Source organism: Uliginosibacterium sp. sgz301328 (genome assembly GCF_041807905.1).
Classification (GTDB): domain Bacteria; phylum Pseudomonadota; class Gammaproteobacteria; order Burkholderiales; family Rhodocyclaceae; genus JBGVSA01.
The window spans coordinates 1-57,671 of sequence record NZ_JBGVSA010000010.1 but is presented as its reverse complement, the minus strand read 5'-3'; the positions used below and the strand labels follow the sequence as shown (position 1 = coordinate 57,671).

Genomic DNA, 57,671 nt, shown 5'->3' with positions numbered 1-57,671 from the left:
GCGCAACGCCGCGCATTCGCCGTCGTCGCGGCCGATGTGAACACCATCGGCGCCTACGGCCAGCGCCAGTGCCACGTCGTCGTTGATGAGGCAGGTCACGCCGCGCAGGCGGCACAGGCCGGCGATGGCGCGGGCCTGTTCGGCGGCCAGATCGTGTGTGGCCGTCTTGTTACGGTACTGCACGCACACCGCCCCACCGTCGATGATGGCGGCGGTGACGCCGACGAGCCGCGGGGTGTCTTCCCAGTCGGGCGTGACGGCATACAGGCCGCGCTTGAGCAAACGAAGGGTCACGACAGGGTCTTGAAGAAACGGTTGGGGATCAGTTGCCCCATGCCAATGCGGTTGGCATGGGCCAGGGTGTTCCACGTGAACGCCTGGGCCGCATGCACGGCATCGGGCACCGATTCGCCACGTGCGAGCAATGCGGCGATGGCGCAGGCCAGGGTGCTGCCGGCGCCGTGATAGTTGCCGTGCAGACGCTCCCATGCGTCGCTGCGAATGACGCCGGCGTTGCCGTACAGCGTGTTGATGACTTGCGGCGTGTGTTCGTGCACGCCGGTGATCAGTACGTGATCCGCGCCCAGCTCGATCAGGTGTCGGGCACAATCGGGCAGCGAGAGCTCGTCATCGTCGTCCTCCTGCGCAAAGCGGCGTGCCTCGGCGCCCGTCGGCGTCAGCACGGTGGTCAGCGGGAGGAGCAGCTCGGTCATGGCGGCGAGCATTTCTTCGTCGGCAAAGGCATCCGCCCGCGTCGAGGAGAAGACCGGGTCGAACACGACCGGCAGGTCGGGGTAGTCGGCGATGACTTCGGCCACCGCGGCGACGTTCTCTACACTCCCTAGCACACCGATCTTGAACGCCTGGACGGGGATGTCTTCGAGCAGCACGCGCGCCTGGTCGGCGACCCAGTCGCTGTCGACGGCATCCATGTCTTCGATGCCGGCGGTGTCCTGCAACGTAATGCCCGTCACGACCGATAACGGGTGTACGCCAAACGCGGCAAGAGTGAGTAGATCGGACTGCAGGCCGGCGCCGCCGGTCGGGTCGGAAGCTGCGAATGTCAGCACGATCGGCGGGGCCGAAAAGACGGTCTGGGGCATAGGACTTTCAGGCGGGGAATGCGCGAACCTGCCCCTTCGGGCGAGCCGGAAAAAATGCGCTAAGATCGATTGAAGTTTAACTGAAATCGCCCGATAACATGGCTGAGACCCCCGCAACGCCTTATAAAACCTACATGTGCCTCATCTGCGGATGGATCTACGATGAGGCCGCCGGCAACCCTGAAGAAGGACTTGCACCCGGCACGCGCTGGGAGGACGTGCCGCCGAACTGGACCTGTCCGGAATGCGGTGCACGCAAGGAAGACTTCGAAATGGTAGAGATTTGATGCTCTGAGCGTCGTCGGCCACACATTGCGACCTCATGATTTTTGAGTATATTGACCCGCTTCGAATGGGCCAAAAAGACTGATTTGCAGCGGATTTTTCGCATTTGATGCGAGATTCGCACCGCGAATTACCGTTCGGAAGCGATAGGGCGCCAACTGTCGGGTCAGACATTCACAAGCAAGTGTCTGACTGCCACAAGGGTTGGAGTCCACCCATCGCAGTGCGACCGTCGGGGTGGCGGTCGGAACGGGTCACAATCTGAAGGAGCATTGTGTTGGCAGAGACACTGGACGCCTCGGGCGTCAAGGTGATGGTCATCGACGACAGCAATACCATTCGTCGCAGTGCCGAGATCTTCCTGGCGCAGGCCGGGTACAAGGTACTGCTGGCCGAGGATGGTTTCGATGCGCTGTCGAAGATCGCCGACCACCTGCCGGACCTGATTTTCGTCGACATCATGATGCCGCGTCTGGACGGTTACCAGACGTGCGCGCTCATCAAGAAGAACCCCCGCTTTGCCGCCACGCCGGTGATCATGCTGTCGTCCAAGGACGGGCTGTTCGACCGTGCCCGCGGCCGCATGGTGGGTTCCGACGAGTACCTGACCAAGCCGTTCACCAAGGACAGTCTGCTCAAGGCTGTCTCCGCTCACATCGCATCCCGCAGTCCCCGTTAGCGTTCCTGAGGTTAGCCATGCCCGTTAAGAAGATCCTCGTCGTCGATGATTCGCCCACCGAGCGCCTGTCGCTCACCGAGTTCCTGACCCGCCAGGGCTACACCGTAGTCACGGCAGAGAACGGTGAAGACGGAGTGATCAAGTCCAAGGCCGAACTGCCCGACCTGATCCTGATGGATGTCGTCATGCCCGGCATCAACGGCTACCAAGCCACCCGCACGATCTCGCGCGACGACGTCACGCGCAGCATCCCCATCATCATGACCACCAGCAAGGACCAGGAGACGGACAAGATCTGGGGCATGCGTCAGGGCGCGTTCGACTACATGACCAAACCGCTCGACCACGACGAGCTACTCAAGAAAATCCAGGCGATCGCCTGATCTGAACGCATAGAGAGGCGGCAATGGCCAAGCGCATCAGTTTGCGTGAATTCCAGCAAGACCTCACCCGCCGCCTCACCGAGGTGAAGACGGCCGGCCGTCGTGCCGGCCTGCTTGCGTTCACCGCGGGCGGCGACAACTGGCTGGTCGATCTGGTGGACGCGGGCGAAATCATCGCCGCTCCCAGCCTCACCGCCGTGCCGCTCACGCGCGGCTGGTTCCGCGGCATCGCCAACGTGCGCGGCAATCTATATAGCGTGGTCGACCTGGCGGCGTTTTCGGGCGAAGCGACGACGGTGCTCAACAATGACGCCCGCATTCTGCTCATCGGCACGCGCCACGGCCTGAACACGGCATTGCTGGTATCGCGCGCCCAGGGTTTGCGCAACCCTGATGACTTCGAGGTGGACGACGGATTCATCGACGCCCGCCCATGGATTACCGGAGCCCTGCGCGATTCGCAGGGCCGCCTGTGGAAGCGCCTCGCAGTCCGCCCGCTGCTGGCGGATGCGCGCTTTCTTGATGCCGGTGCGGATCTTGGACATCGAGAACCCAGAACGCCGACATGACCGTAGCCGCAGCAGCCTTTCTTTCGACAACACACATCCGCGTTGTGCCCGCCACGGCCCGATCGCAAGGATGACAACATCTGGCCCGCACCATCGGAGCGCAACATGGCACTGAAATTGTTTGGTCGCACGTTCTTCGTGCAAGGCGCAAATCAAGCCGCTATCGGCACCGACAGCACGCTCATGGAAAGCGGTGAGACAGCCGCGCCATCCGCGCGCCGCCGTTTTTCCGCCCGCCTGCCCTGGCTGGCGGAAAAGCCCGTGGCCGAGCAGTTGCGCGTACTCGGTATCACCTTCGGCGTGCTGGCACTGGCGACGGTCGCGCTGACCGCCTGGCAGATCCGCCTGGCTAACCAGGGCACGGCATTCGTGTCGGCGGCCACGCAGATGGGTACCCAATCGCAGGTGCTGGCAAAGGCCTCGCAGTTGGCGGTGACGGGCGGACGCAAGGGCTTCGATGAGTTGCGCGAATCGCGCCAGCAATTCGTTGAACTGCTCGACGCCGTAACCAAGGGCGGAGCCATCGGCGGCGTCGGCGTGCCGAGCAGCCCGAATGCCGTGGCCGGCCCGCTGCAAGCACTGACCGAGTCATGGAGCAAGGTCGACCGCGACGCCACCTCGCTGATCAGCCAGGGCGTTAACGTGACGCGCCTGGGCACGGCGGTGGAGAACATCAACAACACGAATGCGCAGTTGCTCGACTTCGCCGAGCAGGTGGCCGCGCTCAAGCTGCAACGTGGTGCTCCGGCCAACGAAATCCACACTGCCAACCAGGTGGTGATGCTGACGCAGCGCATGGCCAAGAACGCCAACGCACTGCTGGCCTCGGACACGGTCGACCCGGAAGTGGTGTTCCTGCTGGGCAAGGATTCGAACTCGCTCGAAGAGTTGATGGCCGATCTGACCAAGATGACCACCGACGCCGAGACCAACGAGAAGCTCGACGGCCTCAAGCGCTACGCGCAGATGCACCAGTTGGCGGTGAGCGACATTCTGTCCAACGTGCAACTGCTGGTGCAGGCCAAGCGCGCCGGCACGCAGATCTTCCAGAACTCGACCGACGTGCTGGACAAGACCGATGCGCTGACCGCTGCATACCGCGATTACTTCACGGGCTGGAACTGGCGTTCGATCCTGATCGCCGTCACCACCGTGCTGTCGCTGGGCGCCCTGTTCCTGCTGGCCCGCACGTATAACGACGACATCCGTGCCCGCCGTGAAGAAGCCGAACGCCAGCGCGCCAGCGCCGAATCCGAGCGTAACAACACCCAGCAGGCCATTTTGCGGCTGATGAACGAAATGGGTGACCTCGCCGACGGTGACCTGACCATCCGCGCGACGGTGACCGAAGACGTGACGGGCGCCATCGCCGACTCGGTGAACTACACCATTGAAGAACTCTCCGTGCTGGTACGTCGAATCAACGACGCGGCCGGACGCGTGACGATCGCAACGGAATCCGCCCAGCGCGTGTCGGGCGAACTGCTAGATGCGTCCGAACGCCAGTCGCGCGAAATTCAGACCGCCGGCTCGCAGGTGCAGGACATGGCCCGCCAGATGAGCGCCGTGTCCTCTTCGGCGTTGCAGACCGCACAGGTGGCCCGCCGCTCCCTGGAAGCTGCTCGCAAGGGTGCGGACGCGGTGCAGAACTCGATTTCGGGCATGAACGAAATCCGCGAACAGATCCAGGAAACCTCCAAGCGCATCAAGCGCCTGGGCGAGTCCTCGCAGGAGATCGGCGAAATCGTGGAACTGATTTCGGACATTACCGAACAGACCAACGTGCTCGCGCTGAACGCCGCCATCCAGGCAGCTTCCGCAGGTGAAGCGGGCCGCGGTTTTACGGTGGTCGCAGAAGAAGTGCAGCGCCTCGCTGAACGTTCCGCCGAAGCCACCAAGCAGATCGCCGCGATCGTGAAGACCATTCAGACCGACACGCAGGACGCCGTGGCCGCCATGGAAAACTCCACCCGAGGCGTGGTGGAAGGCGCCAAGCTGTCGGACGCCGCCGGCCAGGCGCTGTCCGAAATCGGCGACGTGTCGGTGGAAATGGCCACGCTGGTCGAGAAGATTTCGGCCGACACGCAACGCCAGGCTTCGGTTGCAACAGAAGTGTCCGAAGCGATGCGCGATATTCTCTCCATCACCGAACAGACCACGCGCAGTACGCAACAGTCGGCTGTGTCGATCGGCCAACTGGCCGACCTCGCCGTCGAACTGAAGGGTTCGGTGTCGGGCTTCAAGGTCTGATCGCCTTCTACACATACAACAGGCTGCCGAAGGGTGACGACGGAATGTCGCCGCCCGCGATGCGGGGCAGCCCGAGACAGAGCGTCACGGGGCAAGGTGAATGAGCTTCAGCAACGAGTTTGATGTCGGCCCGCTCACGTGGGTGAAGAGCGAGATCGATGCCGCACTCGGCCGGGCACGGGAGAGCCTGGCCGACGCGCAGCAGCGCCCGGAGGAACGCGAGCCCCTGCGCTTTGCGCAGAGCCACGTCCACCAGGCCAGCGGCGCGCTGTCCGTCGTCGGGCTGGACGGCGTCACGCAATATGCCGACGCCATCGACAAGCTGCTCGCCGCGCTGGCGGCCGCCGACGGCACGGTGCCGGCCGACAAACTCACGCTGGCCAACCGCGGCATTGCCGTACTGGCCAACTACATCAACGAATTGCTGGCTGGCGCCCCGCACCAGCCGTTGCGCCTGTATCCGATCTACAAAGAGCTGGTCGCTGCCCGCGGTGGCGACGTGCCGCCGCCGTCGGAGCTGTTTTTCCCGGACCTGTCGCGCCGTCCAGCCCTGGGCGATGCGCCCAGCATCGATCCGGCCCGCGCCGCGCACGAAGCGCGCGTCCAGCGCGGCCGGTTCGAAAAAGGCCTGCTGCAGTGGATCCGCCAGCCGGGCGCGAACGCCGGCCCGCTCGAAATGCTGCGCGCGGTGCAGCACATTGAACAAATCCAGACCACGCCCGCCACGCGCTCTTTCTGGTGGGCCGCCGTTGCGTTCTTCGAAGGTCTCGCATCCGGCGCCATTCCGGGTGATCGGCAGGCGCATCGCCTGTGCCGCCGCATCGACACGCAGATGCGTCGCCTGATCGAGGGCTCGCAAGTCATCGCTGAGCGCCTTGTGCGCGACGTGCTGTACTTCGTCGCCACCTCGCGCATCGACACGCCGCACGCGCAATCCGTGCGCCACGTGTATCGGCTCGACAACGCGCTCCCGGCCAGCGACGCCGAACTGTCGGACACGCTGCGCGCGCCGCTGGCGTTGCAGTTGCGCGAAGCGCTCGAGAACGCCAAGGAGATGTGGAACCGCTTCTGCGCGGGCGCTGCCGTCGCGCTGCCGCAGTTCCAGGAGCAGTTGGTTGAAGTCGTCGCCCGCGCAGCGCCGTTGAACGTGCGCGACGTTGACCGTCTGCTGGCCTCGATGAGCGAATTGCTCACCTGGCTGCGGGCCGATCCCCTGCGGCACAGCGACACCCTGGCCATGGAAGTCGCCACTGGCCTGTTGATCGTCGAGCAAGCCGCCGAATCGGCGGTCGTCGATCCGACTCAGTTGCGCCGCCAGACCGACGCCCTGTGCCATCAATATGCACTGCGTATCCAGGGCCAGAACCCGGCTCCGCTCGACGAAAGCCAGTTCGGCAGCGCTTCGCAGCGCGCCCAGGAAAAGCTCTTCTTCAACCAGCTCGCGCGCGAGATCCTGGCCAATCTCGGCCAGATCGAACAAACCCTCGACATCTACTTCCGCAACACCGCGCAACGCGAGCCCTTGGCCGCGCTCGCCAATCCGCTCAAGCAGATTGAAGGTGCGCTGGCGATCCTGGGTGAGGCCGAGGCGACCGAACTCGTCCGCTCCAGCGCCGTCGAGGTGAGCCGCTTCGCCACCGCGGAGACACCGCCCGAGCAGTCCGATTTCGATGCACTCGCGCACAAGCTGTCGGCGCTGGGTTTCTACATTGAAGCGCTCAAGCACGGCCCCGCCCGCCTGGAGTTCTTCCTCAACCCGGAGGCAGCCCGCGCCGCGCGCGAAGAGGTCTCGGCCGTGAGCGCCACGGTTGAAGCCCAACTGGCTCGCGACACGCGCGAGACGCAGACACTGGCTGCAGCGCTGTCCGAATCGCCACAGGACACGACCCTGCGCCAGCAGCTCGTCAGCAATCTCGAAGCGATCCGCGAAGACGCACAACTGGTCGCTGACAGCCAGCTCGAACAGCAGACCAAGGAAGCCATCGCCAGCCTCAAGGCTGGCGGCAATGTCGCCGTCGAACAGATCCAGGAAGCGCTGTCCTCCGTCGCCCCGGTCAGTGCGCCACAACCGTCGGCCGAAGCCGCGCGCCTGATGAGCGCCAGCACCGAAGAACTGGACGCCGAGCTGCTGGAAATTTTCCTGGAAGAAGCGCAGGAAGTCCTCGGTACGCTGGCGACCTCGCGCGACGAAGCCGCCCGCGAATCGCACAACCTCGAAGCGCTGACCACGGTGCGCCGCGCGTATCACACGCTCAAGGGCAGCAGCCGCATGGTGGGCCTGACCGATTTTTCGGAAGCCGCCCGCCACGTCGAAATGGCAATGAACCGCTGGCTGCAGCTCGAGCGTGATGCCGACGGCGAAATTCTCGCGCTGATCGATGACGGTCGTGCCGTGTTCGGCGCGTGGGTGGAACAGTTGCTTGCCGGCGGCGGTACCTGGCATGACGCCAGCGCACTGATCGCGCATGCCGACAGGCTGCTTGCCTCGCTCGATCCAAGCGTCGACGACCTGCCCGCCGCGCCCCCCACTGCTGCGGCCATCGCGGCGGCACCGGCGACCGCAAGTGTGGCTGCGGCCGTCGCACCGGCATTCAACGCGTCGGCGCCGCTCGATTTTGTGCTGGACGACATGGAGCCTTCCGCCCAGCCCGTTGCCGATGCCCATGCGATCGAAGCCTCGCTCAACGAAACACGCTTCGATCTCGACGACTTTCTGCTGCCGGAACTGGGCACGGAGCATCACTACGAGTCGTCGCTCGAAGAGACGCGTCTGGACATGCCGGCACTGGCGGCGTTCGGACTGGACATCGACCTGCCCGACATGCCGGCCAACTCGCACGGCAAGGAGCTGGACCTTACCGCCACGCTGTCGGAGAACGATATCCGCGCGCTGGTCGATGACGCCCGCATGCCAGAGTTCGATCTTGCCGCGACGACCATCAACCCCTTTGGCAATGCCAAGGCGGTGGACATTCCGACGCTGCATTCGCTGACCGACCGGACGCCCGAAACGACGATCGGCCTCGACAGCCACGGCGACGCCGACCTGACGGTCACCCCGATCAGTCTGGAGACTCTCGCCGGCGAGGCGGCCAACGACGAAAGCGACCTCACGACGACGGCGCTGAACGTCGAGGACCTGCTCGAGCCGCTGCCTGAGCCCCTCACGCTGAACGAGCCGATCATCGCCGACGCGGTGGCCGGATCGAACGACGCCGCCATGGAAGACGGCCTCGTGGCGACCGCGCTCAACGTCGACGAGTGGCTCGACGATGCGCCAGCGAAAGACGCCGTCGCCGAAGATCTGCCGATCGTCGACGAAGACGAGGCCGGCATCGAGATCTCGCCCGCCATCGCGGCCGAACTCGAAGCTGCCGCGCACGTGCTGGCGGAAGTCGGCAAGGAACTCGAACACGCCGCGCCCGCCGCTGAAGACACCACGGTCGAAGAGCACGCACTGGAACCGCTGGTGTCGCCCTTCGATGTCATCGAAGAGCCGGCACCGAAGCAGCCGACGCCGGTGACCGAATCGCTGGGCGAACCGGATGTCGCGACCAGCCCCGCCGAAGCGCGCCTGGCCGATGACGACCTGGAAGTCGTCTCTATCGATGACGATGAAGGCGACATCGATCTGCCGCATCTGAATCTGCACGCGCTGACGGGCGAGACGCCGCCCCCGGTCATCCCGGAAGGGGACGTGACCATCGGCGGCCAGACGCTGTCGCGTGGGCTGTATGACCTTTTCATGGTCGAAGCTGGCCAGCACCTCGACACGCTGCGCGCCGAACTGGCCGCGCTTGCCGAAGACGCCACGCTCGCCCCGGGCTCCAGTGCCGTCCGCGCCGCGCACACGCTGGCGGGAATCTCTGGCACGGCGCGCATCGAAGCGGCCTATGCGCTCTCCAAGGCGCTGGAGCATTCGCTGCACCGGCTGTGCGACGTGAGCCAGCCCCCCACGCGCGAACAACTGGCGTTGCAGCAACATGCGCTGGATGTGCTGGAGAACATGCTCGACGAAGTCGCCGTGCAGTCGATGCCGATGGCCGACGACGCGCTGGTCGAAGAACTCGACAATCTGCAGCCGATCTTCTTTACCGCCGCCGACCTCGCGCCCGCCCCGACCGCGGAACCGGAAGCACCGCAAGCCGCCGTGCCGCAGTCCATCGTGGTCGACGATTTCGCCTCGGCAACGCCTGCAGTGGTCGAGGAGACGCCGAAAATCACCGTCCAGGATGAGCTGGACGACCAACTGCTGCCGATCTTCTTCGAAGAAGCCGACGAGCTTTCGTCCGAACTGGGCACGGTGGTGCGCCAGATTCGCGCGGAACCGGCTGACGCCGCACCGGTGCAGGCGCTGGCCCGCCTGCTGCATACGCTCAAGGGTAGCGCCCGGATGGCAGGTGCGATGCGCCTGGGCGAATACGTCCACTCGCTTGAGTCGAGGCTCGAAAAGGGCGTGGCCGCTGGAACGCCGCTGGCCGACGACATGGAAAACGGGCTGGATCACATCGGTGCGATGCTCAACGCCCTGCGTAATCCGGGTGCGCCGGAGCCAGCCGCCCCGTCGACGGGCACGGCGACCGGCGCGGCTGCAACGGCCATCGTGGTCGCCGCGCCGGTTGCCGCGGCGACGGCAGAGGACACGGACACCGTCCAGGGGACACGCTCGACACTGCGCGTACGTGCCGACGCCATCGATCGCTTCGTCAACGAGGCTGGCGAAATCAGTATTGCCCGCACGCGTATCGAAGGCGAAATGCGTACGCTGCGCCGTTCGCTGCTCGACCTGACGGAAAACGTGATCCGCCTGCGCAACCAGTTGCGCGAGATCGAAATCCAGGCCGAGTCGCAGATGCAGTCGCGTCTGGCCGCAGCCGAAGCGCATCACGGCGAGTTCGATCCGCTGGAATTCGACCGCTTCACGCGCCTGCAGGAAGTGACCCGCATGATGGCGGAGTCCGTCGGTGACGTGACGACCATCCAGCAGAACCTGCTGCGCAACCTCGATCAATCCGACTCGGCCCTGCACTCGCAGGCACGCCTGTCGCGCGACCTGCAACAAGCGCTGATGGCGGTGCGCATGGTGCCGTTCGAAGATTCGGCCGATCGCCTCTACCGGGTGGTGCGTCAGACCGCGAAAGAACTGGGCAAGCGCGCCAACCTCGACATCCGCAACGGCCGCATCGAAATCGACCGTGGTGTGCTCGACAAAATGATCGCGCCGATCGAGCACCTGTTGCGCAACGCCATCGCGCACGGCATCGAATCGCCAGCGGATCGCGTGGCCGCGGGCAAGCCTGAGTTCGGCCAGATCACGCTGACGCTGTCGCAACTGTCGAACGAAATCGCGCTGGAAATCCGCGACGACGGCCGCGGCCTGAATTACGAGCGCATCCTGGCGCGAGGCCGCTCAGTCGGTCTGGTCGGCCCGGACGAAACGCCGGCCGAAGCGCGCCTGACCCAGTTGATCTTCGAGCCCGGATTCTCGACGGCCGAAACGGTGTCGGGAGTGGCCGGGCGCGGCGTCGGCATGGACGTGGTCAAGAGCGAGACGCTCGCCGTCGGTGGCCGTATCGACATTGCTTCCAGCGCCGGCCAGGGCGCGCGCTTCATGATCCGCCTGCCGCTGACGCTGGCCGTCACGCAAGCGCTGCTGGTCCGCACGGGTGGTCGTACCTACGCCATTCCGTCGAACATGGTGGAACAGGCGCTGGAATTGAAGGAGCCCGCGCTCGACGACATGCGTTCGCGCGGCTTCGCCGAATGGAACAACGAGCAGTACCCGTTCCGCTACATGCCGCGCTTGCTGGGCGATACCGTCACGCAGCCGACGCCGAACCGCTTCCATTGGGTGCTATTGCTGCGCGCCGGCAACGAAACGCTGGCAATGCACATCGACGAGCTGCGAGGCAACCAGGAAATCATCGTCAAGAACGCAGGCCCGCAGTTCGTGCGCCTGCAGGGCTTTACGGGGGCAACGGTGCTGCCCGATGGCGAGATTGCGCTGATCCTGAACCCGGTGGTGCTGGCATCCCGCACGACGGCGCAGGCACAGGAAGGTGCCGAAGGCGCGGCACCGGTGGCACCGCAAGCCGAAGAGGCTCGCACGCCGACGGTGATGGTGGTCGACGATTCGCTCACCGTACGCAAGATCACCAGCCGCCTGCTCGAACGCGAGGGCTACCACGTGGTCACCGCCAAGGACGGTGTCGATGCGCTGGAGCAACTGGTGGAGATGAAGCCGGACGTGATGCTGCTCGATATCGAGATGCCGCGCATGGACGGCTTCGATCTGGCGCGCAATGTGCGTGCGGACGAGCGCCTGCGCGACCTGCCGATCATCATGATCACCTCGCGCATGGCGGACAAGCACCGCAACTACGCCACCGAGATCGGCGTCAATCACTACCTCGGCAAGCCATACCAGGAAGACGTGCTGCTTGAGCTGATCCACGGCTTCGTGGGCAGTCGCCACTGAGCGTTCGCGGACGCCGGACGAAAAAAAGGGCATCGCCGCCGGCTTGACCGGTGCGATGCCCCTTTGTTTTGATGCGCCGGTCAGGCGCTGGCGAGCGCTTTCAGCAGTTTGTCGTGGACGCCGCCAAAGCCACCGTTGCTCATGACGAGCACATGGTCGCCTTCGCGTGCGTCGGCTGCCACTGCCGCCACCAGCGCCTGCAGATCGTCGAAGCAGCGCGCCTTGTCGCCCATCGGAGCGAAGACTTCCGTGGCGTCCCAACCGAGGTTGTTGGCGTAACAGAAGACAAGGTCGGCATCGACGAGGCTACCGGGCAACTGGGTCTTCATGGTGCCCAGCTTCATGGTGTTGGATCGCGGCTCCAGCACGGCGAGGATGCGCGACTTGCCAACGCGGCGGCGCAGGCCCGCGACCGTCGTGGCAATGGCCGTCGGATGATGCGCGAAGTCGTCATACACCGTCACGCCGCGCACGATGCCTCGCACTTCCATGCGGCGCTTCACGCCGATGAAGCGCGTCAGCGCCTCGGCACTGTGTTCGGGTGTCACCCCCACGTGACGGGCCGCCGCGATGGCCGCGAGCGCGTTGGCACGGTTGTGCGCGCCGGTCATGGGCAGGGCGCAGCGGGCCACGTCCTCGCCCTTGAACGAAAAGACGACGTCGTCGATACCTTCGCCATCGCGGTATTGCCATTCGCCCTTGCCGTCGAAGCGCTCCACTTCGCTCCAGCAACCACGCGCCAGCACGCGCGAGAGGCTTTCCTCGGCGCCGTTGGCGATGATGCGGCCGGTGCCTGGAACGGTCCGCACGAGATGGTGGAATTGGGTCTCGATGGCGGCCAGATCGGGAAAGATGTCCGCGTGATCGAATTCGAGATTGTTCAGGATCGCCGTGCGCGGGCGGTAGTGAACAAACTTGGAGCGCTTGTCGCAGAACGCGGTGTCGTACTCGTCGGCTTCGATCACGAAGAACGGCGAATCGGTCAGCCGCGCAGACACGCCGAAATTGCCCGGTACGCCGCCGATGAGAAAGCCCGGATTGAGGCCGGCATCTTCGAGCAACCACGCCAACAGGGAAGAGGTCGTCGTCTTGCCGTGCGTGCCGGCCACGGCCAGCACCCATTTTCCTTGCAGTACATGGTCGGCCAGCCATTGCGGACCCGACGTATACGGCAGCCCCTTGTCGAGGATCGCTTCGAGCAGAGGATTGCCGCGCGACACGGCGTTGCCCACCACGAAGAGATCGGGCTTCAGTTCGAGCTGATCGGTGCCGTAGCCCTCGATGAGGCCGATACCCTGCTCTTCGAGCTGCGTACTCATCGGAGGGTAGACGTTGGCATCGCAGCCCGTGACGGTGTGGCCTGCCGCGCGCGCGATCAGCGCGATGCCGCCCATGAATGTGCCGCAGATACCGAGAATGTGGATATGCATGAATCGCCTTTTGCCGCCTGGCAGCGAGAAAGCACGACCGTCACAGGACGATCTGTACAATAGGGACGGAATTCTAGCGTCAGTTTGCCGTCTGACTGATGCCGTGCAGCATCAGCACTACAACAGCCCACAGGGACGCCGTCATGTCTGAGCGCCACAATCAATCATTGCGCCGTAGTGTCGCCGCCCACGCAGCTCGCTTGATGGCGGAAGAAGGCATCGATGATTTCGGCTTCGCCAAGCGCAAGGCGGCCCGGCAGCTCGGTTTTTCCAACGCTGAAGCGCTGCCCACCAACGCCGAGGTCGAAGAAGAGCTGCATTCCTACGTTGCCCTGTTCCGCGATGAAGAAGACGAAGCCCGCCTGCGCGAGATGCGCCTGGCGGCGGTCGACGTCATGCGGCTGTTCGCACCGTTCCGCCCCTATCTGACCGGCACTGTGCTGGCGGGCACGGCAGGCGCGTTCTCGGAGGTCGAACTCGAGATTTACGCCGACAGCGCGAAAGACGTCGAAATCTTCATGATCAATCAGAACATCCGTTATGAGCACCGCGAGGTGCGCCGCAGCGGTCCCGACGCGCCGGAAGCGATCCTGGTGTTCGATTGGGGCGAGATTCCGTTCCGCGTGAATGTCTACGATCACGTGAGCGAACGCTCGCCGCGCCGCACGCCGGGCGGCAGCAAGCTGGCCGAACGGGCGCGCCTGGACGCGGTTGAAGCGCTCATCGGCAACGATCTGGCCGAAGAAGAGTAAGCATGAAGCGTTCAGTGCGCCGGTGGATCGGCGTGGTGTGCATGCTCGTCGTGGTCGGCGCGGCGGGTGTCCTCGCCGGCCATTACTTGCGGGCCGACGACGACCGCCCCGTGGCGGCCCTCACTTCAGCAACGCTGCCGGACGCTTTGGGCGTCCCGGTCAGCGTTGCCCAGTGGCGCGGCAAGCCGATGCTGGTGAATTTCTGGGGCACATGGTGCGCACCATGCCGGGAGGAAATGCCGCTCCTCAACGACATGGCGACCCGCTTTCCCCAGGTGCAGTTCATCGGAATCGCCATCGATGACGCCGCCGCGCTGGCACAGTACGCCAACCAACATTCGGCCCACTATCCGCTGCTGCTGGGCAACGCCGATCTGCTGGCGTTGACGGGCAGACTCGGCAATGCGGCGCAGGCACTGCCGTTCAGCGTGTTGATCGACGCGTCCGGGACGATCCAGCAAATCAAGCTGGGGGCTTTCCACGAACCGGAACTCGCCGAGAAATTGCGCCAATTGACGCCTTCGCGATAGTTTCCGACGTATTTCGGGCAAGAGCCGAATAGCGGCGAAACCATAGACAATTTGCAGCGAATTGCGGCAAACTCGCGGCCATGACAAAACCCAAGGACCCGAAGTCCGCCGCCAAGGGCGCCAAATCATCGGCGCGCGAAACCGGCACGCAGGCGCCCCAACGCGCCCGCATACTGGTTTTGCACGGCCCGAACCTCAACCTGCTCGGCACACGCGAGCCCGAGATCTACGGCCGCACGACCCTTGCCGACATTCATGCGGACATGGACGCGCGTGCGCGCGCGTCGTCGGTGCTGCTGGAATCCTTCCAGAGCAATCACGAAGGGCAACTCATTGACCGCGTCCAGGCCGCACGCACCGAGGGGGTCGACTTCATCGTCATCAACCCGGGCGCGTACACGCATACCAGCGTCGCACTCCGCGATGCATTGGCCGCGGTGAAGATACCGTTCATCGAAGTCCACCTGTCCAACATTCACGCGAGGGAGTCGTTCCGGCACCACTCGTATCTGTCGGACATCGCTGTCGGTGTCATCTGCGGTCTTGGTGCCCAAGGCTACATGCTGGCCTTGGAGCACGCGCTCACCCGTCTGGGCGCAACGGCGCAAGCCTGAATCTGACCAGAACCGAAAAATACGTCAATACACGGGCGACTCTCCCCAACACGAGCCGCCCTTTTTTGTCTTGGAGTGGACATGGATCTCAGAAAACTGAAAAAACTGATCGACCTGGTGGAAGAGTCCGGCATTGCCGAACTCGAGGTCACCGAAGGTGAAGAAAAAGTTCGCATCGCCAAGCATTCCTCCACGGCCGCGGCTCCTGTCACCTACGTGACCGCTCCCCAGCAGGTCGCCGCCGCTGCGCCGGCCGCTCCGGCCGCCGCCCCCGCCGCTGCGGCGCCTGCTCCTGCAGCGCCGGCCACCCCGGAAGGCCATGTCGTCAAGTCGCCGATGGTGGGTACGTTCTATCGTTCGTCGGCGCCGGGCGTCGATCCCTTCGTGAAGGAAGGCGCGTCGGTCACCACCGGCGACACGCTGTGCCTGATCGAAGCCATGAAGCTCATGAATGAGATCGAAGCCGACGCTACCGGCACGATCAAGGCTATCCTTGTGGAAAACGGCCAGCCGGTCGAATACGGCCAGCCGCTGTTCATCATCGGCTAAGCGGCGCCAGCCCCGACGCTGCCCCAGTCACACGGGATCCCCATGTTTGAAAAAGTTCTGATCGCCAACCGCGGTGAAATCGCGCTGCGCATCCTGCGCGCGTGCCGCGAGTTGGGCATCCGCACGGTCGCCGTGCATTCGGAAGCCGATACCGAAGCCAAGTACGTGAAGCTCGCCGACGAGTCGGTGTGCATCGGGCCGGCGCCGTCGGGCCAGTCGTACCTGAACGTGCCGCGCATCATCGCGGCCGCCGAGGTGACCGACGCCGAAGCCATCCATCCGGGCTACGGCTTCCTTTCCGAAAACGCTGACTTCGCCGAGCGCGTGGAATCGTCCGGCTTCGTCTTCATCGGCCCGCGCCCGGAGACGATCCGCCTGATGGGCGACAAAGTCAGCGCCAAGCAGGCAATGATCGAAGCAGGCGTGCCTTGCGTGCCGGGTTCTGGCGGCGCCCTTCCCGACGATCCGAAAGAGATCGTCAAGATCGCGCGCTCGATCGGCTATCCGGTCATCATCAAGGCAGCCGGCGGTGGCGGCGGCCGCGGCATGCGTGTCGTGCACACCGAGGCGGCGCTGATCGCCGCCGTGACGACGACGCGGACCGAAGCCGGTGCGGCGTTCAACAACTCCACGGTGTACATGGAGAAGTTCCTCGAGAATCCGCGCCACATCGAAATCCAGGTGATGGCCGATCAGCACGGCAATGCCGTGTACCTCGGCGAACGCGACTGCTCGATGCAGCGTCGTCACCAGAAGGTCATCGAAGAGGCGCCCGCGCCCGGCATCGACCGCAAGCTGATCGAAAAAGTCGGCATGTCCTGCGTGGCTGCGTGCAAGCGTATCGGCTATCGCGGTGCCGGCACGTTCGAGTTCCTGTACGAGAACGGCGAGTTCTACTTCATCGAGATGAACACTCGTGTGCAGGTGGAACACCCGGTGACCGAGATGATCACCGGCGTGGACATCGTGCAGGAACAGATCCGCGTGGCGAACAACGAGCCGCTGCGCTTCAAGCAGAAAGATATCCAGCTGCGCGGCCACGCCATCGAATGCCGGATCAACGCGGAAGACCCGTTCAAGTTCACGCCGTCGCCGGGCAAGATCCTGTCGTGGCATACGCCGGGCGGGCCGGGTATCCGCGTCGATTCGCACGTGTATGCCGGCTATACGGTGCCACCGCACTACGACTCGATGATCGGCAAGGTGATCGCTTACGGCGACACGCGCGAACAGGCCATTCGCCGCCTGCGCATCGCCCTGTCCGAGATGGTGGTAGAGGGCATCAAGACCAACATCGCCCTGCACCAGGAAATGCTGCTCGACGCCAACTTCGTTGCCGGCGGCACCAGCATTCATTATCTGGAACACAAGCTGGCCGCAAAATAAGCGCGTCACCGCTTGAATGAGGAAAGCAAGAGCGCTCAGGCGCTCTTTGCGTTTCCTGTCTCTTTGCGTTACATAAGGTAGCCATGTGGTATTCCGTCACCCTGAAGGCTGAAGCGGAACGAGCCGAAGCGCTCTCCGAAGCGCTGATGGATTCGGGCGCGCTGTCGGTCAGCATCGAAGATGCCGATGCGGGCACCGATCGCGAAAAGCCCCAGTTCGGCGAGCCTGGCCATGTCAACGAACGACTGTGGGATCACAGCAACGTGGTCGCCCTGTTCGACGCCGATGTCGAGCTCGCTGTCGCGCTGGCACAGGCGGCCGGCATCGCTGGGCTGGACGCGGTCCCCGAATTCACTGTCGATGAAGTTGCCGAGCAGAACTGGGTGCAGCTCACCCAGTCGCAATTCGACCCGATCCGCATCACCGATCGCATGTGGATCGTGCCCTCATGGCACGATGCGCCGCAGCCGGACGCCATCAACATCGAAATGGACCCCGGCATGGCGTTCGGTACCGGCTCGCACCCGACCACGCATCTGTGCCTGCAATGGCTGACCGAACACGTCGCGCCCGGCGTGAGCGTACTCGACTATGGCTGCGGCTCGGGCATCCTCGCCATTGCTGCGGCCAAGCTGGGCGCGGGCGATATATTGGGCGTGGACATCGATCCGCACGCTGTCGCGGCCAGCAAGGCCAATGCCGAACGCAATGGCGCCGCGGCGGTCTTCCACCACAGCGCCGAAGCCATCAAGGGCAAGTTCGATCGCGTGGTGGCGAACATCCTGACCAATCCCCTGTGCGTTCTGGCGCCGGCCATCGCTAGCCACGTCGCCGATGGCGGCGAACTTGCGCTGTCGGGCGTGCTCGCCGCGCAAGCGCAGCAGGTGATCGATGCCTACGCTCCGTACATTGCGCTGCAAGTCGGCGCTGAACGCGAAGGTTGGGTGCGATTGGAGGGGCACCGGCCATGCTGACCACGCGCTGCCCGTCCTGCGGCACCACGTTCCGGGTGCGCCCGGAACAGCTCACCGCGCGCAACGGACGGGTGCGCTGCGGGAAGTGCCAGACGGCATTCTCGGCGCTGGCCTCGCTGGAGGAGATGGACGATGGCGTGCCGACGGCCGCCTCCGCGACGCCGCAGGCATCCACCATTACCGAAACGCCGCGCGAGGCCTCCACCACGGGCGGCCCTGCAATCATCTATCCGCCAGCGGAAGAGCCCGTGGCCGAGCCTGTCGGGCTGGATCTATCGACCGTCGACTTCGACCTGAATCTTGATCTTGAAGACGACAGCCGCATCGAACCGGCTCCGCCCGCCGAGTGGCTGAGCACTTCGTCGGACTTCGAAGCCGAACTCAAGGCGCGTTCGGCCGCCGACATGAGCGCGCCGCCGCCGGTCAAGCCCGCGCCGGCGACGCCGGCCTTCGACATCGATTTCGACGCCACACCCGAGAACGATCGGCCGGATTTCGTCGCGCCTCATGCCGTGCAACCGGAAGAACCGCCCGCGGATTCCGAACCGATCGTGGTCCACGGCCTGGAGCCCGAATTCGACCTGGACGTCGATCACCACGAAAGCGAGCTGCCTGCCACGGAAGAAGGCATCGAGCCAATGCGCGTCGAGCCATCCGAGCCCTCGGCCTTCGTCGCCGAGCCTGCCCAGGCACCCGAAGAGGCAGTAGAAGAGGCGAGCACTGCCGCCGCTACCGTCGCAGGCGGCCCGGGCACGATTTTCCTGAACGAAGAAGTCACACCACCTTTGATCGAGGAAGCTCGCAAGCCGTCGATCAAGCAGCGCTTGCTGTGGGCATTGATCTTCGTCGTGCTGCTGGTCGTCGCATTGGCGGTCGGCGCCTATGTGTTCCGCACCGATCTGGCGCGCGCTTACCCCGCGCTGCGAGCCCCCCTCGAACAGGCCTGCGCCAACCTGGGTTGCGACGTGCCCTTTCCGCGCGACGCCAAGCTGATCGCGGTCGAAGGCACCGACCTGATTCCTGAACAGGGCGCGGCAGGACGCTATCGACTGGTCGTCACGCTGCGCAACCGGGCCGATTACCCACAGAGCTGGCCACAGTTGGAACTGACGCTGACCGACCGCTTTGATCGTGCGTTGTCGCGCCGCGTCATCCCGCCTCGTGAATGGCTACCCAAGGAACAAGCCGCCCGCCCCGCTTTCGAAGCCCAGGGCGAAGTCACCGCCAACGTGCCGATCAGTACCGATCTGCCGGCGGCCGGCTACCGTGTTTACGCGTTCTACCCTTGATCGCCGCGACGACGCGGCGGCATATCCCCAAAACAGAAGGAGAGCAGCAACATGAGCACCGTCACCCTCAAGGGCAATCCCGTCGAAGTCGCTGGAACCTTCCCCAAGCCCGGCGATACGGCAGCCGATTTTGCGCTGGTATCGACCGGCCTTGCCAACGTCGGACTGGGCGAGTTCGCCGGCAAGCGCAAGGTGTTGAACATCGTCCCCAGCCTGGACACCCCGACCTGCGCCACGTCTACCCGCAAGTTCAATGAACGCGCAGCCAGCCTCGACAATACCGTCGTGCTGGTCGTTTCGGCCGACCTGCCGTTCGCAGCCAAGCGCTTCTGCGAAGTGGAAGGCATCCAGAACGTGCAATCGCTGTCCACGCTGCGTGACGCCAGCTTCAAGAAGAACTATGGCGTCGACATTACGAGCGGCCCGCTTGCCGGCCTGACCGCCCGCGCAGTGGTCGTGCTGGACGAAAACAACAAGGTGCTGCACTCGCAACTGGTGCCGGAAATCGCCAATGAGCCGGACTACGACGCGGCACTGAAGGCATTGCAGAACTAAGCCGTCGCGCGATTCACCGAGAAGCCGCTGGCAGCCATGCCGGTGGCTTTTTTCTTGGCGGTGGCGCATACGCGCCAGAAACATGTTCGTCACCGCGACGTAATATGCCCCCGAAATACTTGGCACTGTCTGTCACAGCGGCCGAGTTTCCATGGAAAGTCCATTCAAGGGCAAGACCGGCGTCGTTCGTATCTGGAACGCCTTTCACTACTCGCTCGACGGCCTGAGGGCCGCCTTCAAGCACGAGGACGCTTTCCGCCAGGAAGTGCTGCTGGCGATCGTGCTGGTTCCGATCGCGCTATTCAGCGCACGTAGTGGCGCAGAGAAAGCGGCGCTTATCGCCAGTGTCCTGCTGGTGTTGATCGTGGAGCTGGTCAATTCGGCCGTGGAAGCGACCGTCGATCGCATCTCGCTCGAACATCATCGCCTGGCCAAGCGGGCCAAAGACATCGGCAGTGCATCGGTGTTGCTGACACTGCTGAATCTGGCGGTCGTATGGGGTTTCATTTTCCTGTCATGAAAACGTCATCGCAGCGTCGCGCGCCGGCATGATAGTGCCGCCATGGACGCTACGCGTATCTCCGTGCTGGATCTCGCCAGCCGTCATCGCCAAATGCGGATTGCGGTGGTTACCGAGACTTACCCTCCCGAAGTCAATGGTGTCGCCATGACGACCGGCCGGCTCATCGCCGGTCTGCAGGAGCTTGGCCATGCCGTGCAGCTCGTTCGCCCTCGCCAGGGGTCGGACGATTCGCCCGCGCAGGGTGAGGATTTCAACGAGATGCTGGCGCGCGGCATTCCCATTCCGCGCTACAACCATCTGAAGATGGGGCTGCCCGCGCGCAACGCGTTGGTGCGCGCATGGTCCCTGCGGCGTCCGGATATCGTCCAGGTGGTAACGGAAGGGCCGCTCGGCTGGTCGGCCGTGGCGGCTGCGCGCCGCCTGAAATTGCCGGTCATCACGGAGTTCCACACGAACTTCCACGCTTACAGCCGTTATTACGGCATCGGCTGGCTCAAACAATCGGTGGCGGCCTATCTGCGTCGCTTTCACAACAAGGGCGACCTCACGCTGGTGCCAACACCGGCGTTGCGAGATGAATTGCTGGCAGCAGGCTTCCACCACGTCGACGTGGTGGCGCGGGGCGTCGACACCGGGCTCTTTTGCCCGGCGCGGCGATCCGATGCACTGCGGCAGTCGTGGGGCGCCACGCCCGAAACACTCGTATGTGCAATCGTCAGTCGGCTCGCCCCGGAAAAGAATCTCGATCTGGCGATCCGTGCATTCGAGTCTGTGCGGGCGCGGCATCGCAACTCGCGCCTCGTGCTGGTTGGCGACGGCCCCGCCCGGGCGGGGCTTCAGGCGCGTTATCCAGAGCACGTATTTGCCGGCATGCAGCGCGGCGAAGATCTCGCGGCCCATTACGCCAGCGCGGATTGCTTCATCTTTCCGAGCCTCACCGAGACGTTCGGCAATGTCATTGCCGAAGCGCTGGCGAGCGGATTACCGGTCGTGTCCTTCGACTACGCGGCCGCGTCGGAGCTGATCACGACGGGCTCCAACGGCCTGGTGGTGCCGTTCGGCGACGAAGCCGCTTTCATCTCCGCCTGCGAACTGTTGGTCCAGGATCGGGCATTGCTTGGCGCCATGCGGGCCGCCGCGCAGGACAGTGTGCGCCATCTGGATTGGCTGACCGTAGCCGCCCAATTGGTGCGCCTTCTCGACGAAACGGTCAGCAGCCACGAAATCCGCCAGCAGACGCGCTCCAGTCTCCTCGCCCAGCCCGACTAGCCCAGTTCCCGGCGGAACGCCCCATCGGCGTAAAATGCGGGTTTTGATTACCCGGACGCTCCGCCTCCATGACCATTCTCGTATGCGGCTCTGTCGCCTTTGACACCATCATGGTGTTCCAGGGCCAATTCAAGCAGCACATCCTGCCGGAGCAGATCCGCATCCTGAACGTATCGTTCCCCGTCCCGGAGATGCGGCGCGAATTCGGCGGCTGTGCAGGCAACATCGCGTATTCCCTGGCTCTTCTTGGCGGACAGGCGCGCATTCTGGCCACGGTGGGTGAAGACGCCGGCCCATACTTGAGCCGGCTGGATGATTTCGGCATCGATCGCCGCTTCGTTCGCATCGTACCGGGCACCTTCACGGCACAGGCGTTCATCACGACCGATCTGGACGGCAACCAGATCGCGGCGTTCCACCCGGGCGCGATGAGCCAGTCGCACACCAACCGCGCGGCCGACGCGGAGTCCGATGTCAGTTGGGGCATTGTGTCGCCGGACGGGCGCGAAGGCATGCTGCAACACGCGCGAGACCTGCACGCGGCGGGCATCCCGTTCGTCTTTGATCCCGGCCAAGCGCTGCCGATTCTGTCCGGCGAGGACTTGCTCGCCTGCATCGACATCGCCACCCTGTGCACAGCCAATGACTATGAGGCTACATTAATCTGTAACAAAACCGGCCTGTCGCTGGATGAACTGGCAAATCGCCTCGACGGTCTGATCGTGACGTACGGCGCTGACGGCTCGCGCCTGTTTCGGCATGGTGAAAGCGTGGAAATCCCCGCCGCCCGGCCCGACTATGTCGTCGACCCGACCGGCTGCGGCGATGCCTATCGCGCCGGCCTGCTGTTCGGGCTGTCGCGTGAATGGGATTTGGTCAAATCCGCCCGTCTGGCATCCGTCATGGGTGCCATCAAGATCGGGCATCAGGGCGCACAGAGTCACGCGCCCGACAGAGAAGAGATCGCCCGTCGCTTCAGCGACGCGTACGGAGACAAGCTTTGGTAAGGAGTCAGTATTCAATGAAGATGCAACACGTCACCGTCGCCGCACTTTGCGCCCTGTCCTTGGCGCTGAGTGCCTGCGCCTCCAGCAAGGCCGGCGACGTTTATTCGCGCGATGAAGCGCAACGCACCATGACCTTTCGCGAAGGGGTCGTCAGCGACGTACGACAAGTCAAGCTGGAAGGCACCAAGACAGCCATCGGCACCGGTGCCGGCGCAGTGGTCGGCGGCGTAGCCGGCAGCACTATCGGCCAAGGCAAGGGGCAGATTGTCGGTGCGGTACTGGGGGCAGTGGCGGGCGGCCTTGCCGGCGCCGCAGCCGAAGAAGGGCTCACACGTGAGAATGCACTGCAGATCACGGTCAAGCTGAACAACGGCGAGAACATCATCGTCGTGCAAGAGATGGGGCAGGACACTTTCGTAGCCGGGGATCGGGTACGTGTGGTTCAGAGCGGTGGCAAGACGCGGGTGACGCGCTGAGCGCACGCCCGGGGTTTGATCCAATGCCACCTGCGCAACCATGACGCTCTGGGATCATCGTCATGGTTGCGTAACGCGCGCGTAACCGTTACGCAATTCTGGCCTCCTAAAGTTGGCCATTATCTGAAAGGATCACGCATGCTGAGTACAGCGCCGCAATCAGTCGCCCAGAAATCCCGCAACTTCTTTGTTGGCCTTGCCGGCACCGCTTCCGAGATCCTTGAAGCACAAAAGCTCCGCTATCGTGTTTTTGCCGAAGAAATGGGCGCGCGTCTGCCCAGCACCACGCCTGGCGTGGATCGCGACCACTTCGACGCTTACTGTGAACACCTGATCGTGCGCGATGAGGAATGCGGCCGCATCGTCGGCACCTATCGCATTCTGACGCCCGAAAATGCACGTCGCATCGGTGGCTACTATTCGGATACGGAATTCGATCTGACGCGCCTTCAGCACCTGCGCAGCGGTCTCGTCGAGGTCGGTCGCTCGTGCATCGACGCGGACTACCGCAGCGGCGCCGTCATCACACTGCTGTGGTCGGGTCTGGCTCGCTTCATGACTCAGGGCGGCTACGATCATCTGATGGGTTGCGCCAGCATCGGCATGGCCGATGGCGGTCATAACGCCGCCAACGTCTATCGCGCGCTTGAAAAGCACCTCAGTTCGCCGGAATACCGTGTCTTCCCGCGCCATGCGCTGCCGGTGGAGCGACTGGCCACGCAATCCCCGGTAGAGATTCCGCCGCTGCTCAAGGGCTACATGCGCGCGGGCGCGATGGTCTGCGGTGCTCCCGCCTGGGACCCCGATTTCAACACGGCCGACCTGCTCCTCCTGCTGTCGATGACGCAGGTCGATTCGCGCTACGCCCGCCACTTCGTGGATCGCCAGGGCTGAGGCCGACCGGCGGCTGGCAGACGCGGTTTATACTGCGTCTTCGCTGGCCGCCGGGCCGTATCGTCAGTAGCCACTACAACAACGTGTCACAACTCTCATTCCAGAGACGGCTGCGTGCCAACTGGCGCATGCTGCGCGTGGGTTGCCACCTCGCCCGCGGGCTGGGGACGGTGCAGTTCGTCTTCCCGTTTCTGAGCCCTGAGCGCCGCCGCGCCGTCAAACAGCGTTGGGCGCGCAAACTGGTGGACATCCTTGGCATCAGGCTACGCCAGGAATCCATCGACCTGCCGCCGGGCTCGCTGGTCGTGAGCAATCACATTTCGTGGATCGACATCTTCGTCATCAACGCGCTGACGCCGACAACTTTCGTCTGCAAGGACGACGTGCGGGGATGGCCGATCATCGGCTGGCTGGTGGAACACACCGGCACGGTCTTCATTGAGCGCGGCAGCCGTGCGGCGGCGGTACGCACGGGCGAAGTGATCTCACAACGCCTGCAGGCGGGCGAGCGCATCGTGTTCTTCCCCGAAGGCACCACCACCGACGGCAGTCAGTTGCTGCCCTTCCGCGCAGCCCTCTTCCAGACCGCAGCCGAAAGCGCCGCCGTGGCGCCCTTGGCGCTGCGCTACGTGAATGCCGATGGCGCTCGCCATCCGGCACCCGCGTATGACGGCGACATCACGTTTGGTGAATGCATGCGCGCGATCGCGCAGGCCGACGATCTTTTCGCCACCGTAGAAGGTCTTCCGTTGCTGCCCGCCAACCTGGACCGCCGTGAGTTGGCCGTACAAAGCCACCGGATGCTGGCCGTCGCGCTGGGCGTGGCTTCAGACACGGCGGATGTCGTTGGGGAAAGCGAAGGGCCCGCGGATGAGTATTCCCCTCTGGACGCGGAAGAGAACGTCGCGCTTCAGTCGGCGCCGGGCTGCTGATACGAGGGGCAGCGCAACTGCGCGACTGCACGGTCCTCCAGGCGCAACGCGGTGAGGCAACCGCCCCACACGCATCCCGAGTCCAGCGCAATGACACGGTCGGTCTGACGATACCCCAATGCCGACCAATGGCCGCACAGCACGGTGTGGGTGCGCCAGGCTGGCTCCTGCACGTCAAACCACGCTTTGAGGCCATCCGGTGCGTTTTCCGGCGCCCCCTTCTGCTTCATGTTCATGCTGCCATCCGGCCGAACGAAGCGCATACGCGTCATGGCGTTGACGATCACGCGCAGCCGGTCCCACCCAATGAGTGAATCGGACCAGGCCTCCGGCGCGTTGCCGAACATGTTGTTCAGGAACTCCACCCACTGCGCGCCACGCAACATGGCTTCGACCTCGCCGGCGAGCTGCTGCGCCCGCTCCACGGACCATTGCGGCAGGAGCCCCGCATGGACCATCACGTAGCCCTTGTCGGCGTACAGCATGCGGCGCGTACGCAGCCAGTCGAGCAGTTCGACGGCATCGGAGGCGTCGAAAACGGCATGCGCCGTCTCGGCGGAGCCGGGGCGCGCCGGCAGGTTGGCAGCGGCGGCGAGCAACGCCAGATCGTGATTGCCGAGGACCACGACAGCGGCATCGCCCAGATCGCGCACGAAGCGCAGCGTCTCCACCGACTGCGGGCCACGATTGACGAGATCGCCAACCAGCCACAGCGCGTCGCACGATGGATCGAAGCGCACTTGCTCGAGCAATTGTTCGAGCGGATCGAGACAGCCTTGCAGATCACCGACAACCCAGGTCGCCATCCCCGTGACTCCTTAGAACCTAGAACACAATGAAACGTCACGAGCCACGCCGAATGGCGACGAAGCGACTCCAATGCGCGCTGCGCCTCATGCCTTGCGACGGCCCTGCGCGGCGAGGTCGATCAGTTGAGCCGCCGGCGGTTGGTATTCGGGCACCCAGCGGCGCAGTTCGCGCTTGACCTCGTACTGCGTGCGTACAACGTCGCGCTCCAGCCAATCGATGATCTCGGCGACGCGGCCGGCATCCGCCTCGCGCGCCTTGGCAATGCGCAGCTTTGGATGGTGCGTGGGCCGGGTATGCTCGTCGTCGGCCAGCAATTCTTCATAGAGCTTTTCGCCAGGTCGCAACCCGGAGAACGCGATCGGAATCTGTTCTTCGGTCGCACCGGACAGTGCAATCAGTACGCGCGCAAGATCAACGATCTTCACCGGCTCGCCCATGTCGAGTACGAAGATCTCGCCACCTTCGCCCATCGTTGCAGCCTGCAGCACCAACTGACAGGCTTCCGGAATCGACATGAAGTAACGCGTGATCTCCGGGTGCGTCACTGTCACGGGGCCGCCACGTGCGATCTGTGCCTGGAACTTGGGTACCACGCTGCCGGCGCTGCCCAGCACATTGCCGAAGCGCACGCACTCGAAGCGAGTACCGCTCGCGCCTCGCTGCAAGTGCTGGCATAGCATCTCGGCGAGCCGTTTGCTCGCCCCCATGACGTTGGTCGGGTTCACGGCCTTGTCTGTCGACACCATGACAAAGCGCGGCACGCCGTGGCGCACCGCCGCGCGCCCCACTCGCCACGTGCCCAGCACGTTGTTGCGCAGCGCCTGCCAGGCGTTGTCTTCTTCCATCATCGGCACGTGCTTGTAGGCGGCCGCATGGAAGACGATGTCGGGCTTGTGCTGCGCGAACACGGCGTCCAGCCATGTTTCGTGGCGCACATCACCCGTCACCGCGATCACTTTCACATCGGGGAATTGCTCGTTGCAGTCTTCGACAAGACGATACAGCGCGTACTCGTTGGCCTCGTAGGCAACGATGCGATCGGGCGCATAGCGCGCGATCTGCCGACACAGTTCGGAGCCGATCGACCCGCCTGCTCCGGTCACGAGGACGCAGCGCCCCTGCAACATCTCGCCGATCGGCGCCGAATCGATGCGTACCGGGTCGCGGCCGAGCAGATCTTCGAGTTCCACCTCGCGCAGCGCCACCGCGCCCGCATCCTTGCTCATCATGTCGCCGATGCGCCGTACGACCTGCGCTTTGACATGAGCCTCCATGCATGCGACCAACGCCCGCTTCTGTTGCGCTGGCGTCGCCGACGGCATCGCGACGATCGCATGCCGGGCCTTGAAGACACCCGCCCAGTGCTCCAGTTCGTCGATCCCGCCGACCACCTTGTAGCCGAGCAGCTCGCGGCCATGCTTGTTCGGATTGTCGTCCAGCACGGCAACGAGTCGCCACTCCGCGCTGCGCCGCAATTCGCGCGCCACATTCATGCCTGCGCTGCCGGCGCCGATGAGCAACACAGGCTTGCCCGCCGCCATCAACGCGCCGTAGCGCTGACGCTCTCGCCACACACGGTATGCCGCGCGGCTGCCGCCCATCGCAAGCAATAGCAAGATGGGGGCGATCACGAACACCGAGCGTGGCACGGGCGGATTCAGGCCCGCCATCATGGCGCCCACGACGACCAGCACCGCCGAGAGACCGATCGCCTTGAGGATGCGCATGAGGTCGGGAAGGCTGGCGAATAGCCAGATGCCCCGATAGAGCCCCAACACGCGGAACAGTACGGCATGGATCGGCAGCACCCAGAGCAGTGCCACCAGGCCCGATGCGAGGAAGTCCTCCGGCACCGTGAAGTTGAACCGCAGCACATAGGCCGCGAGCCAGCATACGGCGACCGCCAGCACATCGAACAAGGCGACGATGAGCGAGCGCAGGCGTGCATCGATGTTACGCATGTGTCGTGTCCTGCTTTGACTGATGACGGCGCCAGCGGATGTCGATTGCCAGCGCAACGATCACGAAGATCGCCGTGACGATGCCCGCCAACGCGAATGCCAATTGGGCGCTCCCATGGCTGAGCGCATGCAGCGCCGTAGCGGCCGCCACCAGCATGGCCGCATACCACCCCGCGGCCACGCGCGCGTGGCCCGCGCCCATGCGGATCGCCCGCTGGTAGTAGTGCTCGCGATGCGCCTGCCACACGCGCTCACCGCGCAATCCCCGGCGAACCAATGTAGCGGTCGCATCCATGATGAAGGGTGAGAAAACCCATGGCGCAAACCACCAGGGCCAGGCCCCGCCTGCCACGCCATGCATTCCCAATGCCGCCGCGAGGAAACCCAGCGGGACGGAACCGCAATCACCCATGAATATCCGTGCCGGATGCCAGTTGAAATACAGAAAGCCCAGCGCACCGCAGGCTGTCATGGCGGCCATCGTGCCGATTCCAGCGGACGGTGCCGCAACGGCCAGCGCGCCAAATCCGATCAGGGCCATGCCACCCGCCATGCCGTCCGACCCGTCCATGAAATTGTAGAGGTTCGTCATCCATACGCAGACCAACCCTGCGGCAAACGCCCACGCCCACCCCATGTGGTACATCCCCGTCCCCCACACGGCCAATGCCGCCGTCAGGCAGTGAGCACCAAAGCGCAGGCGCACGGGCAGACCGTGCCGATCATCGATCAGCGACATGACGCACAGCCCGAGGGCCAGGGCGCCCAGCACACGCGTCGTAAGGTCGGCCGGCGCCAGCGCAACCGCCAGCAGCACCGCCGCCATGACGCCCAGGCCGCCGACGCGCGGCGTCACGCGCGTATGCATTGACCGTGCATTCGGATGGTCGGTGGCGATGCGCCACGCCAGACCTGTTCGCAAGAGCACGCCAACGACCAGTGCGCTCAAGAAAAGGGCCGCGACAGACCATGCAAGAATCATCATTTGTTCCTGTCGTTGCTGGCCACGCATGCAGCCAGCCCCTCGGCGAGGGAAGTGCGCGGTTGCCATCCCAGCTCACGCTGGATTCGTCCGGAGTCATAGCATGCCGAGCCGAGCAGCTTGCCGAGCGACTCGCGGGTCAGCGGCATCGGGCGACCCGTCAAGCGCGAGAGGATGTCACCCGCTGCAGCGGCGGCCTCCATGGCGTAGCGCGGCACTTGCCACGTGCGCGCGGGTCTCCCCGCCGCCACGCGAACCGCATCAAGAATCTGGCGGCCGGAATAGGCGCGCGGATCGGCAACGATGTAGGTCCCACGCGCCTGTGCGTGTTCGCCGGCCAGCAGGATGGCGTCGACCAGATCGCCAACGTAGACGAGCGAACGACGATTGCCGGTTTCTGGCAGAAGCGGAAACACGCCTCGGCCGACCAGCGCAATCATGCGTTCAAGATTGCCCCGTCCGCCCGGGCCATACACCATCGCCAAGCGCAGATTCACTGATTGCATGCCGAAATGTTCGGAGCGTTCGGTCACGCATGTTTCGGCGGCTCGCTTGGCCCGCCCGTAATCGCTGTCGGGTTCCCCGGGCCAGGTTTCATCGACACAGGCCTCGCCCGGTTCGGCCATTGCCTTGACGCTGGAAAGATGAACAAAGCGCGACACACCTGCAGTGCCAGCGGCTTCGATGAGATTGCGTGTGCCTTCGAAATTGACCGCCCACTGCCGTCGCGCCTCAGCCTCGCCGCGCGATTTGAAGGCGTGCGCATGGCCCGCACAGTGGAAAACCGTATGGATGCCTTCGCAGGCGCGCGCCAGCGACGCGTTGTCGGTGACATCGCCCGTCACGCGGCGAACCCCGTCGGCATTTCGTCGTACCAGCAGGCGCGGCTGTCGATCGGCCAGACGGCCGGCAAGGTGCGTGCCGATGAAACCATCTGCGCCAGTGATGAGAATGCTCACACCCACTTCCATCCGTGGATACGGAAAAAGCGCAGCGCGGAGCTGACGAACAGCCTGATGTGACGCCAGCCCTTGCTTGCCGCATCGCCGCCGTGGTGCATGATGCGGACGTCCGGCACATAGGCCAGGCGATCGATCCTGGCCGTTCGCAGGCTGATATCGAAATCTTCGAAATACAGGAAGAAGCTTTCGTCGAACCCACCTACGCGATCGAATGCCTCCTTGCGGAAGAGCATGAAGCATCCGCTGACGATGGGCGGATCCCACAGGACCGTGTCGCCAACGAGATCACGCATCTCGTAGTGTGCCATCCGCCGCGCAAAGAAGCTGCGGAGCCATTCCGGCGCGATCCCTCGCAGGAAGAGGTCGAACACCGACGGAAAGCGCTTGCAGAGGTACTGGCGCGAGCCGTCAACCTCCAGCACGGCTGGGCTGAGCAAGGCGCAGCGGGGGTTTGTTTCCATGAAGGCCAGCGCGCGGGCGAGGGATTCCTCGTCCAGGAGAACATCGGGATTGAGCACCAGCACATAGGGCGCCTGAATGCTGCGCAAACCAAGATTGTGCCCCGCGCCGAAGCCGACATTGCCCTGCCCACCGATCCATGTGACGCCCGGGAAGTCTTGCTCCAATTCTTCGCGCGACACCACGGCAGCACCGCCACCGTTGTCTACGAGAATCAACTGGACGCGTCCCGGCAGGCGTGCAATGGCCTGTCGCAAGGACATCAGGGTCGTTCTCAAATGCCCAGCGTGTGGCCGGAACAGGACGATGGTGACGGCGAGTAGAGCAGACTCCGTAGCGGGCGGCATATCGGGCCAACGCCCCGGGTGTCATGAATGACCCGGTGGCGCGAGAATCGGAAGACAGCCGCACATTGTATCCGCATGCCCGGCATGCGGCACAGTTTGCCCTATCAGCCAAGGGCGTTTGCGATCACTTGATGAATATGCTGGCCGGCCAGCGGCAAGCCGGTCGGCATTTAGGGTCTGGTGGCGTTTGATGTCGGCAAACCGACTGGGCCGGTGCCCATTTGGCACTACCAGCCGTCTTCGCGCTCTGCTACTTGATGGAGGAATCGACTGTCGGATTGATCGACCGCGTACGCCCTTCGAGCGCACCGCCGGTCTGGCGGGCCGGCAGGCGAGCGCCCAGCGTACGGGCATACAGTCGAGCATATCGTGCCCCTGCTTCCCGGATGCCGAACAGATCGCGGCAGCGCTCCTGGGCTGCAATGCCCATGCGACGCGCCAGTTCTGCGTCGTTCGCCAGTTGCGTCATGGCGTTGGCCAGCGCAGCCGGATCGGCCGGAGGCACGACGAGGCCGGTCACGCCATGCAGATTCACATAAGACGTCCCGGTTCCGATCTCGGTCGAGATAAGCGGACGGGCGCATAAGCCGCCTTCGAGCAAGGTCACTCCAAAAGCCTCTGCGCGCAGATGTGAAGGAAATACCACCGCACGCGCCGAGCGCAGCAGCGCCGCCTTGTCGCCGTCGTCGATATAGCCCGTGAAGCGCACGTTGCCCAAGCCTTCGGCCTGCGCAGCAAGGCGATCGCGCTCGGGACCATCACCGGCGATGACCACCTGCAATCCAGTCTGGCGAGCGGCTTCGATCAGGAAATGCAGTCCCTTGTAGTAACGCAGAACACCGACGAAGACGAAATACGGTCTGTCCGGTTGCGCAACATAGCGCGCAACTGCGCCGGAAACGGGATCAGCCAGGGATTGCTCGTCGAGGCATAGCGGAATGATTTCGATTTTCTCGCGATGCCGCGCGAGAAAAGTGCTCGTCATCGCATAGGTCGGCGACGTAGCCACGATCGCGCTGGCTCCTCGGAAGAACAATGCCCGCAGCGGCGAGTACATGGGTTCGACCACGCGCTGGCGCACGATGTCCGAGTGATAGGTGATGACGTAGGGCTTTCCCGGGTTCGCCAGGGTAGCCAGCAGATCGCCGAAGGGCCAAGGATAGTGGAAGTTGAGGACGTCGGCCTCACGCGCAGCCTTCCGGAATGCCATCATCGCTACGGGCGACCCCATGTCGCACGACGCGATCTCAACCGCGCTGCGTGCGCGCCACACGGGAGAGTCGTCCACCATCGTCCTCGCCGGCTCGCAATTCTTGGCCAGCGTGAATACTGAACTCTGCACCCCGCAGGTCGTCAGGCCACGGCAGATCTGCCGGATGGCCTCCTGCAATCCACCTTGGGTTTCAGGGTAGTACGTGCGATAGACGTGAAGAACTTTCACGGCGTAATCCCAGTAAATAGAGGGAGATTCACCCTCGGCCGGGCCGGTTCCGACCCATGATTCCTATGTGCAGGTGCACATTCGACATGATGACGCCTACGGGAATTGCGGAAAGTCAGCCAAACCCTTACAGACAGATGTCTCCTCATCACAAACTGCCGGCCGCTCGATAGACCTCGACCGTCGCAGTCGCAGTACGGTCCCACGAAAAAAGCGCCGCCCGTTCCAAGCCCCGGGCAATCGCCAGCGATCGCCACGATTCATCGTCGAGCGCCTGGCTCAGTTGGGTGCATAGCCCGTCAACGTCGGCGGGGTCGACTTGTCCGCACGCGTCTCCGGCCACCTCAGGCAAAGAGGCAGCGTTGGAGCAGACCACCGGTACGCCAGACGCCATGGCTTCCAGCACAGGCAAGCCAAACCCCTCGTAGAGGGATGGAAAGCAGAATAAACGCGAACCTGAGAACAGAGTGGGAAGATGCCCATCTGGAACAAAACCCAGGTACTTGACCCAACCGGCCCGCGCGCCCGCGTCGATGCGGGCATGGGTTGTCGCACTGCCCCACCCCGCGTAGCCAGCCAGCACCAAAGGCCAGCGAAGCCGGATTGCCTCGGGCAACTTCTCGTATGCCGACAGGAGAACGTCGACGTTCTTGCGCGGCTCGATACTGCCAGCGTAGAAAGCGTACGCGCCGTGCGCCAGCGCATACTGACCAAGAATGGACTGAGTCTCGACAGAGGTCCGGGGGCGGAACTCGCTCGAGGCTGCCAGCGGCACCGTGCGGATGCGATCGGATGGCCAGCCAAAAAACTCAATGACCTCTCTGCGCGTGAACTCTGAAACGGCAATCAATTGCGAGGCGCGCTTGAGAACGAGTGGCAACTCTTTCTGCATATAGCGGACCCGCTCAGTCGGGTGGCAAGCGCTCCATTTGTAAATCGACAGATCGTGGAAGGTCGAAATGCATGGCAGATGACAGCGCGGCAGGTAGAAGTTCGGCCCGTGATAAACGTAGCCATCGAATGACTTCAATGCGCGCGACTGTCTGAAAGCCGAAACGATCCGGTAGGTTTCTACGACCACCTCACTGCGCAACAGCGCGCGACGCATCCTGCGCATCGGCTCCATCCCGTTGCCGCCGGGCAACTCCGGCAACGCAGACCCGACACGATAGTCTTGTAGGTAACGTATTTCGTCGACGCCGGAGATACCGGGCAATCGCTTGGCAAGCTCCCATGCGTAGCGCCCAACTCCCGTCAGTGGCGGGCGAATGGCGTCGGCGCCAAAAATGACTTTCATTCTTCTTTAAGCATCCACGCCAGAGTATCGCGCAAGGGCGGATTCCCCCAGTCACCGATAATCGAACGCAACAGGTCAGGATTGCCCTGCAAGGTGCGGACTTCATTCGCACGGACGAATGCGGGATTGACCTTGATCTCAATAGACCGACCGGTGATCTGCTCGGCCATCGCCACCACTTCGCGTAAGGAATGGACCGTGCCCGAGCACACATTGACCGTCACCCCGGCGGCGCGCGCTTCGACGAGGCGACGATAAGCTTCAGCCACGGCCCGGACGTCACCAAAATCGCGCGAGACATCGAGGTTGCCAAGTTCGATCACTGATTCGCCACGTTTGAAATGCGCGACGATCTTGGGCAGCAGGAAGCTCTCGCTCTGCCCGACGCCCGTATAGTTGAAAGGCCGCACGATCGTGATTGGCAAGCGGGCGTTCCACAGTCTTGCCATGTATTCCATGGCCAGCTTGCTGACGGCGTAATCGTTCGCAGGATCGGGCGGCGCCGTCTCGCTCAGCACACCTTCGGTCGCGTTGCCATAGATGTTGGCGCTGCTGGCGAGCAGCACACTGTCCGGGCGCTCGGGCAAACGCGCAAGCGCATCGAGCAGATTGCGCGTGCCTACCACGTTCACGCGATAGAACGCTTCGGCGTCGCCGTGCGCCACGAACGCGATGGCTGCCAGATGCACGATGACGTTCGGACGGATATCCGTCACCGCATCGATGACCTGTCGTGCATCGAGCAGATCCACTTCACGATAGTTGGTATCGGTCGTTCCTGGCACCGCAGTGCCGATGCCGTGGATTTCATAGCCGGCAGAGACCAACTCGGCCGCAACGTAGCGCCCGGTGAACCCGTGAAGCCCCGTGATTAGAGCTCTGCGAGGCGTCGTCATGTCAGAACGAGAACCCGATTTCGTTGCGACGCATGTCCGCCGTAACCATCATCTGGCACAGTTGCTCCAGCGTTGTCTTTGGCTGCCAGCCAAGCACGCTCTTTGCCTTGCTCGGATCGCCGATCAACAAGTCGACTTCCGCCGGGCGATAGAAGCGCGGGTTGACTTTGACCAACGTCTTGCCGCTGCTCACGCACACGCCGGTCTCGTCCTCGGCTTTCCCACGCCATTCGAGATGGATGTCTACAGCCTTGAACGCCATCGTCACGAAATCGCGCACGCTCTCGGTACGATTGGTTGCCAATACAAAGGTATCGGGCTCGTCAGCCTGCAGCATGCGCCACATACCTTCGACATACTCCTTCGCAAACCCCCAGTCGCGCTTGGCATCCATGTTGCCCAGCTCGAGCACATCCAGTTTGCCCTGCTTGATCTTGGCTACCGAGTCCGTGATCTTGCGCGTCACGAACTCGCGTCCGCGCAGCGGAGATTCGTGGTTGAACAGAATGCCGCTGCTGCCAAAAATGCCGTACGACTCGCGGTAGTTCACCGTCATCCAATGGGCATACAGCTTGGCTACGCCGTATGGGCTGCGCGGGTAGAAGGGTGTCGTCTCCGTCTGCGGAACGGCCTGAACCTTGCCGAACATCTCCGAGGTCGACGCCTGGTAGAAGCGGATCTTCGGATTGACGATGCGGATGGCTTCGAGAAGATTCACCGCTCCGATGCCGGTAATCTCGGCCGTCGTCACCGGCTGCTCGAAGGACACCCCGACAAAACTCTGAGCCGCCAGGTTATAGACCTCCATTGCCTCAGTCTTCTGAAGCAATCGTATGGTCGACGACAGATCGGTCAGGTCATACTCGATGAGATGAAAGTTGGGATGCTTCTGCACTCCCAACTCTTCAATCCGCCAGAAGTTTACTGAACTGGTGCGACGGTAAGCGGCGTAAACAACGTACCCCTTGCCGAGCAGGAGTTCGGAAAGGTAGGCGCCATCCTGTCCGGTGATGCCAGTAATGACCGCGACTTTCTGCGTGTTTGTCATATTGTTAAATCCATGGGTGGTAACAGGGTTCAGATACGAGCGCGGTCTCGTTCACCGACAATCTCGTTGTCGTCATTCGAAGTGCCGCGGCCCTTGTCGAAGTTCACTCTCTCGGACTCCACTACGAGAGGCATGTTGCGGACCTGGGTGTGAATCGCTCCGACGTACTCGCCAAGCAGTCCAATGAAGAACATCTGGATGCCACCGAAGAAGAACAACCCGATCAGCACCGGCGCGATACCAACTTGGAAGAGATTCCAGAACAGCAGCTTTGCAACCAGAAAACCGAAGGCGATCACCAAGCTCAAGATCGACAGCGCAAAGCCCGCCATGGTCATCAGGCGCAGCGGCACCTTCGAATGATTGGTGATGCCGAGCATCGCCATGTCATAGAGCGTATAGAAATTGTTCTTGGTCACGCCCCGCTTACGCCGTGGCTGCCGAAACGGCACAGTCGCAATTGGGAAACCGATCTCGCACACCAGCCCACGGAAATACGGGTATGGATCGCGCAGGTCACGGAGAACATCCACCAAAGCCTTGTCGAATAGGCCGGCTCCAGTGGCGTTCTGGACAAGGGAGACTTCGGATATGCGAGCAATGAACCGATAGTACGAGCGACGCAACCAGAACATCAGTGCGCTTTCTTCGCTCTCGGGTTTCACGGCAAACACTGCCTTGTAACCTTCCTCCCACTTTTTGATGAACTCCGGGATCATTTCCGGCGGGTCCTGCAGGTCGGAGGCGATCTGCACACACGCGTCTCCGCGGGACTGCAGGATGCCGTAGTACGGCGAGCGAATATGTCCGAAGTTGCGCGCATTGACGATGAGTTTCACGCGGCTGTCCCGTTGGGCGATGGCCTTAACCCGCTCGACCGTCCGGTCCGATGAACAGTTGTCGATGAGAATGTGTTCGTAGTCGTAGGGCTGATGCTCCATGACTTGCGCAATGCGCGAGCACAACTCGTCGACGTTGTCCTCCTCATTGAAGCATGGGGTCACGATACTGATCAGCTTACGCATTTCGGAATACCAGTTTCTTGTTGAGCACGAATGCCAAGACGGCCATCGGAAAGAGCATCAACGCACCCGCCCAATAGGCGTTCATGCCAAGCCGTTGCAGCGCACCGATGCATGCAATGTTGAAGAGATAGAGCAGCGCGTACACGAGAGCAAAACGCCAGAGGAGCCTGTTCTCGCGCGACGAGAACACCAATCGGCCGGTGGTCACGAAGTTAAACAACACACCCAGCACAGTCGACAGCAAAGTCGCCACTGCATAATGCAGCCCGACAAACAGACAGAGCGCGTATACGCCGTATCCGAACAGCGTGTTCAAAACACCGACGAACAGGAACCGCACGAAGCGCGGGTCGACCCGATGAGCGATGCGGGCTTCAAGTCGGCGGATCGTTTCGCACGCGCCGCTCATGCTGCAGTTCCTTCCTGCGCGCGCAGATAGGCAGTGGTATCAAGAACTTGATCGCGCACGTCGCGCATAACCATCCCGCATTCACCCATGACCGCCGCCAGGAAATCGCCGTTGCCAATGTAGCGATCGGTGGCGAGCGTTGCGTCCAGTTCAGGACGTTCGATACGGGCGGAACTCCCGATCACGTCGATCACCAACTGTGCCAGCGCGCCGACTTCGATTTCGGCTCCGCCGGCATAGTCGAACACCCCTGGCGAGCGTCCGGCAGCAAGCAACGACAGAGATGTTTCAATTAAAGTCTGCACCGGCATGTAGGCGCGCATCACCGGGCGGTTGGCGCGAATATTGATCGCCCGTCCCTGTAGCGCATCGAGAATGAATGACGCTAGCGCATACGTTTCAGGCTTATTGATGTACGGGCCGGACAGATTGAATACGCGGGGACAGAGATAATTCGCCCCGAGCGCATCTGCGATGCCCGCGAAATAGCATTCGTCTTCGAACTTGAGGCGACCGTACAGATTGGCGTCGGCAGGACGTCCGGGACGGGGCGACAGAAAATCATAGACCGCCCCCGAGGACAATACCGCGACACCAGTTGCGCCGCACATCTTCATTAGGTCGGCCGTCTGACGACGGATTTTCAGATTGCGTGCAACGTAGTCTTCCGCCGACATTCCGCCCACTTTATCCATGGTCAGAAATGCACAATGCAGGACGACCGTCGGACGACCCGGCAACAAATGCATATCGGTAGCGTGCCCGAGCTCGAGCACAGGCAGACGGACGCCTGTATTCGTGCAAAGAGTACGGGCGGATGAGCCGAACAAGAACACACGCTCCAGCGCGGCCTCACCCAGTACAGAGGCAAGGTACTCCGCGCAGGCACGTCCGATCCATCCCCCGGCACCGACGATGAAGTATCGCGTTTCGGAGGAACGAAGCTGCTCGACCAATGCAGAATTGAAGGGGAAAAAAGGCCCCATGTCGTCACCTGCCAGGAAGGTAGCGCCCAACGCGGGCCAACATGTCATCGGGCAATCCAGGGAGCATGTCATACAGCGGGCTCGACGTCAGCGAACCATCTGCGGCCAGGACGGTAGACACAGCAGGCCAATTGGGTTGGTTCGGATCCACGCGAACCACCCACGCCTCCGGCCCGGAGCGATCGTCCAACAGCTTGCGCAAAGCGCCTTCCTCTGCGTCGTTTTCGCGGAGAACACGACACGGGATATCGTAGGCCTCGAATAGCTTCTCCCAGTTGGGAAAACCAAGCCCGGTTTCCGGGTCACAGCCCAGATAGGCCCCGTTGAAGAATTTCTTCTGCGTGGCACGGATTGACGCGTAACCTTGGTTCTCGAGCAGGAAGATCTTGATCGGCAACGAAAAGCGTTTGATGACCGCCAGCTCCTGGAGGTTCTGGGCGAAGCCTCCCTCCCCTTCGGTAAGCACGACACGACGGGAGCGATCGGCAAAAGCGGCTCCGATGGCGGTCGCCAGTCCATATCCCATGCTGGCATGCGCAGCACTGGTGGTGGCCAACTGCCCAGACGCGACTTCGTAACTCTGCAGCGCCCCCGTAAAGGTACCGCCGCTGGAGCAGAGAGCGAGCACGTCCGATGGTTGTGTGGCGCGCGAGAGATTTCCCAGAAAGCGGAAGGAGTTCACATACCCAGGAGCACTCGTGTTGGCCGGCTCAAGGACGGGAATCTGGGCTCTGACCTCCTGCACATAGTCGCTCCACCCATCCTTGTCCTCCCAATGGATCCCTGGCAGCAATGCGGCAAGCGCAGCATCGGGAGAGGCGAGCACTTTGCTGTGACTCGGCGGACCAACACGGTCGAGTTCGGCTTGGGAAGGAAAGACATGCACCAATCGCGCTTGCGGCGCGTACTCGCGGTAATTGAAGCCCGTCTGCTGAAGGTCTAGCTGCGCTCCAAGGACAATGACGACATCCGCTTGCGCCAAAATCAGATTTGCGGCCCGTTGGCCACCCCAGGTTCCAGGCCTTCCCGCAAAAACGGGAGACGCAGTGGGCACACGATCAATAGCGCTCGTCGTGGTGGCAATGGGCAGGCCCATGCGCTCGAATACAGGCAGCGCATTCCATGCGGCCTCTCTGGTCAATAGACCGCCAAACAACATGAGGGGGCGCCGGGCGCCGTTGAGCAGCTTCCTCATGCTGGCAATGTCGTCTTCGCGGGGTGCGATCTCCAGACGAGTCGTGGGACCTGATTCTTTGCAGAGCGTGTCGCGGTCTACCGCGGCGCCCTGAACATCAAGACACACCTCAATGACGACGGGCCCGGGATGCGGGCCTTGGGCAAGACGAGCCAATGACAGGAACCGGGAACGCGAGATCGGCGCACGCAGACACTCGCTACGTACAGAGACCGGAGCACAAATGGCACTTCCGTCCACTTCCTGCACGCCGCGCTGCCTCTCCGGATGGGTCAGCAGATCGGTGGACTTTACCTGGCCGGCGATGACCAGAAGTTCGCGATGCTCGACATAGCATCCGGCCACTGCGGTGACGACATTAGTTAGTCCGGGCCCGGTCGTTACGAGCGCAAAAGCACGCTGACCGTTCTGAGCGCACTGATTGAAGTGCTCCGCGGAAATACCAGCAGAGACTTCGTGGACGACGGGAATGCACTCGAAACGGTTACGAACGCCATCCAGCAAATGCATGATGCCGCCCCCTGCCACAAAGAAGCAGTGGGTGTAACCAAGCTCGACGAGCCACTCTCCAAGCAGTTCTGAGTACTTCATCAAAGATCACCCGTCTTGGCCAAAAGCTGGTGGATGTCGCGAATGGAATCAATCCACATCCGCTCACCATGCAGCATCACGCAGCGCATCCTGTCATGGTTAATCAGCCAAAAGAAAAAGTCGTATTCGAGGCTGGGCGATGGCGCTGTAGTCTGTGACCGAAAGTCTTCGACGAGCGCCAGCAGATCGCCCACTCGCCCCCACAGGTCTCCCCCGAACACATGTAGCGGATTCGCAGGAACGGGGCTGCTGTAGTTTGAAATTCCTTTGACCTTGCTGTTGTAGACGTCGACGATCAGCCTGGGGAATCTGCTGGTGAGTGCTGCCGCGCTGATATGCACCGAGGACTCCGACTCCAGGGCTTCCCTGTGAGGTTCAGAAAACTCGTCGAAGAAGATATCTGGATACCCGAACTGGACCAACGCGTTATGGTCAACTGCTCCCCGCAGCGCATGAGAGAATTTCTCGAACGTATTGGCGCCCGCGCCACAAGCCTGGATGTGAATGGGTACGGGGTATGGCACCCCAGCCACTTCGGCTGCCAGCGCGGCTTCTTGTCCGTCGTCGCACAACAGGGTGACGCTCGCAGGCATGGACGAACGGTGGCGCTTCAGATAGAGCAGAAAATGCACGAGCAGACTGCGGTCCTCGCGGATTTTCATCAGGGGCTTGGGCCGCCCCTCGCTATCGTAGGCGGGTCCGCCGCAGAAGAGATAAAGCGGGATATTCATTGTGCGTCGGCCCTCAGACTGTCATTACGGAAAGTGTGCAAAGCCAAGCCTTGTTCCGCTTTCAGGATCTGCTCCGCGCCTTCAAGAAAACCTGCTTTCGTCCCGGCCACGACGGTGATGCTCCGCCCCGTGATGGCGTACTTGACGGGAATCTGCCTGGACGCCAGCACCGGCAGGAACGCGATGGCATCCCACACACGGATGCCATGACCAATGAATGCCATGTGTCTGCCACAGAGCAACTGATAGAGACCTGCGCAGGCGGAGCCATACCGATACATCCCCGCTGACTCAGCGTCGATCAGGTCCTGCAATGCGCCGCGGGCTTGCCGTGCCTGCTTGTCCTGCTTCGGCGGATAGGCGTAATAGACCGTTCCGTGTTCACTGGACCCGGCCAACGGCAAAGGCTGGGAGTACAGGCTTTGCCCGGCTTCAAGCACGATGTATTGATTGTGTTCAGGCACCACGATGACGGCGCCGTCCAGACGTCCGTCCCGCAGATGGGCCGCCATGTAGCCATAGTTCGGCATCGCCAGCGCATGGTTGTTCGATCCGTCCAGGGGGTCGACGATCAACCATTCACCTTCCCATATTTCGCCGGTATCCAGAGCTTCGTGCCCGCCCTCTTCGGACAACAGACGGCATCCGGGGAGCCGCTCGGCGACGAACCGCTCGGAGATGCGATGCAGCCTCATATCCAGCTCGGTGACGACATCGCGACTCTGGTTGTCTTTCACTTTCTGAACCGTGCGCGTCTGTTGCGAATTACGGGAGCTAAACGCACACGAGACTCGGGCAGCAAGGTTGAGTAGCTTCATACGATTTCCCTGCGGAGAAAACGGACAGCGTCCGCATAGTGTCTGGCAACAAACTCGGACTCAATGCTCTGTTCATCCAAACCAAGGTGGTATTTCAGGAATGCTGGAATGCCAAACTCCTCGAGTTCGGAAAGCTGGACGTAGTCCCTGTCGTTCTTGTCGGCATAACACAGGGCTGCTGCGATGCCGGCCATCAGGTACGTCGGGTTGACGCCGGTGGACAGCAGCAGCCTCAATGCGCCCATCAACCGCCCCGAAGGATGCAGCTTGCGCAGCGGCTCGCGAGCAACGCGCGAAACGGGGTCGAATAGCAAGCGATTCGAGAATCGACGCACTTCCTTGATCGCATAGGACTCGATGAAGTGATGGTCGTAGGGCGTTACCATCTTGAGCGCGCACAGCAGTTCATCGATCACGCCGTCGACGGCGCGCTGAATCGCCGGTTTGGCCAGCGCTTCATGCAGGTAGGTGCAGCCCGCCATATGCCCCAGATAAGCGGCGATGCAATGTGGCGTGTTGTGGATGTAGAGCTTGGCGTCCCACTCCTGATTCAAGCGCTCCACCGGCAGCCAGTGGACGTCCGGCAGCAAGCGCTCCAACGACAGATCCAACTCAGGCGGACGCTGAAGATAGAGCACACCATTTTCGGTGTGAATGGCATAGGGATCGCGAGCGAGGTTGTCCGGCGACGCCGTCGAAGACGTAATGACGTCCGGCACCCCGAAGTAGACCGCGTTCAGTCCATACGATTGCTTGATCCAATCAACCGTGATCGGGTCGTTCTCGAGACTGAAAATCGGGCAGCGCAGCTTTTCTATTCCGGCGGGTAGCCGCGTTGTGTTGCGCGGCCCTACCGAAATGAATGCTATGTCGTACTGCAGGGGCTCCAGCGCGTCAAAAGTCGTCGCAATACGATGCGGCCGGACCCACTTTTCCAGCAACCGCTCACCATCGCTCATGAATGAAAGAAACCCTCCTCTCGAGGAGATTCCATTCACGAGATCCGGCGAGGCATCCAGGATATCCAGTTCAAACGCATCCAGAAGCCAGGGGACGAAACCCCGGCCAATTGCGCCACCGCCAACGATTAGAGCCCGAGCCATGTGCCTGTTTCCTTGCTGTTGTGGGTGGTAGACCGTATTTCTGGCATGCATGCGCCGATAGTCCCACGGACGTGGGACGTCTGCGTCAGTGCGCTGTCACGAGACCAGGGGTCATTTGTCGTTTCGTGCTGCATGGCGCACCGCCGGATGTTCGAAATGAGCCAAGGCCGACCCTGTAGTTTTGACGAGAAGATTCGTGGCGCCTGGATCAAAAATTCACCCCCAGGAACGTCTCGATTTTCTCCACAGTGAAATCGAGCATCTCCTGTGTCAGCCCGGGGTAAATTCCCACCCAGAAGGTCTGGTTCATGATGATGTCGGTGTTGGTCAATTCGCCGCTGATGCGGAAATTGCGACCGATCATGTACGGCTGGCGTGTCAGATTGCCGGCGAACAGCAGACGAGTGCCGATCTTGTTTTGATCGAGATACTGCAACAGATCCACCCGATTGATACCTGCTTCGGGCTTGATCGTGATGGGGAAGCCGAACCACGAAGGATCGCTGTTGTGGGTGGCTTCCGGCAGGATCAGGAAGTCAGCGCAGGACTGCAGCTTTTCCTTCAGGTATGCAAAATTCCGCTTGCGGGCCTCGATGAGTTTCGGTGCCTTTTCCAACTGCGCCAGACCGCATGCAGCCTGCATGTCGGTAATCTTGAGGTTGTAGCCCAGGTGCGAATACGTGTACTTGTGGTCATACCCTTCAGGCAGGCTGCCCAGCTTCCAGCAGAAACGCTTGCCGCAGGTGTTGTCTTTGCCCGGTGGGCAGTAGCAGTCGCGCCCCCAGTCACGGAACGATTCGGCGATCTGCTTGAGGCCGGGATCGTTGGTGAAGACAGCACCGCCTTCACCCATGGTGATGTGGTGCGCCGGGTAGAAGCTAAGCGTGCCGATGTGACCAAAGGTGCCGACGAGCTTGCCGTCGTAGGTTGAACCCAGCGCGTCGCAGCAGTCCTCAACCAGCCACAGTCCGTACTTTTCACACATCGCCTTCACGGCAGCGAGGTTGTACGGATTGCCCAGTGTATGGGCCAGCATGATTGCCTTGGTTTTCGGTGTGATCGCGGCTTCGAGCTTGGTCACGTCGATGTTGTAGGTCCCCAGTTCGACGTCTACGAAGACCGGCACTGCGCCGAACTGCAGGATCGGATTGACTGTCGTGGGAAAACCTGCCGCGACACCGATGACTTCGTCCCCCGGACGGATGGCGCGCTCGCCCAGCTTGTGCGAAGTCAGCGTTGCGAAGGCCAACAGGTTGGCAGACGAACCCGAGTTGGTGGTGATCAGGTGGCCGACGCCAATGAACGCCGCCAAGCGCTTTTCAAACTCGTCGTTGAAGCGACCGGTAGTCAGCCATCCGTCCAGCGAAGCTTCAACCATCAGCTTGAGTTCTTCACCGTCGATCACTTTGCCTGAAGGAGGCACAACGCTCGCGCCGGGCACAAAAGCGCGCGGCTCGTATTGAATACGCGCGTACTCATCGACCATCTTGGCGATGTCCTGGCGCAGGGCTGCGAGTTTTTCGTTTCTGTCTTGCATGATGGTCATCAATCGTTCTGAGGCAAATGTGCCGGGGTATGTGTGTACGCTTCGATCTGGCCAAGCGTGAAGGTGCGCATGTCTTCACCGTCGAGCCATGCGTGCTGCCACTCGCAGATTCGTTGCAGGGTCGAATGCAGGCGCCAACGCGGATGCCAGTCCAGACGCTGGCGCGCCTTGGAGCAATCGAGCTTGAGGTAATTGGCTTCGTGGGGGGCGTCGGCGGGCGCATCAATGCGATAGCGCGCTTGCGGCCCCCACATTGCGACCATTTTCTCGACGATCCACGACACCGGTCGCGCGTCTTCGTCGTGCGGACCGAAGTTCCAGCCCTCGGCAAACACGGGGCCATCGTGATACAGACGCTCGGCCAGCAACAGGTAACCCGAAAGCGGCTCGAGAACGTGCTGCCACGGACGGATCGCACCCGGGCTGCGGATGACGACCTCTTCATTGGCTGCGATGCCGCGCAGGATATCGGGAATCAAGCGGTCCAAGGCCCAGTCGCCGCCGCCGATCACGTTGCCGGCACGGCCGGATGCCAGCGCCACACCATGATCACTCCAACGCGCCGGCGCAAAGAAAGAGTCGCGATACGCCGCCGTCACCAACTCGGCGCAACCTTTGCTGTTGCTGTACGGGTCGTGCCCACCCATTGGCTCGTTCTCGCGATAACCCCAAGGCCATTCGCGATTTTCGTAGCACTTGTCGCTGGTGACCACGACGACTGAACGCACACCGCCAACACGGCGCACGGCTTCGAGAACATTGACCGTGCCCATGACGTTCGTCGCATAGGTCTCAACGGGATGCTCGTACGAGTACCGCACGAGGGCCTGCGCAGCCATGTGGATCACCACTTCGGGGCGGGCTTCGCGCATGGAGGCAGTGAGCAACTCCAGATCGCGCACGTCGCCCATCACCGACGACTCCATGCCCTGGGCCACCTTGGCAACTTCGAACAGACTGGGTGAAGTCGGCGCAGGCAACGCGTAGCCGGTCACGCAGGCGCCAGCAGACTCCAGCCATAGCGACAGCCAGCTCCCCTTGAAACCGGTATGCCCGGTCAGGAAGACCCGACGACCGCGCCAGAATTCGACGTTCATTTCCAGACCTTCCATGGCGCGCGCCCCGCCTCCCAGAGGCTTTCCAGATTGACCTTGTCGCGCATGGTGTCCATCGGTTGCCAGAAGCCGCTGTGGAAATAGGCTTCCAGCTGACCTTGCGTTGCCAATGCTTCCATCGGCTCCCGCTCCCAGATGGTCTCGTCACCTTCGACCAGATCAAGTACCTTGGGCGACAACACGAAGAAACCGCCGTTGATCCAGCCGCCATCGCCGTTGGGTTTTTCGAGGAAGGACTTGACGTTGGTGCCGTTCAGATCGAGCGAGCCATAGCGTCCGGGCGGCTGCACACCCGTCACGGTCGCCAACTTGCCGTGCTGCCTGTGGAAAGCAATGAGGGCGCCGACGTCCACGTCCGAAACCCCGTCACCGTAGGTCATACAGAAGTCGTCGTCCCCCACGTGCGGCGCAATGCGCTTCAGGCGTCCGCCGGTCATGGTGCTCTCACCCGTATCAACCAGCGTTACACGCCACGGCTCGGCCTTTTTGTGATGGACTTGCATGGTGTTCTCTCGCATGTCGAAGGTGACGTCCGACATGTGCAGAAAGTAGTTGGCGAAGTACTCCTTGATCAGGTACCCCTTGTAGCCGCAGCATATGATGAAGTCATTCACGCCGTGGCTGGAATAGATCTTCAGGATGTGCCACAGCATCGGCTTACCGCCGACCTCGACCATGGGTTTGGGTTTGACGACGGTCTCTTCGCTCAGCCGTGTTCCCAATCCGCCCGCCAGAATGACTGCTTTCATTGCCTTGCCTTTCAGTGCAATTAGTTGGTCGAGAATTCCGATAGTTTGAATGACAACATACGCGGGTCGCCATTGCCGGGCAGCGCAGGTTCCGTATCCGAACGCAGCTCCAACGTGTTGAACGCTTGGGTCATTGTAAGGACTCGGTCGAATCTCTTGGGCTCCCCGGGAGTCATGCGAAAGCTATCGACAAGCGTTCCGTTCCAGAGAACATCCACTTTCTGTTCTCTCAGGACGGCGAGATCGAAGCTCACGCGTTTCGGCTTGTCGTTCGCATCGCCCCTAGCAAGGATCACCGTCGCGTTACGCCCAACGGCCCAGCGATTCGGCCCCTCCGCGGTCGACCAGTTTCGCGCGAATCCTACGACCTCCGGCCGCTTTCCGGCATTGCTGGGCGCCAGACGGAAAGCCACCAGATCCGGGGAGTCGCTGACGACGTCCAACCCGCGCTGACGCAGCTCGCCAATTAAGGCCTCGCCTCGATCGAGGTACCCGCGACGATTGATCAGGACGGCGTCGAATCCATACGCTTCCAAATCATCAACCATCTGTGCAACCGACTTGCCGGCCGTGGTCGCCTGCCAGGCCGCTTCGAAGCGGCCCTTTGTCGTTCCGTATGAATATCTCACCCCGGAGGTAAAAATGTACGGTCGGAAATGTTCATAGTCATTCATCGCGACGATGGGCGGGATCTCTGGAAATTCCGCCACGGGCAACTGGAACACCATGCCATTGGAAGGAATACCCGCTTGCAGGCGCGCGGCAAATTCACGGTCGATCTGGAGAGCAGCCACTTCATTGGCCACGTCCTGCGCACTTGGCCTGGAAGGCAATTGATCCCACAAACCGAATACGGCAATGGCCGCGGCAACCACCCATGCAGCCCTGGGATCAAGACGCCGACTGGCCCACTGGCATAGAAACAGGAGACCTAGCGTCAGCAGAAAAATACTGAAGCGGTTGGTGGCGCGGAAGAGCGTGAGTCCGAGCGACCCAAGCAACAGATTCACCCCGCCCACCACCGAGTAGGCAAAGATCCATATCGCCTGCCACCACATGGCCGACGGTTGATGCCCCAAGAGCACCCGGTAGGCGCCGGAACAGATCAAACCGAGCAAACCGACAGCGGGCACCAGACCCAGGTAAGTGGACCACATTTCTCCCTGCGAGCCCGCTCTGCTGACGTAGAGTCGCGTCGCGATTCTCTGCCAGAAGTGCAGGTTGTTACCCTGGAATGGGTAAAACAGGTCGGGAACTCTCAGGCCATACAGCTGCAAATCGGCCAGGTCTCGCTCGATCGCGCCAGGGTTTTTGCCGTGTCCCCACACATATGAGAATGTGTCGATGTTCGAACAAAAGAACCCGGCGCCAATACAGGCAATCAACAACACCGGCACCCAGCACGAAGCGTATTGTTTGCGCACCACGTGCAACACGAAAGCGAAGCCGAAGAGTTGAACCGCCATCCACGAGTAATAAGGATTCAAGGTTCCCGCGATGAAAGCCACTGCACACGCAGCCACCGTTTTGCGCATGTCGTCGCGAATAAGGCAGGGCGTGTACGTCCACCACGTCAGCATCAGCAGCAGTGGCACGTGCCAATACATCGCGAGCACGATATGCGAAAGCCCCCGCGCGAAGGCATAAACGCTCAAGCCGTACAGTAATCCGCCCATCAACGCGAAGGCGGACGAAACTCTTATCTTCTTCGCGACAAACCAGAAGGAGACGGCGGCCAGAACATGGGCCAATAGCACGAACAGGTTTCCGGCCTGCGTCAGTCCGACCAAGCGCCCCGTCCAGCCTATGCCGGCAATGAGAAAGTCTTCCGTGACGGGCCAGTCATTCCAGTTGGCCGAGAACGGGGCGCCAAGATGCGCCACGAATTTTTGGAGGACCGGCCAGATGTCGCCGTCCATGTAGGCCTTGGCCGTTCCCAGCACCAGTGCTGCGTCCCCATGGGTGAGGTTGAGCGCACCTAAAGCGTCCCAGCTCGTCCGGCGAAAATAAACGCACCACACCAAAACGACAGCAACGCTCAGAGCGAGCGGCTGCACCCACACACGAGTCTTTGTCTCCACATCCAAATTCTGTCTGTCGTAAGTCATCGGCAGATATCTAGGCCAACTGATCATCTCTTCGCTACAGCGCGAAAATCGTCCGATTCCTGGCAGGAACCATATCCGATAGTCGCAAACTCCGATTGCATTCACGATTGTTGAGCAGCCGGGCATTCGATCCACAACCACCTCGCTACATCAATCCCAGCTTGCCGGCGACGATCACAAAAAAGCGGGCGCTCAGACCTCCTGCCGAATGACTGCGTTCATGAGTTCATCTTCAACGATTTGTCGAACAAAACAAGACCGCCAATCAGGCAGTCCGTTGAAGCACTTTCATTTCAGAACGTCTATCTGCACGGACCGAACCCCAAGACCAAGCTTTCTTGGATCGACGGAGACCTGAGCATCCACTGGAGAAATGGCATCCGGCGCATCGAAACGGATTACCACGGAACCGTCGCCGATCAGCTCACGCGGAATCGTGGCTGCAACAGGCTTGTCCGGGGAGTTCGCATCGAAATGCCATTGCGCGATCTTCCGTCCATTCACGACGACATCGACGTTCTGAGATGGGCGCCGGGGACTGATGAACGGCATTCCTTCAAGGCGCAATTCGTAGTCCTTCTGGGCCAAGGGCGGAACAATGTGGAGCTTCAGCTCGCTGCTCGCGCCGCCCCATACCCCCCAAACCTCCGGGTCGTACCATCCCGACGTGCCGTACTGCCAAGTTTGACCGCCAGACTTCATTTCGATCTTCTGCCCGGGCCGATACCCCCGGAAGCAAGACACATCCACGATTTCGTAGACGCGGCCTTGCAGGACGATCTTGTCGCAGTTCTGCGAAAGCTCATCCGTCCGTTTCGTTATGACGAACTTCGCATCGGCAGGGACAGCTTTCTGTCCAAGCACCCACGCATTTGTCTGATTGTCGAAAGCGTGCTGGATTGCTCCTGCCGTCACCAGCACATTCACAAAACCAGAGGCGGACGGATCCCAAAAGACAGTTTTCCCGGATTTCACGTCTGAGCTTGGCATGACGTAGCTGACGGCGTTATCCGAGAATTTCATCGCCTGGACGACCGGCAGAATGGGCTCCTTGAAGTCGCGCAGTGGAACCAGCGCCATAAATCCCGCAGCAACAGGCGCGACCCATGCACGCAGATTTTCAATCCGCTCAAATTCAAGCTTCGACGCAACGATGCGAGCGACATTCATGACGCCGAGCGTAAACACAATGAACATGTGCTTCTTCACGGCATACATCGAGCCGTCACCGAACAATCTGAGGGCCAGGAATTGCAGCACAACCAGGCTGGTCGCTGCCAATACGGCGCACCCCAGTACCACATCGATTCTCGAGCGCCGACGATAGACGTTGACTGCACCGACCGCCCCGCAAAGGACTGCCACCAGCACGACATTTGAATAGCCCAGCATCAACCATCCGTCGTTCGATGCAATCGTTCTCATCGTCCGGAACACGGGATTCAGGAGGACGACGGCGGCGGCAGCCAGGGTGGTCACGACGAAAACGACGACCGACCTGATCAGGGCCTTGCCGCCCCTGCGCGACTCGAACACATCGAACAGTGCGAGAAAGCACGCCAACGCAAGTATATGCACTGCAACTACCGGCTGAATCCACATCGTCACCCAGCCGGCAACAAGCAGTAGCGTCGCGCGTCCTTCTGAGTTGGCGAGTCTCGACGCAACCAGCAACATGCAGAAATAGACGACGTTTGCGACTATCTGCGGATAGAAGAATGTCTGTACGACTTCCCACCCTACGAACGAAAGCGAAAATTGCAGCGCAAAAAAAAGCGCCACGAACACCAAGATGGAGGATGTCGACGAAATCGTCCGCATCATCGCCGAGTAGCTCAGGTATATGCTGGCGACCGTTATCAGCATCATGCCAACGATTCCCGAACCGCCGATCCATCCCGCAACCGCAGCCATCCAGTGCGACATCGGCGGGTAGGACTCCATTCCCCAGATATTCGGCAATGGCGACGGCCTTACATGACCGTGCTGCATGATCTCGTCGACAAGTAGATAGTGCTGAATGAGATCGTTGCTACCCGTCTGCAGATAACGACCACGCACTAGAAGCAACACGGCCAGGACAACAAAGCCAAGCAGCACCGGCCCAAGAATCCGAATCAGCGTCGCCACAGGCTGAATGACCGGCAGCGCGTTCTCCTTGCCGTTCGCCCTGGCAACCGAACTAATGCGGCCAGATGTCTGTTGCATGTGCATATCGCCCCACGAAGAATTGATCTGTATTTTGGCGCCATGGCAAACCACGGCGTAAGGCAATAAGTGTTTAGGTGAAATCGCGCTGCGTACGTCTGGAAATCGCCGTCGCGCTCAACCCGTCCGATCGCATCTCAGGAGCCCTGGACACTGGACGTCCCCACGATGCGTGCGAGCTGTTCCGCGCTCTCCGCCCATGTTGGCCATATGACATCGCGCTGCGACGGCAAAGCATCCTTCGCGTCGAGCGCCAGCCATTTCCGGACTGCTTCGGCCAGCGCACTGGCGTCACCAGAAAAATACGTGGCTCTGTCGCCCAGTACTTCGCGAAAGACGTCAAGGTCGCGCGACAGCACAGGAAGACCGTGGTGCGCCGCCTCGATCAGAGGCAGGCCAAAGCCCTCGCCTTCGCTCGCGTAGACAAAGCACGACGCCTGTCCGTAAATGCGCGTCAGGAAAGCATCCGAGACCGAGTTCAGCCAGAACAGGCGCTTGTTGAGTTCGGAATGCGTCTGCAGACGCTCCACGATTGCCGGAATGGTCCGGCGCGCGTGTGGGGGAAGATCGCGCCACCCCTCTTTGCCGACGAGTACAAGGCGCACATCGACACCACTCGCCCATAGCTGCTCGAACGCGCCGATGAGCTGATGGTGTCCCTTGCGTGGCTCGATCGTGGCAACCGACAAGAAAGTAACCTTACCGTCCATGCCAGCCAGGAACTCCTCCTCGTCGCCGGATAGCTCGGTGGTTGCCACTGAGTGCGCGAAGTCGGAGCCCAACGGGAAATGAGCTACTCGAACATTGCGAGCCCGCGCGCCGAATTCGGCATCGAGCCACTGGCGGACGGTTTGCGCGCACCAGGCGGAAATACATGCAACACCCGAAGCATGTTCGGCCGCGGCTGCGAACCACTCCGTGAATGCCTCGCTGGCGCCGGGAGGGAAGAACGCGGGATAAAGAATCGGCAGCAGATCATAGGTGAGCACCCAGATCTCCACCCCTTGGTTCGACAGATCGCGATACAGCCCTTGTTTTGCAGCGCGCACCAGAGGGTCGCCAGAGACGTCGAACACAATCAAGACGTCGCCAGCGCGGAAGTCCATCTTCTCGTCCGCGAGCGAGGACTCGCCGCCGCCCAACAGATCGATCGCCCACTGATTGGCACAGCGATAGCTGAAACGCCCCTCTTCGTCCGATGACAGGAAGACCGGGTCGGCCCGCAGCCCTTCCGGCAATGAAGCCAGCCAATGGCCGCTTATCTTGCGGACGACTCGCTCGATACCCGTGTTGAGCGAAGTCCGACGCGTGGCGGTGACATCCATGATCAGGCGGCGCGACGACGACGCCAGAGGGAAGGTCTTTGCCATCTGTTCCGCCAGCGTGGCGACATCCACGCGGGCGAGCTCTTCCGGGGCGAGGTCCGCGATGCTACCGACCAGGGCCGGCAAGCACGGCGCTGATTTTGCGTAGAAACCCTCCAGCGCATCACGATACTGTGCCGCGCACGCGCTCGGCGAGTGGCGTTCACGGATGATGGTGCTGGCGAGATGACCAAGGCCGGCACGCCTGTCGGCATCGCCGGCCAGGGCTTCGATCGACTCGATGAGTTCCGCGTCTTCGAAATCGTCGCGCAACATGCAAATGGCCGCGGCATCCACCTCGGCCGCAGATCCATGCGCATTGCAGATCAGCGGGATCCCGTAATTCATGCAATCGAGCACAGCCGCCGATGTCTCGCCGCGCGATTGAGTCCGCAATTGCACAGCGAGGTCGGCAACGCTCAGGTATTGCTCGAACATTTCGTCCGATGCAAAACCGGTGATGCGAATGCGATCCTGCAGGCCCGACGCGGCAATCGTTGCAGTCAGACGCGCGCCGTAGTCTCCACTGTGGTTGTCTCCGACGAACACGAGGATGCAACGCCCATCCTTCGCCAGTTGGCTGCCCAACCAAGCGTCCAGGATGCGGTGGTTCAGTTTGGTCGGATCAATGAAACCGAACGAGCACGTGACGAAGGTGTCTGGCGCCAGGCCCAGCGCCGCCTTGGCTTCAAGGCGATCATGCTGCGCGGCGGGCTTGCGCACCAGGGGAATCACCCTCCAGTCGCGGGTGACGCCATCGCCATACCAGCGCTCGCCCAATTCTCGCGAATGCTCCGAATGTACGATGACCCCCTTTGCATACTGCAGGACCTCGAAATTGGTGGGGTATCTGCGCTTGGCTTCCTCTGCGTCGCGGTACCGTTGGGCCAATGCGTAGTACCCGTGCGAAGAACGCAACGAACCACTCCAGACTGTGCTGCCGAGTACGGTCTCCGCCCAGGCAAGCAGGCTGCTCAGAAAGAAATCATGCAAGACGACGACGCCAGGGATCTCCTTCATCAGCGGCAGCATGTACCAGTGATACGGAGAGTTACCCATCTGATAGATCACCCGATCCATCTCGGAGGCGTGCGCAACGAACCACGCGACGTCGCGCACTCGACCGTGATCCCGCGCCCAAGGATCCGTCACCGACGGTTGCTCGACAATGAGTTCGATGTCGTAGTGTTCGGCGAGTTGAGGCAACAGATCGCCGCTGTAGCCGGCGATCCCGGTGCGCTGCGGAGCCAGCGGCGACACGAACGCAAGGCGAGGCTTCGCACCAGTGGGCTTCTGAGCCGCAGCCCCCGCCTCATCGGCGTCGATCAGTTGTTCAAAAGCTTGCACGGCGGTCCGTGCAGTCTCTTCCCACGAGAACATCGGGACCCGCTGCAGGCCGCGCTCTCGAAGCGATGCACGGAAAGCCTCATCAGCAAGAGCCTCTTCGAGCTTGCGCGCGATGCTGCTGACATCGAACGGGTCAAAGAGGGCGTCCGGATTGCCGACGACTTCCGGCAAGCTCGACGTCCCCGCCGCAATGACAGGAGCGCCGCATGCCATGGCTTCGAGCGCGGGCAGTCCAAAACCTTCGTGCCAGGACGGAAAAGCGAACAGCGCGCACGATTGATAGAGCTGGATGAGTTCTTTGTCAGTGACGTATCCGACCATGCGCCACTCGCTGTCCCGCAATCCGCTGGATGCTGCTGCGCGTCGCAACAGACCGGCGTCACCTTCGGAGATCCGGCCTGCCAGCACCAGTTGAAAGTCTCGCTTCAAGTGTTCCGGCAACGCAGCAAAAGCTTGCAGCAGTCGGGGGAGATTCTTGCGCTCATCGGCACCACCCGAATACAACACGAAGGGGCGTTCGATCCCCAGACGCGCAAACAAGGCCTTCCGCTCCGCTTCGGGAACCACCGCGGGGCGAAAATCGCCGTCGACGGCATTCGACGCATAGCCAATGCGGTCGGCGGCGATACCAAGGCAATCGATGCCCTCTTGCATGGAGAACTTCGAAATTGCGAGGATCAGATCGGCCTGCTTCAGGTATTCGACCTTGCGGAGGTAGTAATCCTTATATGACGGATTGGTATCCAGATACTGAGCAGCGTTGAGCAGCGGAATGAGATCGTGCAAGGTCACGCTGACCCGCACGCGAGAATCGAAGCGTCGGATGCTGGTAACAGCGTCATCCAGATAGCCTTCAAACAGGCTGCAGAGGTGCACGATATCCGGTTGAAGCTCCGCGATGAAGGCCTCGCGAATCAGCTCGGCCATCTTCACCCGAACCGCGTTTGCCGATGACATCTGCAACACGGGGCCCGGCGCATACCAGACGCGGATATTCTCTGCGGGAACGAGACCGGCGAAGGCCTCGCGGATCGGCCGGATCGTATCCGGGAAAAACCCGCTCAACGCAAGGAATACCTCGTGCGAGCCGCGATTTCGTGCGATCGCCTGCGCGAAGGACATCGTAAAACGACCGATGCCGCGATAGCGACTCTCGGTCTGTGCTCCCTGCATATCGATGACTATACGCATTACGACCGCGCCTTCCGTTGCTCAATCGCCTTCGACAAATGGCGGTAGACGTCCTGGCCTCGCGGCGTAAGTTCGCGGCCATCGTCCGGCGTGGACGCAAACTCTTTCTGGGCATTCTTCAGCGGTCCCTCTGGCACCGAACCATCGGGATGGATGGCACCCGAATTCACGCCGGCACGCAGCAGTCTCTGATGCAGCCACGGGAAGCGTTTCAGTCTCCAGCTCAACGCCCGGCGGAGGGACGGGCGCAGAAAGACAAAGCGGATTCCATGAGCCAGAACTCCACGCGCCCGTTCCAGTGCGGCGGCACGCCAACTGACGGCACCACCATTCTTTGGGCCCAGGACACGCAGCTCGCCCGTGACGAGCTTCTTGATGCCCCGCATGGGGCGCGTGATGCGCCATGACGTGCTTGCGTGCAGGCATTTGACGGTGGCGTGGAATTGATCAGCCTGGTCTCGTGCCGCTGAAAGAGCGGCCTTCAACTGCTCGATCTCCGCGTTGCGCTCGGCCACCAGGCCTTCCCATTTCGTTGTTGTGGCCTGCTCGCGGCTCTCCGCCGCGTCGAGGCGCGCCTCTATGCGGTGGGTCCGCACCTCTGCCTGTTGCGCGCGGAACTCCGCCTGCTGAGCACGGGACTCGGCCTGCTGAGCGCGAGCCTCGGATTGCTGCGCGCGAGACTCAGCCTGTATGGCCTGCTGTTGAAAGCCCAGGATACTGCCCTCTTGATTACGGTCGTGGCGAAGTGCCAACTCTTCCAGTGTCAATCCATACGGGCGCGCGAACACTTCATCGAAACGTGCGAGAGTCTCGGCATCGGCGCCCTTCTGAGCAACGATGGAATAATCGGGGCTCACGCCCTCCAGCACGTCGAGAATTCCAGCGTGCTGGCTCTCTGCCAGCTCGCGCGACTCCTGGAGGCGCAGCGTCTTGACCCTGTCGAAACCGGAGAACTCGGCGACCGACGACAAGAGTAGTGGCGGGATTGGCCGCTGATGTGTCGGGTCCATGTAGAAGTTGCGCGTGCCGACGACGATGTTCTCGGGGTTCGGCGTCTCTATCACCAGAAGCCCGCCCGGCTTCAATACGCGCAGGGCGTTGGCGACGAGATCGCAGAGTTGGTCGAAGCTGATGTGCTCGGCCACGTGGAAGGCCGAGACGAGCACCTGACTGTCTGCCGGCAGGCTATCAAGATATGCCAGACCATCACCTTCGACGACGCTCAACCCCGCCTCTTCGCAGGCGCGGAGCATTCCGGCGTCCATATCGACACCGATCGCCTGCAAGCGATGTTCACGCAGAATCTCCAACCACTCTCCACGCCCGCACCCTATGTCGACCGCAGCGGCGTCCGGATAGAGTGCCGTCACTTGGGCAATGAAGGGCTCGTAGGCACGCAGGCGGCCTTTGATCAGCTCGCGCGAACCGCGATGGCGATCTTCAAAGCGCCGGTAGAAGTCCTTGATCACAACGAGCACCTGGCGACGGGCGGAATCCACGCGACGCCCGAAAACGATGGACGATCGATGTTCACGACGTTAAATACCAGTGCGTAGTCGCGCCACTCGTAGTTTCTTTCCAGATGGGTGTGCGAGGTGTGAACGGCAACCGAAATGGAATAGGTCCCCGGGCCGAGATTGGCCGGAAAATCAAATTCGAATGTCATGTCCGCGCCGGCCGGAATATCGGTCAGCGCGCGCCCGAGATGATAGGTGTTGGTCCCGAACACCGGTTGCCCCAGGCGATCCTTGATCAGATAACCCAGGACCAGCTCGGGCAACGCCTCCCGCGTATTGACGCCGGCTCGGAGAGTCACCGGTTGGCCGACGTTCACAATTTCCACCGCCTTGCCGTCGGCGCTGCGCAGGCTGACCTCGGAGATGGTTGCCTCACCCGTACCCGAGATAGTCTGGACCTTGCCATCGGCACGCACGTCCTGCACGACCATCTGGTTCTGATGATCGGCAAGCATCGCGTTGTAATAGTCCATCACGGCCTCGGGTTCGCCCTCCATGGCGATCTCTCCGCCGGAGAGCAATATCGCGCGATCGCACACTGCCTGAATGGCGGTCTTGTCATGCGACACGATCAGCAAGGTCGTACCGAGCTCCCGAAATTCCTTGATCCGCTGGAAACTCTTGTGCTGGAAATGTGTGTCGCCAACCGACAGGGCCTCGTCGACGATGAGCACATCCGGGCGAATCGCGGTGGCAACGCTGAATGCCAACCGCACCTGCATGCCGCTCGAGTACACGCGCACGGGTTGGTCAATGTATTCGCCGATCTCAGCGAAGGCCTCGATCTCGGGCATCAAGCGTTCGACTTCCTCGACGCTGTATCCCAGCAACTGCCCTGCCATGAATGCATTCTGACGACCGGTAAAGTCCGGATGGAATCCCATACCCAATTCCAGCAACGCCGCCACACGGCCGGTGATTACGACACTGCCGGTTGTGGGGCGCGTCGTCCCCACAATCATCTTGAGCAGCGTGCTCTTGCCTGCACCGTTGATGCCGATGATGCCAAGCGCATCGCCCGGCTCCACGCTGAACGAAACGTTCCGCAACACCCACTTGAGCGCATGCAGCGGTTTGGCGGACGAGGGGCGGCACCATTCGGCCAGCCGCGCCCATTTGTTCGGGTACTGCTTATAGGCCTTGCCAAGATTGACGACAGAAATGCTGCTCATCAGAGTTCATCCACCATCTCGCCAACATGGCGGCGAAACAGATACATTCCCAATGCGCACAACGCCACTGCGAGCACAGTCACATACCCCAACGCACTCCACTGCGGCCAACGCTGCTCGAGGAAAATGCCCTGAAAACCTGTCATAACGGCATACATCGGATTCCAGGCAAGCATCGCTCGCACGTGTTCCGGCAAAGTCGTCGGCAAATAGACGATTGGTGTGAGCCAGAACCAGAACGTGAGGAAGATCCCGAAGAACTGGCCGACATCGCGAAAGAACACGTTCATCACACCCAGCGTAATACCCAGCCCGATCGCGAACATGACGAGAATCGCCAGCAATGGCAGGGCACCGATGAGTACCTCACCAGGGAAATTCCCGGAGAGCAGCAGGAAGGCGACGAACAGTCCGAAGATGATGGCAAAGTTCACCAGCGCGCTGCATACGATAATCACCGGCAAGCATAGCCGGGGAAAATAGAGCTTCTTGATCAGATTTGCGTTATCGATGAAGACGTTCTGCGCGCGGCCGACGATCTCGGCAAACAGGCCCCAAGTCGTGATGCCCGCGCACAGGAAGATGCTGTATGCGAATTTGCTGGCACTCCCCGGCAAGCGACTATGCATCACCTCCGAAAAGACGACCGTATAGACAATGATCATCGCGAGCGGGTTGAGCACCGTCCACAGCGCACCTAGCAGCGAATTGCGGTATTTGGTCTGAAACTCTCGCTTGACGCTACCCAGGATGAATCCACGGTACTGCCACAGGCCCCGCAACATTCCGTTCATGCAATGCGCCCGTAGGTGTCTTCCAGACGCACAATATCGTCCTCACCCAGATACGAGCCGGACTGCACTTCGATGATCTCCAGCGGCACCTTGCCGGGGTTGGCCAGGCGGTGCGTGTGGCCCAGCGGGATGTAGGTCGATTCGTTCTCGCCCAGCAGGAACACCTTGTCCCCGCAGGTCACCTCCGCCGTGCCCGTCACCACGATCCAGTGCTCGGCCCGGTGGTGGTGCATCTGCAGGCTAAGCTTGGCGCCTGGATTGACCACGATGCGCTTGACCTGGAAGCGCGAACCCATGTCGATCGAGTCGTACCAGCCCCACGGGCGATACACCTTGCGGTGGTTCTGCGCCAGCGTCTTGCCTTCTGCCTTCAGGCGGGCGACGACCTTTTTGACCTCTTGCGAGCGCGCCTTGTCGGCCACCATCACGGCGTCCGGAGTTTCCACCACCACGAGGTCCTTGACGCCGATGGCGGCCACCAGGCGCGTCTGGCCGAAGATGAGGCTGTCGCGCGTGTCTTCGAGCATGACTTCACCGCGCGTGACGTTGCCCGCATCGTCCTTGTCGCCCAC

At 61.9% G+C, this 57,671-nt stretch carries 49 protein-coding genes (1 of these 49 running past the window's edge); 20 read left to right on the top strand and 29 right to left on the bottom strand.

Annotated elements, in window-relative coordinates; translation table 11 throughout:
* A protein-coding gene (gene thiE / locus ACDA63_RS09460) for a thiamine phosphate synthase (RefSeq protein WP_373662982.1) crosses the window boundary here: on the bottom strand, positions 1–294 show its beginning. It extends 345 nt beyond the left edge of the window; the window shows 294 of its 639 coding nt (coding positions 1–294); it begins with the start codon at positions 292–294; its stop codon lies beyond the left edge, outside the window.
* The gene (locus ACDA63_RS09455; RefSeq protein WP_373662981.1) at positions 291–1,103 is read right to left on the bottom strand and encodes a hydroxymethylpyrimidine/phosphomethylpyrimidine kinase; all 813 of its coding nucleotides are present in this window, start codon (positions 1,101–1,103) and stop codon (positions 291–293) included. Before ACDA63_RS09455 ends, thiE begins: the two co-directional genes overlap by 4 nt.
* 134 nt (positions 1,104–1,237) lie before the next feature.
* Between ACDA63_RS09455 and ACDA63_RS09450 the strand changes: the two genes are divergently transcribed.
* The 6 genes from ACDA63_RS09450 (at position 1,238) to ACDA63_RS09425 (ending at position 11,747) form a co-directional block, all read left to right on the top strand.
* Entirely contained in the window at positions 1,238–1,390 is a 153-nt protein-coding gene (locus tag ACDA63_RS09450; protein ID WP_373663079.1) for a rubredoxin, read from the top strand.
* A gap of 287 nt (positions 1,391–1,677) precedes the next feature.
* Entirely contained in the window at positions 1,678–2,067 is a 390-nt protein-coding gene (gene pilG, locus ACDA63_RS09445) for a twitching motility response regulator PilG (protein WP_373663078.1), read from the top strand.
* Between the two features lie 17 nt (positions 2,068–2,084).
* Positions 2,085–2,450 (top strand): PleD family two-component system response regulator, encoded by a 366-nt coding sequence (locus ACDA63_RS09440; RefSeq protein WP_373662980.1) that lies wholly within the window; start codon positions 2,085–2,087, stop codon positions 2,448–2,450.
* Positions 2,451–2,473: 23 nt separating this feature from the next.
* A complete protein-coding gene (locus ACDA63_RS09435; RefSeq protein ID WP_373662979.1) occupies positions 2,474–3,019 on the top strand; it encodes a chemotaxis protein CheW in 546 nt (181 codons plus the stop codon).
* Positions 3,020–3,124: 105 nt separating this feature from the next.
* Positions 3,125–5,269, top strand: a complete 2,145-nt coding sequence (locus tag ACDA63_RS09430) for a methyl-accepting chemotaxis protein (protein ID WP_373662978.1) — start codon at positions 3,125–3,127, stop codon at positions 5,267–5,269.
* Positions 5,270–5,369: 100 nt separating this feature from the next.
* Positions 5,370–11,747 carry an Hpt domain-containing protein gene (locus ACDA63_RS09425; RefSeq protein ID WP_373662977.1) on the top strand — a complete coding sequence of 2,126 codons (6,378 nt, stop codon included), beginning with the start codon at positions 5,370–5,372 and terminating at the stop codon, positions 11,745–11,747.
* Between the two features lie 80 nt (positions 11,748–11,827).
* On the opposite strand, the gene mpl is transcribed toward ACDA63_RS09425, so the two are convergent.
* Entirely contained in the window at positions 11,828–13,177 is a 1,350-nt protein-coding gene (gene mpl, locus ACDA63_RS09420) for a UDP-N-acetylmuramate:L-alanyl-gamma-D-glutamyl-meso-diaminopimelate ligase (RefSeq protein WP_373662976.1), read from the bottom strand.
* Between the two features lie 143 nt (positions 13,178–13,320).
* On the opposite strand from mpl, the gene ACDA63_RS09415 reads away from it, so the two are divergent.
* The 14 genes from ACDA63_RS09415 (at position 13,321) to ACDA63_RS09350 (ending at position 24,927) form a co-directional block, all read left to right on the top strand.
* Complete coding sequence (locus ACDA63_RS09415) at positions 13,321–13,929, top strand: hypothetical protein (RefSeq protein WP_373662975.1); 609 nt, start codon at positions 13,321–13,323, stop codon at positions 13,927–13,929.
* 2 nt (positions 13,930–13,931) lie between these two features.
* Positions 13,932–14,459 (top strand): TlpA family protein disulfide reductase, encoded by a 528-nt coding sequence (locus tag ACDA63_RS09410; protein ID WP_373662974.1) that lies wholly within the window; start codon positions 13,932–13,934, stop codon positions 14,457–14,459.
* A gap of 80 nt (positions 14,460–14,539) precedes the next feature.
* Positions 14,540–15,073, top strand: a complete 534-nt coding sequence (gene aroQ, locus ACDA63_RS09405; protein WP_373662973.1) for a type II 3-dehydroquinate dehydratase — start codon at positions 14,540–14,542, stop codon at positions 15,071–15,073.
* Positions 15,074–15,154: 81 nt separating this feature from the next.
* On the top strand, positions 15,155–15,622 hold the full coding sequence (gene accB / locus ACDA63_RS09400; protein ID WP_373662972.1) for an acetyl-CoA carboxylase biotin carboxyl carrier protein: 468 nt from the start codon (positions 15,155–15,157) through the stop codon (positions 15,620–15,622).
* A gap of 42 nt (positions 15,623–15,664) precedes the next feature.
* Positions 15,665–17,008: an acetyl-CoA carboxylase biotin carboxylase subunit gene (gene accC / locus ACDA63_RS09395; RefSeq protein WP_373662971.1), complete on the top strand. Its 1,344-nt coding sequence runs from the start codon at positions 15,665–15,667 to the stop codon at positions 17,006–17,008.
* Positions 17,009–17,091: 83 nt separating this feature from the next.
* Positions 17,092–17,982: a 50S ribosomal protein L11 methyltransferase gene (gene prmA, locus ACDA63_RS09390; protein WP_373662970.1), complete on the top strand. Its 891-nt coding sequence runs from the start codon at positions 17,092–17,094 to the stop codon at positions 17,980–17,982.
* Entirely contained in the window at positions 17,976–19,271 is a 1,296-nt protein-coding gene (locus tag ACDA63_RS09385; RefSeq protein ID WP_373662969.1) for a DUF3426 domain-containing protein, read from the top strand. Before prmA ends, ACDA63_RS09385 begins: the two co-directional genes overlap by 7 nt.
* Before the next feature lie 51 nt (positions 19,272–19,322).
* Positions 19,323–19,826, top strand: a complete 504-nt coding sequence (gene tpx / locus ACDA63_RS09380) for a thiol peroxidase (protein ID WP_373662968.1) — start codon at positions 19,323–19,325, stop codon at positions 19,824–19,826.
* 151 nt (positions 19,827–19,977) lie between these two features.
* Positions 19,978–20,346, top strand: a complete 369-nt coding sequence (locus ACDA63_RS09375; protein ID WP_373662967.1) for a diacylglycerol kinase — start codon at positions 19,978–19,980, stop codon at positions 20,344–20,346.
* A gap of 42 nt (positions 20,347–20,388) precedes the next feature.
* Positions 20,389–21,618 carry a glycosyltransferase family 4 protein gene (locus ACDA63_RS09370; RefSeq protein ID WP_373662966.1) on the top strand — a complete coding sequence of 410 codons (1,230 nt, stop codon included), beginning with the start codon at positions 20,389–20,391 and terminating at the stop codon, positions 21,616–21,618.
* Between the two features lie 68 nt (positions 21,619–21,686).
* Entirely contained in the window at positions 21,687–22,625 is a 939-nt protein-coding gene (locus ACDA63_RS09365; RefSeq protein WP_373662965.1) for a carbohydrate kinase family protein, read from the top strand.
* 14 nt (positions 22,626–22,639) lie between these two features.
* Entirely contained in the window at positions 22,640–23,101 is a 462-nt protein-coding gene (locus ACDA63_RS09360; RefSeq protein WP_373662964.1) for a glycine zipper 2TM domain-containing protein, read from the top strand.
* A 138-nt stretch (positions 23,102–23,239) separates the two neighbouring features.
* Positions 23,240–23,995, top strand: a complete 756-nt coding sequence (locus ACDA63_RS09355; protein WP_373662963.1) for a GNAT family N-acetyltransferase — start codon at positions 23,240–23,242, stop codon at positions 23,993–23,995.
* Between the two features lie 83 nt (positions 23,996–24,078).
* Positions 24,079–24,927, top strand: coding sequence for a lysophospholipid acyltransferase family protein (locus tag ACDA63_RS09350; RefSeq protein ID WP_373662962.1), 849 nt, complete (start codon positions 24,079–24,081; stop codon positions 24,925–24,927).
* Here the strand turns inward: ACDA63_RS09350 and ACDA63_RS09345 are convergent.
* The 26 genes from ACDA63_RS09345 to ACDA63_RS09220 form a co-directional block, all read right to left on the bottom strand.
* Entirely contained in the window at positions 24,906–25,733 is an 828-nt protein-coding gene (locus tag ACDA63_RS09345; RefSeq protein WP_373662961.1) for a symmetrical bis(5'-nucleosyl)-tetraphosphatase, read from the bottom strand. The two genes, ACDA63_RS09350 and ACDA63_RS09345, sit on opposite strands and share 22 nt — an antisense overlap.
* A gap of 87 nt (positions 25,734–25,820) precedes the next feature.
* Positions 25,821–27,698, bottom strand: a complete 1,878-nt coding sequence (locus tag ACDA63_RS09340; protein WP_373662960.1) for an SDR family NAD(P)-dependent oxidoreductase — start codon at positions 27,696–27,698, stop codon at positions 25,821–25,823.
* On the bottom strand, positions 27,691–28,647 hold the full coding sequence (locus ACDA63_RS09335; RefSeq protein WP_373662959.1) for a glycosyltransferase family 4 protein: 957 nt from the start codon (positions 28,645–28,647) through the stop codon (positions 27,691–27,693). The genes ACDA63_RS09340 and ACDA63_RS09335 overlap by 8 nt, the downstream gene beginning before the upstream one ends.
* Positions 28,648–28,679: 32 nt before the next feature.
* Positions 28,680–29,639, bottom strand: a complete 960-nt coding sequence (locus ACDA63_RS09330) for an NAD-dependent epimerase/dehydratase family protein (RefSeq protein WP_373662958.1) — start codon at positions 29,637–29,639, stop codon at positions 28,680–28,682.
* Positions 29,636–30,448, bottom strand: coding sequence for a glycosyltransferase family 2 protein (locus tag ACDA63_RS09325; RefSeq protein ID WP_373662957.1), 813 nt, complete (start codon positions 30,446–30,448; stop codon positions 29,636–29,638). The genes ACDA63_RS09330 and ACDA63_RS09325 overlap by 4 nt, the downstream gene beginning before the upstream one ends.
* Positions 30,449–30,698: 250 nt before the next feature.
* A complete protein-coding gene (locus ACDA63_RS09320; protein ID WP_373662956.1) occupies positions 30,699–31,889 on the bottom strand; it encodes a glycosyltransferase in 1,191 nt (396 codons plus the stop codon).
* Between the two features lie 148 nt (positions 31,890–32,037).
* Positions 32,038–33,186 (bottom strand): glycosyltransferase family 4 protein, encoded by a 1,149-nt coding sequence (locus ACDA63_RS09315; RefSeq protein ID WP_373662955.1) that lies wholly within the window; start codon positions 33,184–33,186, stop codon positions 32,038–32,040.
* A complete protein-coding gene (locus ACDA63_RS09310) occupies positions 33,183–34,082 on the bottom strand; it encodes a GDP-mannose 4,6-dehydratase (protein WP_373662954.1) in 900 nt (299 codons plus the stop codon). Before ACDA63_RS09310 ends, ACDA63_RS09315 begins: the two co-directional genes overlap by 4 nt.
* A 1-nt stretch (position 34,083) precedes the next feature.
* Positions 34,084–35,130, bottom strand: coding sequence for a GDP-mannose 4,6-dehydratase (gmd, locus tag ACDA63_RS09305; protein WP_373662953.1), 1,047 nt, complete (start codon positions 35,128–35,130; stop codon positions 34,084–34,086).
* A 29-nt stretch (positions 35,131–35,159) separates the two neighbouring features.
* The gene (locus ACDA63_RS09300) at positions 35,160–36,155 is read right to left on the bottom strand and encodes a glycosyltransferase (protein ID WP_373662952.1); all 996 of its coding nucleotides are present in this window, start codon (positions 36,153–36,155) and stop codon (positions 35,160–35,162) included.
* Complete coding sequence (locus ACDA63_RS09295; protein ID WP_373662951.1) at positions 36,148–36,564, bottom strand: GtrA family protein; 417 nt, start codon at positions 36,562–36,564, stop codon at positions 36,148–36,150. Before ACDA63_RS09295 ends, ACDA63_RS09300 begins: the two co-directional genes overlap by 8 nt.
* Positions 36,561–37,550: an NAD-dependent epimerase/dehydratase family protein gene (locus ACDA63_RS09290; protein ID WP_373662950.1), complete on the bottom strand. Its 990-nt coding sequence runs from the start codon at positions 37,548–37,550 to the stop codon at positions 36,561–36,563. Before ACDA63_RS09290 ends, ACDA63_RS09295 begins: the two co-directional genes overlap by 4 nt.
* 4 nt (positions 37,551–37,554) lie before the next feature.
* Positions 37,555–39,336, bottom strand: a complete 1,782-nt coding sequence (locus ACDA63_RS09285) for a thiamine pyrophosphate-binding protein (RefSeq protein ID WP_373662949.1) — start codon at positions 39,334–39,336, stop codon at positions 37,555–37,557.
* Complete coding sequence (locus ACDA63_RS09280; RefSeq protein ID WP_373662948.1) at positions 39,336–40,067, bottom strand: hypothetical protein; 732 nt, start codon at positions 40,065–40,067, stop codon at positions 39,336–39,338. Before ACDA63_RS09280 ends, ACDA63_RS09285 begins: the two co-directional genes overlap by 1 nt.
* Complete coding sequence (locus ACDA63_RS09275) at positions 40,064–40,885, bottom strand: inositol monophosphatase (RefSeq protein WP_373662947.1); 822 nt, start codon at positions 40,883–40,885, stop codon at positions 40,064–40,066. The genes ACDA63_RS09280 and ACDA63_RS09275 overlap by 4 nt, the downstream gene beginning before the upstream one ends.
* A complete protein-coding gene (locus ACDA63_RS09270) occupies positions 40,882–41,988 on the bottom strand; it encodes a hypothetical protein (protein ID WP_373662946.1) in 1,107 nt (368 codons plus the stop codon). Before ACDA63_RS09270 ends, ACDA63_RS09275 begins: the two co-directional genes overlap by 4 nt.
* A 208-nt stretch (positions 41,989–42,196) precedes the next feature.
* Positions 42,197–43,525 carry a lipopolysaccharide biosynthesis protein RfbH gene (gene rfbH, locus ACDA63_RS09265; protein WP_373662945.1) on the bottom strand — a complete coding sequence of 443 codons (1,329 nt, stop codon included), beginning with the start codon at positions 43,523–43,525 and terminating at the stop codon, positions 42,197–42,199.
* An 8-nt stretch (positions 43,526–43,533) separates the two neighbouring features.
* Positions 43,534–44,646 carry a CDP-glucose 4,6-dehydratase gene (rfbG, locus tag ACDA63_RS09260; RefSeq protein WP_373662944.1) on the bottom strand — a complete coding sequence of 371 codons (1,113 nt, stop codon included), beginning with the start codon at positions 44,644–44,646 and terminating at the stop codon, positions 43,534–43,536.
* Positions 44,628–45,398 carry a glucose-1-phosphate cytidylyltransferase gene (gene rfbF, locus ACDA63_RS09255; protein WP_373662943.1) on the bottom strand — a complete coding sequence of 257 codons (771 nt, stop codon included), beginning with the start codon at positions 45,396–45,398 and terminating at the stop codon, positions 44,628–44,630. Before rfbF ends, rfbG begins: the two co-directional genes overlap by 19 nt.
* A 20-nt stretch (positions 45,399–45,418) precedes the next feature.
* Positions 45,419–47,506 carry a hypothetical protein gene (locus ACDA63_RS09250; protein WP_373662942.1) on the bottom strand — a complete coding sequence of 696 codons (2,088 nt, stop codon included), beginning with the start codon at positions 47,504–47,506 and terminating at the stop codon, positions 45,419–45,421.
* Between the two features lie 288 nt (positions 47,507–47,794).
* Positions 47,795–49,714: a hypothetical protein gene (locus ACDA63_RS09245; protein ID WP_373662941.1), complete on the bottom strand. Its 1,920-nt coding sequence runs from the start codon at positions 49,712–49,714 to the stop codon at positions 47,795–47,797.
* Positions 49,715–49,851: 137 nt separating this feature from the next.
* The gene (locus tag ACDA63_RS09240) at positions 49,852–53,616 is read right to left on the bottom strand and encodes a glycosyltransferase (protein ID WP_373662940.1); all 3,765 of its coding nucleotides are present in this window, start codon (positions 53,614–53,616) and stop codon (positions 49,852–49,854) included.
* Positions 53,616–55,085, bottom strand: coding sequence for a methyltransferase domain-containing protein (locus ACDA63_RS09235; RefSeq protein WP_373662939.1), 1,470 nt, complete (start codon positions 55,083–55,085; stop codon positions 53,616–53,618). The genes ACDA63_RS09240 and ACDA63_RS09235 overlap by 1 nt, the downstream gene beginning before the upstream one ends.
* Positions 55,082–56,305, bottom strand: a complete 1,224-nt coding sequence (locus ACDA63_RS09230; protein ID WP_373662938.1) for an ABC transporter ATP-binding protein — start codon at positions 56,303–56,305, stop codon at positions 55,082–55,084. Before ACDA63_RS09230 ends, ACDA63_RS09235 begins: the two co-directional genes overlap by 4 nt.
* Positions 56,305–57,099 carry an ABC transporter permease gene (locus tag ACDA63_RS09225; protein WP_373662937.1) on the bottom strand — a complete coding sequence of 265 codons (795 nt, stop codon included), beginning with the start codon at positions 57,097–57,099 and terminating at the stop codon, positions 56,305–56,307. Before ACDA63_RS09225 ends, ACDA63_RS09230 begins: the two co-directional genes overlap by 1 nt.
* A partial coding sequence (locus ACDA63_RS09220; protein WP_373662936.1) for a cupin domain-containing protein occupies positions 57,096–57,671 on the bottom strand: 576 nt, incomplete at its 5' end. The genes ACDA63_RS09220 and ACDA63_RS09225, both read right to left, overlap by 4 nt.

Excerpts from the sequence above, each read along its gene's own strand:
- ACDA63_RS09310 (WP_373662954.1), bottom strand. The coding sequence starts at position 34,082 with ATGACGACGCCTCGCAGAGCTCTAATCACGGGGCTTCACGGGTTCACC.
- ACDA63_RS09455 (WP_373662981.1), bottom strand. The coding sequence starts at position 1,103 with ATGCCCCAGACCGTCTTTTCGGCCCCGCCGATCGTGCTGACATTCGCA.
- ACDA63_RS09440 (WP_373662980.1), top strand. The coding sequence starts at position 2,085 with ATGCCCGTTAAGAAGATCCTCGTCGTCGATGATTCGCCCACCGAGCGC.
- ACDA63_RS09295 (WP_373662951.1), bottom strand. The coding sequence starts at position 36,564 with ATGAGCGGCGCGTGCGAAACGATCCGCCGACTTGAAGCCCGCATCGCT.
- ACDA63_RS09240 (WP_373662940.1), bottom strand. The coding sequence starts at position 53,616 with ATGCGTATAGTCATCGATATGCAGGGAGCACAGACCGAGAGTCGCTAT.
- ACDA63_RS09435 (WP_373662979.1), top strand. The coding sequence starts at position 2,474 with ATGGCCAAGCGCATCAGTTTGCGTGAATTCCAGCAAGACCTCACCCGC.
- ACDA63_RS09315 (WP_373662955.1), bottom strand. The coding sequence starts at position 33,186 with ATGAAAGTCATTTTTGGCGCCGACGCCATTCGCCCGCCACTGACGGGA.
- aroQ (WP_373662973.1), top strand. The coding sequence starts at position 14,540 with ATGACAAAACCCAAGGACCCGAAGTCCGCCGCCAAGGGCGCCAAATCA.
- ACDA63_RS09370 (WP_373662966.1), top strand. The coding sequence starts at position 20,389 with ATGGACGCTACGCGTATCTCCGTGCTGGATCTCGCCAGCCGTCATCGC.
- ACDA63_RS09450 (WP_373663079.1), top strand. The coding sequence starts at position 1,238 with ATGTGCCTCATCTGCGGATGGATCTACGATGAGGCCGCCGGCAACCCT.
- mpl (WP_373662976.1), bottom strand. The coding sequence starts at position 13,177 with ATGCATATCCACATTCTCGGTATCTGCGGCACATTCATGGGCGGCATC.
- gmd (WP_373662953.1), bottom strand. The coding sequence starts at position 35,130 with ATGACAAACACGCAGAAAGTCGCGGTCATTACTGGCATCACCGGACAG.
- ACDA63_RS09280 (WP_373662948.1), bottom strand. The coding sequence starts at position 40,067 with ATGAATATCCCGCTTTATCTCTTCTGCGGCGGACCCGCCTACGATAGC.
- ACDA63_RS09245 (WP_373662941.1), bottom strand. The coding sequence starts at position 49,714 with ATGCAACAGACATCTGGCCGCATTAGTTCGGTTGCCAGGGCGAACGGC.
- ACDA63_RS09345 (WP_373662961.1), bottom strand. The coding sequence starts at position 25,733 with ATGGCGACCTGGGTTGTCGGTGATCTGCAAGGCTGTCTCGATCCGCTC.
- ACDA63_RS09230 (WP_373662938.1), bottom strand. The coding sequence starts at position 56,305 with ATGAGCAGCATTTCTGTCGTCAATCTTGGCAAGGCCTATAAGCAGTAC.
- prmA (WP_373662970.1), top strand. The coding sequence starts at position 17,092 with ATGTGGTATTCCGTCACCCTGAAGGCTGAAGCGGAACGAGCCGAAGCG.
- ACDA63_RS09270 (WP_373662946.1), bottom strand. The coding sequence starts at position 41,988 with ATGGCTCGGGCTCTAATCGTTGGCGGTGGCGCAATTGGCCGGGGTTTC.
- ACDA63_RS09325 (WP_373662957.1), bottom strand. The coding sequence starts at position 30,448 with ATGCCGCCCGCTACGGAGTCTGCTCTACTCGCCGTCACCATCGTCCTG.
- ACDA63_RS09365 (WP_373662965.1), top strand. The coding sequence starts at position 21,687 with ATGACCATTCTCGTATGCGGCTCTGTCGCCTTTGACACCATCATGGTG.
- ACDA63_RS09355 (WP_373662963.1), top strand. The coding sequence starts at position 23,240 with ATGCTGAGTACAGCGCCGCAATCAGTCGCCCAGAAATCCCGCAACTTC.
- rfbH (WP_373662945.1), bottom strand. The coding sequence starts at position 43,525 with ATGCAAGACAGAAACGAAAAACTCGCAGCCCTGCGCCAGGACATCGCC.
- ACDA63_RS09250 (WP_373662942.1), bottom strand. The coding sequence starts at position 47,506 with ATGACTTACGACAGACAGAATTTGGATGTGGAGACAAAGACTCGTGTG.
- ACDA63_RS09290 (WP_373662950.1), bottom strand. The coding sequence starts at position 37,550 with ATGGGGCCTTTTTTCCCCTTCAATTCTGCATTGGTCGAGCAGCTTCGT.
- tpx (WP_373662968.1), top strand. The coding sequence starts at position 19,323 with ATGAGCACCGTCACCCTCAAGGGCAATCCCGTCGAAGTCGCTGGAACC.
- ACDA63_RS09375 (WP_373662967.1), top strand. The coding sequence starts at position 19,978 with ATGGAAAGTCCATTCAAGGGCAAGACCGGCGTCGTTCGTATCTGGAAC.
- ACDA63_RS09300 (WP_373662952.1), bottom strand. The coding sequence starts at position 36,155 with ATGCGTAAGCTGATCAGTATCGTGACCCCATGCTTCAATGAGGAGGAC.
- ACDA63_RS09415 (WP_373662975.1), top strand. The coding sequence starts at position 13,321 with ATGTCTGAGCGCCACAATCAATCATTGCGCCGTAGTGTCGCCGCCCAC.
- ACDA63_RS09285 (WP_373662949.1), bottom strand. The coding sequence starts at position 39,336 with ATGAAGTACTCAGAACTGCTTGGAGAGTGGCTCGTCGAGCTTGGTTAC.
- ACDA63_RS09385 (WP_373662969.1), top strand. The coding sequence starts at position 17,976 with ATGCTGACCACGCGCTGCCCGTCCTGCGGCACCACGTTCCGGGTGCGC.
- ACDA63_RS09225 (WP_373662937.1), bottom strand. The coding sequence starts at position 57,099 with ATGAACGGAATGTTGCGGGGCCTGTGGCAGTACCGTGGATTCATCCTG.
- rfbG (WP_373662944.1), bottom strand. The coding sequence starts at position 44,646 with ATGGAAGGTCTGGAAATGAACGTCGAATTCTGGCGCGGTCGTCGGGTC.
- accC (WP_373662971.1), top strand. The coding sequence starts at position 15,665 with ATGTTTGAAAAAGTTCTGATCGCCAACCGCGGTGAAATCGCGCTGCGC.
- ACDA63_RS09360 (WP_373662964.1), top strand. The coding sequence starts at position 22,640 with ATGAAGATGCAACACGTCACCGTCGCCGCACTTTGCGCCCTGTCCTTG.
- ACDA63_RS09425 (WP_373662977.1), top strand. The coding sequence starts at position 5,370 with ATGAGCTTCAGCAACGAGTTTGATGTCGGCCCGCTCACGTGGGTGAAG.
- ACDA63_RS09430 (WP_373662978.1), top strand. The coding sequence starts at position 3,125 with ATGGCACTGAAATTGTTTGGTCGCACGTTCTTCGTGCAAGGCGCAAAT.
- ACDA63_RS09275 (WP_373662947.1), bottom strand. The coding sequence starts at position 40,885 with ATGAAGCTACTCAACCTTGCTGCCCGAGTCTCGTGTGCGTTTAGCTCC.
- ACDA63_RS09340 (WP_373662960.1), bottom strand. The coding sequence starts at position 27,698 with ATGCGTAACATCGATGCACGCCTGCGCTCGCTCATCGTCGCCTTGTTC.
- accB (WP_373662972.1), top strand. The coding sequence starts at position 15,155 with ATGGATCTCAGAAAACTGAAAAAACTGATCGACCTGGTGGAAGAGTCC.
- ACDA63_RS09410 (WP_373662974.1), top strand. The coding sequence starts at position 13,932 with ATGAAGCGTTCAGTGCGCCGGTGGATCGGCGTGGTGTGCATGCTCGTC.
- rfbF (WP_373662943.1), bottom strand. The coding sequence starts at position 45,398 with ATGAAAGCAGTCATTCTGGCGGGCGGATTGGGAACACGGCTGAGCGAA.